This window comes from Spirillospora sp. NPDC029432 (assembly GCF_040703975.1).
In the GTDB taxonomy this organism is placed as follows: Bacteria; Actinomycetota; Actinomycetes; order Streptosporangiales; family Streptosporangiaceae; genus Spirillospora.
The window spans coordinates 113240-161550 of the sequence record NZ_JBEZWH010000013.1 but is presented as its reverse complement, the minus strand read 5'-3'; the positions used below and the strand labels follow the sequence as shown (position 1 = coordinate 161550).

Annotated in this window: 41 protein-coding genes (1 of these 41 cut by a window edge); 15 read left to right on the top strand and 26 right to left on the bottom strand. The window is 75.0% G+C overall.

The features are described from left to right. The coding region (locus tag AB0881_RS13755; RefSeq protein WP_366616972.1) for a tetratricopeptide repeat protein at positions 1–2229 on the bottom strand (2229 nt) is incomplete at its 3' end. A gap of 259 nt (positions 2230–2488) precedes the next feature. On the opposite strand from AB0881_RS13755, the gene AB0881_RS13750 reads away from it, so the two are divergent. Genes AB0881_RS13750 through AB0881_RS13730 form a run of 5 tightly spaced genes read left to right on the top strand, consistent with a single transcriptional unit; the run spans position 2489 to position 11495 of the window. Then, positions 2489–3706, top strand: coding sequence for a hypothetical protein (locus AB0881_RS13750; RefSeq protein ID WP_366616971.1), 1218 nt, complete (start codon positions 2489–2491; stop codon positions 3704–3706). After that, entirely contained in the window at positions 3703–4266 is a 564-nt protein-coding gene (locus AB0881_RS13745) for a hypothetical protein (RefSeq protein WP_366616969.1), read from the top strand. Before AB0881_RS13750 ends, AB0881_RS13745 begins: the two co-directional genes overlap by 4 nt. Then, positions 4263–4919, top strand: a complete 657-nt coding sequence (locus AB0881_RS13740) for a hypothetical protein (RefSeq protein ID WP_366616967.1) — start codon at positions 4263–4265, stop codon at positions 4917–4919. Before AB0881_RS13745 ends, AB0881_RS13740 begins: the two co-directional genes overlap by 4 nt. After that, positions 4916–8104, top strand: coding sequence for a chromosome partitioning protein ParA (locus AB0881_RS13735; RefSeq protein ID WP_366616966.1), 3189 nt, complete (start codon positions 4916–4918; stop codon positions 8102–8104). Before AB0881_RS13740 ends, AB0881_RS13735 begins: the two co-directional genes overlap by 4 nt. A 25-nt stretch (positions 8105–8129) precedes the next feature. Beyond that, positions 8130–11495, top strand: a complete 3366-nt coding sequence (locus tag AB0881_RS13730) for a hypothetical protein (RefSeq protein WP_366616965.1) — start codon at positions 8130–8132, stop codon at positions 11493–11495. Positions 11496–11501: 6 nt separating this feature from the next. Here the strand turns inward: AB0881_RS13730 and AB0881_RS13725 are convergent, their stop codons facing one another. Genes AB0881_RS13725 through AB0881_RS13690 form a run of 8 tightly spaced genes read right to left on the bottom strand, consistent with a single transcriptional unit; the run spans position 11502 to position 19933 of the window. Beyond that, positions 11502–12266 (bottom strand): ATP-binding cassette domain-containing protein, encoded by a 765-nt coding sequence (locus AB0881_RS13725; protein WP_366616963.1) that lies wholly within the window; start codon positions 12264–12266, stop codon positions 11502–11504. Continuing rightward, entirely contained in the window at positions 12263–13321 is a 1059-nt protein-coding gene (locus AB0881_RS13720) for an ABC transporter permease (protein WP_366616962.1), read from the bottom strand. The genes AB0881_RS13725 and AB0881_RS13720 overlap by 4 nt, the downstream gene beginning before the upstream one ends. Beyond that, positions 13318–14295: a sugar ABC transporter substrate-binding protein gene (locus AB0881_RS13715; protein ID WP_366616961.1), complete on the bottom strand. Its 978-nt coding sequence runs from the start codon at positions 14293–14295 to the stop codon at positions 13318–13320. The genes AB0881_RS13720 and AB0881_RS13715 overlap by 4 nt, the downstream gene beginning before the upstream one ends. 56 nt (positions 14296–14351) lie before the next feature. After that, complete coding sequence (iolD, locus tag AB0881_RS13710; RefSeq protein WP_366616959.1) at positions 14352–16202, bottom strand: 3D-(3,5/4)-trihydroxycyclohexane-1,2-dione acylhydrolase (decyclizing); 1851 nt, start codon at positions 16200–16202, stop codon at positions 14352–14354. After that, positions 16199–17071: a 5-deoxy-glucuronate isomerase gene (iolB, locus tag AB0881_RS13705; RefSeq protein ID WP_366616958.1), complete on the bottom strand. Its 873-nt coding sequence runs from the start codon at positions 17069–17071 to the stop codon at positions 16199–16201. The genes iolD and iolB overlap by 4 nt, the downstream gene beginning before the upstream one ends. Next, entirely contained in the window at positions 17068–18054 is a 987-nt protein-coding gene (gene iolC, locus AB0881_RS13700; protein ID WP_366616956.1) for a 5-dehydro-2-deoxygluconokinase, read from the bottom strand. The genes iolB and iolC overlap by 4 nt, the downstream gene beginning before the upstream one ends. Then, positions 18051–18914, bottom strand: coding sequence for a TIM barrel protein (locus AB0881_RS13695; RefSeq protein WP_366616955.1), 864 nt, complete (start codon positions 18912–18914; stop codon positions 18051–18053). Before AB0881_RS13695 ends, iolC begins: the two co-directional genes overlap by 4 nt. Beyond that, positions 18911–19933, bottom strand: a complete 1023-nt coding sequence (locus AB0881_RS13690) for a Gfo/Idh/MocA family oxidoreductase (RefSeq protein WP_366616954.1) — start codon at positions 19931–19933, stop codon at positions 18911–18913. The genes AB0881_RS13695 and AB0881_RS13690 overlap by 4 nt, the downstream gene beginning before the upstream one ends. 221 nt (positions 19934–20154) lie before the next feature. On the opposite strand from AB0881_RS13690, the gene AB0881_RS13685 reads away from it, so the two are divergent. Beyond that, entirely contained in the window at positions 20155–21741 is a 1587-nt protein-coding gene (locus AB0881_RS13685) for a nitroreductase/quinone reductase family protein (protein WP_366616953.1), read from the top strand. 19 nt (positions 21742–21760) lie between these two features. Here the strand turns inward: AB0881_RS13685 and AB0881_RS13680 are convergent, their stop codons facing one another. Next, positions 21761–22228 carry a VanZ family protein gene (locus AB0881_RS13680; RefSeq protein ID WP_366616952.1) on the bottom strand — a complete coding sequence of 156 codons (468 nt, stop codon included), beginning with the start codon at positions 22226–22228 and terminating at the stop codon, positions 21761–21763. An 87-nt stretch (positions 22229–22315) separates the two neighbouring features. Continuing rightward, on the bottom strand, positions 22316–24718 hold the full coding sequence (gene lon, locus AB0881_RS13675) for an endopeptidase La (protein ID WP_366616951.1): 2403 nt from the start codon (positions 24716–24718) through the stop codon (positions 22316–22318). Between the two features lie 254 nt (positions 24719–24972). Here lon and AB0881_RS13670 point away from each other — a divergent pair, with 254 nt between their 5' ends. From AB0881_RS13670 to AB0881_RS13660, 3 genes are all read left to right on the top strand, one after another. Then, positions 24973–25386: a hypothetical protein gene (locus AB0881_RS13670; protein ID WP_366616949.1), complete on the top strand. Its 414-nt coding sequence runs from the start codon at positions 24973–24975 to the stop codon at positions 25384–25386. Between the two features lie 23 nt (positions 25387–25409). After that, the gene (locus AB0881_RS13665; protein WP_366616948.1) at positions 25410–25970 is read left to right on the top strand and encodes a GNAT family N-acetyltransferase; all 561 of its coding nucleotides are present in this window, start codon (positions 25410–25412) and stop codon (positions 25968–25970) included. A 72-nt stretch (positions 25971–26042) separates the two neighbouring features. Continuing rightward, positions 26043–27467: an FG-GAP repeat protein gene (locus AB0881_RS13660; protein WP_366616946.1), complete on the top strand. Its 1425-nt coding sequence runs from the start codon at positions 26043–26045 to the stop codon at positions 27465–27467. Here AB0881_RS13660 and AB0881_RS13655 read toward each other — a convergent pair. The 4 genes from AB0881_RS13655 to AB0881_RS13640 all read right to left on the bottom strand — a co-directional run bounded on the left by AB0881_RS13655 (position 27464) and on the right by AB0881_RS13640 (position 30058). Further along, a complete protein-coding gene (locus AB0881_RS13655) occupies positions 27464–27997 on the bottom strand; it encodes a TetR/AcrR family transcriptional regulator (RefSeq protein ID WP_366616944.1) in 534 nt (177 codons plus the stop codon). The two genes, AB0881_RS13660 and AB0881_RS13655, sit on opposite strands and share 4 nt — an antisense overlap. Continuing rightward, positions 27994–28506 carry an SRPBCC domain-containing protein gene (locus tag AB0881_RS13650; RefSeq protein ID WP_366616943.1) on the bottom strand — a complete coding sequence of 171 codons (513 nt, stop codon included), beginning with the start codon at positions 28504–28506 and terminating at the stop codon, positions 27994–27996. Before AB0881_RS13650 ends, AB0881_RS13655 begins: the two co-directional genes overlap by 4 nt. 766 nt (positions 28507–29272) lie before the next feature. Beyond that, positions 29273–29629 (bottom strand): DUF3817 domain-containing protein, encoded by a 357-nt coding sequence (locus AB0881_RS13645; protein WP_366616941.1) that lies wholly within the window; start codon positions 29627–29629, stop codon positions 29273–29275. A 66-nt stretch (positions 29630–29695) separates the two neighbouring features. Further along, positions 29696–30058 (bottom strand): hypothetical protein, encoded by a 363-nt coding sequence (locus AB0881_RS13640; protein ID WP_366616939.1) that lies wholly within the window; start codon positions 30056–30058, stop codon positions 29696–29698. 121 nt (positions 30059–30179) lie between these two features. On the opposite strand from AB0881_RS13640, the gene AB0881_RS13635 reads away from it, so the two are divergent. The 4 genes from AB0881_RS13635 to AB0881_RS13620 all read left to right on the top strand — a co-directional run bounded on the left by AB0881_RS13635 (position 30180) and on the right by AB0881_RS13620 (position 36135). Next, positions 30180–31553: an SWIM zinc finger family protein gene (locus tag AB0881_RS13635; RefSeq protein ID WP_366616938.1), complete on the top strand. Its 1374-nt coding sequence runs from the start codon at positions 30180–30182 to the stop codon at positions 31551–31553. Next, a complete protein-coding gene (locus tag AB0881_RS13630; RefSeq protein ID WP_366616936.1) occupies positions 31550–34183 on the top strand; it encodes a DUF6493 family protein in 2634 nt (877 codons plus the stop codon). Before AB0881_RS13635 ends, AB0881_RS13630 begins: the two co-directional genes overlap by 4 nt. Positions 34184–34285: 102 nt before the next feature. Continuing rightward, positions 34286–35596 carry an MFS transporter gene (locus AB0881_RS13625; protein ID WP_366616934.1) on the top strand — a complete coding sequence of 437 codons (1311 nt, stop codon included), beginning with the start codon at positions 34286–34288 and terminating at the stop codon, positions 35594–35596. Next, entirely contained in the window at positions 35593–36135 is a 543-nt protein-coding gene (locus tag AB0881_RS13620; RefSeq protein WP_366616932.1) for a methylated-DNA--[protein]-cysteine S-methyltransferase, read from the top strand. Before AB0881_RS13625 ends, AB0881_RS13620 begins: the two co-directional genes overlap by 4 nt. A 9-nt stretch (positions 36136–36144) precedes the next feature. Here the strand turns inward: AB0881_RS13620 and AB0881_RS13615 are convergent, their stop codons facing one another. The 6 genes from AB0881_RS13615 to AB0881_RS13590 form a co-directional block, all read right to left on the bottom strand. Continuing rightward, the gene (locus AB0881_RS13615) at positions 36145–37086 is read right to left on the bottom strand and encodes an oxidoreductase (RefSeq protein ID WP_366616930.1); all 942 of its coding nucleotides are present in this window, start codon (positions 37084–37086) and stop codon (positions 36145–36147) included. Between the two features lie 90 nt (positions 37087–37176). Then, a complete protein-coding gene (locus AB0881_RS13610) occupies positions 37177–37668 on the bottom strand; it encodes a glutathione peroxidase (RefSeq protein ID WP_366616929.1) in 492 nt (163 codons plus the stop codon). A gap of 72 nt (positions 37669–37740) precedes the next feature. Beyond that, positions 37741–37899, bottom strand: coding sequence for a hypothetical protein (locus tag AB0881_RS13605; RefSeq protein WP_366616928.1), 159 nt, complete (start codon positions 37897–37899; stop codon positions 37741–37743). Between the two features lie 242 nt (positions 37900–38141). Next, the gene (locus AB0881_RS13600) at positions 38142–38297 is read right to left on the bottom strand and encodes a hypothetical protein (RefSeq protein ID WP_366616926.1); all 156 of its coding nucleotides are present in this window, start codon (positions 38295–38297) and stop codon (positions 38142–38144) included. Between the two features lie 96 nt (positions 38298–38393). Further along, on the bottom strand, positions 38394–38678 hold the full coding sequence (locus tag AB0881_RS13595; protein ID WP_366616925.1) for a hypothetical protein: 285 nt from the start codon (positions 38676–38678) through the stop codon (positions 38394–38396). Between the two features lie 29 nt (positions 38679–38707). Then, positions 38708–39787: an LCP family protein gene (locus AB0881_RS13590; protein WP_366616923.1), complete on the bottom strand. Its 1080-nt coding sequence runs from the start codon at positions 39785–39787 to the stop codon at positions 38708–38710. Positions 39788–39982: 195 nt separating this feature from the next. Between AB0881_RS13590 and AB0881_RS13585 the strand changes: the two genes are divergently transcribed. Further along, on the top strand, positions 39983–41998 hold the full coding sequence (locus AB0881_RS13585; RefSeq protein WP_366616922.1) for an ABC transporter ATP-binding protein: 2016 nt from the start codon (positions 39983–39985) through the stop codon (positions 41996–41998). A 31-nt stretch (positions 41999–42029) separates the two neighbouring features. On the opposite strand, the gene AB0881_RS13580 is transcribed toward AB0881_RS13585, so the two are convergent. Then, positions 42030–45635: an AAA family ATPase gene (locus AB0881_RS13580; protein WP_366616920.1), complete on the bottom strand. Its 3606-nt coding sequence runs from the start codon at positions 45633–45635 to the stop codon at positions 42030–42032. A 153-nt stretch (positions 45636–45788) separates the two neighbouring features. Here AB0881_RS13580 and AB0881_RS13575 point away from each other — a divergent pair, with 153 nt between their 5' ends. Beyond that, positions 45789–46151 carry an STAS domain-containing protein gene (locus AB0881_RS13575; RefSeq protein WP_366616918.1) on the top strand — a complete coding sequence of 121 codons (363 nt, stop codon included), beginning with the start codon at positions 45789–45791 and terminating at the stop codon, positions 46149–46151. A 41-nt stretch (positions 46152–46192) separates the two neighbouring features. Here AB0881_RS13575 and AB0881_RS13570 read toward each other — a convergent pair whose 3' ends face one another. The 4 genes from AB0881_RS13570 to AB0881_RS13555 all read right to left on the bottom strand — a co-directional run. Continuing rightward, complete coding sequence (locus tag AB0881_RS13570) at positions 46193–46966, bottom strand: SGNH/GDSL hydrolase family protein (RefSeq protein ID WP_366616916.1); 774 nt, start codon at positions 46964–46966, stop codon at positions 46193–46195. Between the two features lie 107 nt (positions 46967–47073). Further along, positions 47074–47769 (bottom strand): ATP/GTP-binding protein, encoded by a 696-nt coding sequence (locus AB0881_RS13565; protein ID WP_366616915.1) that lies wholly within the window; start codon positions 47767–47769, stop codon positions 47074–47076. Further along, entirely contained in the window at positions 47750–48178 is a 429-nt protein-coding gene (locus AB0881_RS13560) for a DUF742 domain-containing protein (RefSeq protein ID WP_366616914.1), read from the bottom strand. Before AB0881_RS13560 ends, AB0881_RS13565 begins: the two co-directional genes overlap by 20 nt. A gap of 30 nt (positions 48179–48208) precedes the next feature. Further along, positions 48209–48311, bottom strand: the 3' portion of a protein-coding gene (locus tag AB0881_RS13555; RefSeq protein ID WP_366616913.1) for a roadblock/LC7 domain-containing protein. 350 nt of this gene lie beyond the right edge of the window; only the last 103 of its 453 coding nucleotides appear in the window; the start codon falls outside the window, past its right edge — the gene reads right to left on this strand; its stop codon occupies positions 48209–48211.

Below are 48311 nucleotides of genomic sequence, written 5' to 3'. Positions count from 1 at the left end.
GGGGGGTTCGTTGAGCCAGGTTCCGTCGTTCCAGGAGAGCTCGTCCATCGCCCCAGTCCAGCACATCGCGTCGTCGAGCGGGGTCGCCCGGCCCTGCCCCCACAGCTGCGCGACAAGCGGCCCGCCGAGGCTGCGCCGGATCGGCTCCAGCGTCCGCTCGAAGCGGGCGCCGCCGGGCCGCCGGCCGGCCGTCTCCAGCACCGCGTCCCGCAGCGCCGCCGCGGCCCCGCCGACCAGCACCGCGCGGCGCGGGTCGCCCTCGCGCGCCACCAGCTCGGCGAGCGTGTCGAGCGCGCGGGCCAGATCGAGCCGGATACCGGTGGAGCGGCTCAGCGCCAGGCTCTCGGCGAGCGCCGCCCGCGCGGCCGGCAGGTCGTCCAGGTCCAGCGCGACCCGGCCCAGCCCGGCCAGCGCCCGCGCGATCTCCGGCCGGGCCCCGATCTCGCGCAGGATCGGCAGCGCCTCCCCGTAGTGCGCGCGGGCGGCGGGCCGGTCGCCGCGCGCCTCGGCCAGCCGGCCCAGCCCGATCAGCGCGTGCGCGGCGCCCCACAGCTGCCCGATGCCGCGCATCGTGGCCAGCCCGGACTCCAGCGGCCCGCGCGCCTCGCGCAGCCGCCCCTGCCGGATCCGCAGGTAGCCGCGCGCGATGGAGGCGTACGCGCGGTTCCACTCCTGGCCCGGCTCGGCGGTGATCGCGTCGGCCTCGTCCAGCCGGTCGGCGGCCTCCTCGGGACGGCCCGCGCGGGTGTACGCCTCGGCCAGCGTGACCAGCGCGGTCGCGGTCATGAACGCGTCCCCGGCCTCCCGGCACGGGCCCAGCGCCGCCGCCGCGAACGTGCCCGCCTGGACGAAGTCGCGGCCCCCGACGGCGATCTGCGCCCGCCCGGCCAGCGCGGGCCCGCGCACGGACGCGGGCAGGTCGTGGCCGCGGGCCAGGAACCGGTCGGTCCACTCGGCCCACTCGGCGGCCTGGCCGCGGACGATCCAGTACGTGCGCAGGGCCGTGCAGATGCGCAGGCCCTCCTCGATGCCGCCGTGCTCCAGCGACCACGCCAGCGCCGCCCGGGCGTTGCCGGTCTCGGCGTCGTACCGGCGGAACAGGTCGACCCGTGCGGCCCACGGAGCGGGCCGCTCGGCGATGCCGATCTCGCCGTGCCGCTCGGCGAGCTCCAGCAGCGCGTCGCGGTGCCGGTCGCGCAGCGCCGCCGCCTCGCCGGACGACTCCAGGCGTTCGGCCGCGTACCGGCGGATGCTGTCCAGCATCCGGAACCGGACCTCGCCGGCGACCTCGCCGCCCGCCACGACCAGCGACTTGTCGACCAGGGCGGTCAGCAGGTCGAGGACCTCGTCGGCGCCGAGCACCTCGTCGGCGCACACCACCTCGGCCTGCTCCAGCGTCCAGCCGGCGAAGACCGACAGCCGGCGCAGCAGCACCCGCTCCTCCTCGCCGAGCAGCTCGTGGCTCCAGTCGATCGCCGCGCGGAGCGTCCGCTGGCGGGGCGGTGCGGTGCGGTCGCCCGCGTTCAGCAGCCGGAAGCGGTCGGCCAGCCGGTGCGCGATCTGGTCGACCGACAGCACCCGCACCCGCGCCGCCGCGAGTTCCAGGGCCAGCGGCACGCCGTCCAGCGCGCGGCCGATCCGGTCGACGGCGTCGCCGCCGGTGAAGCCCGGCCGGGCGGCGCGGGCGCGCTCCTCGAACAGCCGCGCCGCCTCGCGGGGCTCCAGCGGCGGGACGCGCCACACGTTCTCGCCGGGCATCCGCAGCGGCTCGCGGCTGGTGGCCAGCACCCGCAGCCCCGGGCAGCGGGCCAGCAGCATCCCGGTCAGCCGGGCGCAGTCGCCGACCAGGTGCTCGCAGTTGTCCAGGACGAGCAGCGTCTCGCGGCCGCGCAGCGCGTCGGCGAGCGTGTCCGGCAGCGGGCGCCCCTCCTCCGCGGCCACCCCGAGGACGGCCGCGACCCGGCGGGCGACCGGCTCGGGCGGCCCGTCGGCGGGCAGGTCGTCCAGCTCGGCCAGCCACACCCCGTCGGCGTAGGCGTCCCGGAGGGTGTGCGCGACGTGCAGGGCCAGCCGCGTCTTGCCGATGCCGCCCGCCCCGCACAGCGTCACCGCGCGCATGCTCTCCAGGAGCACCCGGAGGTCCCCCGCGTCCCGTTCCCGCCCGACGAACGGGTTCGGCTCGACGGGCAGGTTGCTCCTGACGGCGTTCGTCTCCACAGCGCTGTTCATGGATGTCATGCGCCCACAAGTGTCCGATGGTCAGGCCCGTTCCCCCGGTACGGTCCCTGCGAGTGTGACATCGCCGTCCGTGCGGCGCCCGGCGTTTGACACCTGTTGACAATCCTCCGCGGCGGATCCCTGACTCCGGCCTTGACCCCGCGCCCCGGCCCGCCGCTCGCGCCCCGCGCCGCTCCGGAGGACCATAGGGAACACGCCGCCGGGTGCCCGATTCCACCCTTGCGGCCCGCTGGCCGTACCGTAGTGCGCCGTGTCCCCCACCTCAGGAAACGCCGAGGCCGCCGCCAGCCTCGACGACGTGCTCGTCGGCGAGGCCGTGCTGGGCGTGTACCGGCAGATGTTCGCCGCGCTCGCGCGCGACAGCGGCGCGGTGGTGGACGACCCGGAGCTGGTCGACGTCGCCGAGACGCTGCTGGCCGCCTTCGCCGACGCGGGCGAGGAGGGGCTGAGCCGCGAGCAGATGCGGTACGTGTGCCGCCGCTACTCCACCGAGGTCTTCGAGAACCGGCTGCGCGTGCTCAAGGGGCTGGGCGCGGTCCGCGAGGTGTTCCCCAAGCCCAACCAGCTGCGCTACCGCGCCTCGTTCACCAGCGTGGTCGGGCTGATGTTCGTCCGCCGGATGATGCTGGACGGCGGGCAGAGCGAGATGCACCGGCTGCTGGCGCTGGAGCAGCTGAACGTGGCGGACCCGCGGATGACGGCCGGGCAGGCGCGGGCCGGGGCCGAGGGGCTGGCGCGGGCGTTCCGGCTGTGGAGCGTGGAGCTGCTGACGCTGACGAACGGCACCATCGAGGAGCTGCGCGAGCAGGCGCCCAAGCTGTGGGGCACCGAGGAGATCCTGCTGCGCGCCGAGCGGCTGCACGGCGCGATCCTGCGCCGCTGGCCGGAGCTCGACCGCGCCTGCACCGACCTGCGCGCCGCCATCTACGCCTACGGCGACGCGTCCCGGCGGGCCGCCGCGCGGCTGTCGGACTCCGCCGGCATGACTCGCAACCTGACTCTGCTGCCGCCCGAGACGTGGCGAACGTTCGCCCGGACGGCCTCGCGCGACGAGCTGGCCGGGGTCCTGGACGGTTTCGTGTTCGACGCCCCGGCGCCCTGGCACGAGCCGTCGGCGGTGGTGACGGCCGTGGAGGACGGCCCGCGCACCACTCCGCCGCGCCCGGCGCCGCCGCGCGCGTCCGTCCCGGATCCGGGGCTGTCGGACGACACCGGCGGCGACGCCACCGCCGCAGAGCGGCTGCGGGAGGTCGCCGAGCAGGTGCTGCGGGGCCGCGACCGCGTCGCCGTCGAGGATCTGCTGGCGCAGGACTGGGTCGCGGCGCGGCGGCTGCTCGCCGACCTGTCCTCGGTCCACCTGCACCCGGAGCTGCCGTACCGGCTGGTCTGGTCGGACGGGCTGGCGGCCCGCCCGGACGGCCTGCCGTCGTGGGTCACCCCGGGCGTGTTCGAGAGGACGGGCCCGTGAGCGCCGATCCGCCGGCCGTGGACCCGCGGGTGCTGGCCCGGGCGCGCGCCCGGGTGCTGGGCGTCCCCTCGGTGCCGGCCGCCGAGCCGGCACCGCCGGGGATGACCGGGGCGTCCGACGGGGAGCGGGTGTGGCTGCTGCCGTCCTGGCCCGACGCGGCGACCCCGGCGATGCTGGAGGAGTACGAGGTCGCGCCGATGCCGCTGGACCGCACCGGCCAGGCCCGGCGCGTGCTCGCGGCGGCGCTGCGCTGCTGCTGGACCCGCCTGGACGACGCGCCGTGGCCCGGCGGCCCGGCCCCGGTCGCCGCGGTCCTGGAGGTGTACGCCGGCATGTCGCGCGGCGACCCGGAGCTGGCCCGCCGCTGGGCGACCGGCGAGCTGCGGCGGCTGTCGGACACCGGCTGGCTGCTGGTGGACGAGGAGGCCGGCGCCGTCCGGCCGGGCCCGCGCACGGCCCTGTGGCGCGAGGAGACCCTCGGTACCCTCCGCGACCTGCTGCGCCGCCTCCCGCAGCCCCCGCCCGAGCCCGAGCCCGAGCCCGCGGGGGACGGCTCATGAGCGAGCTGTTCGAGCCGCTGCTGCGGTCGTACGACGAGAAGCGGCGGGCGGAGCTGGTGGCGGCGTACATGGCCGTCGAGCACGCGGCCGCGCCCGTTCCCGAGGTGCGGTTCCCGGCGCTGCGCGAGCCCGCGCCGCGCCGGACGCTGGAGCAGATGCTGGCGCTGGGCGGGCGGACGCTGATCCGTACCGGCAAGGGCGAGTGGATCTCCGGCTACCGGGACGACGTGACCGCCGAGCTGGGCGCGGACCCGGACTGCGTGCCGCCGGCCGGCGACCGGGCCGCGCTGGTGCTGGTGCTGATCCACGCGGTGGCGATCCCGCGGGCGGCCGGGCTGCTGGCCGACGACTCGTGGATGTCGCCGTACCCGGCGCCGCTGGAGGAGCTGCGGCGGCGCTCGCAGCTGCCGGTCGGGGAGCTGGAGGCGTCGCTGCGCCGGCTGCGCGCGGCCGGGCTGGTGGCGCAGGTGAAGGCGGGCGGGGACGAGTCGGGCGGCTTCGTGCCGGGGCCGCAGTTCCAGCGGCTCACGCCGGCCGCGCGCCGCCGCCTGCAGGAGGAGCTGATCCTGGCCGCCGGGCCGGGGTCGCCGCTGGCCGCGGCGATCCGGGCGCGCCGCCGCGGCCGGGAGAACGATCACGGGGAGGCCTCTTGACCGCCGTTCTGGAGCCGCTGGTGCCCGCCGGGCCCGGCGCGGGCGGGGAGAACATCGTCGGCGGCCGCACGCTCGTCGCGGTCCAGGCGGTGAACATCTCCCGCCTGTCGACGCATCCGGTGCCGACCGTGCCGGGGACGCTCATCGTCGTCGCGGGGCAGGGTCCCAAGGACTCCAACGGGGCCGGGAAGTCGTCGTTCATCGCGGCGATCACCGCGCTGCTCGGGGACGAGCAGTGGCGGTTCGCGTCGGGCGCGCGGGCGGTGGCGGAGCTGCTGTTCAACGCCGAGCTGGCGGCGCAGGGCGACAGCCAGTGGGCCAGCGCCGGCCACGGCTACATCGTCGGGGTCTTCGACGAGCACGACGCCGCCGGGCGGGAGTCCGGTGAAGCCGGCGAGCCCGGCGACGCCGGCGCCGGGGAGCCGGAGACCGAGACGGCGCTGACGGTGTGGCTGCGGGTGAACGCGGACGCGCCGCACCTGGAGATCCGCTGGCGGCCGGGCGTCCATCTGGCCGCGGCGCCCTCGGAGGCCGAGCGGGTGGCGCTGGCCGACCGGATGTGGGCGGCCCTGCCGCGCAGCGCCGGCCGCCGCGACCTGGTGGCCAAGGACCTCGGCCGGGTCCTGTACGGCGGGCAGGTGCGCTGCGTGTCGTTCCTGTCGACGTCCGTGCGGTCCAAGGTCGCCACGAACCTGCTCTCCCAGCCGCTGAACGAGATCAGCCCGGAACGGATCTTCAGCGCGATCGCCGCGCTGACCGGGCTGGACCGGGAGCTGGAGGCCGAGCGCACCTCGCGGGCCGAGGAGCACCGCGAGCGCGCCCGCGCCGCCGAGGCGGCCGAGCGGCTGGCGGGCTGGGAGCGCGAGGCGGCCGCGCTGCTGAAGACGTTCGACCGGCGCGACCGCGCCCGCGACGAGGTGGCGGCGGCGCTGCGGTTCTGGCACAGCCGGCAGGCGCGGCTGCTGGTGGACGCGGCCCGCGCGGACGGCGCCCACGCCGCCGAGCAGGAGCGCCTGCACGCCGAGAACGAGGAGATCCTGGTGGCCGTGAAGGCGGCCGGCAAGGAGATCGAGCAGCTCACCGGCGGCGCCCTGGAGGAGCGGCTGGGAGAGGCGGGCGCGGCCCTAGCCGAGCTGAAGGGCCAGGCCGACGAGCTGGGCGCCGACAAGGCGGTCGCCCGCAACCGGCTGGAGGAGCTGCGCCGCCGGGTGTCGGGGCTGGAGGAGCGGCTCCGCGAGGCGGACGGCCGCGACGCCGGGGCCGCGGCCCGGGAGCTGGCCGAGGCGGAGGCGCGCCGGGACGAGGCGCAGCAGTCCTTCGGGATGGCCAAGGGCGCGGTGTCGCGGGCCGAGCGCGCGCTGGCCGAGGCGGAGGCGGGCGAGAGCAGCGCCCCGGCCCAGATCCGCGCCCTCGCCGGCGCCGGAGTCGCGGCCGTCGGCCTCCTGGACGCGGTCGAGCTGGCGGACGGCGTCCGCGACCGCTGGGAGGCCGCCCTGTGGCCGTACCGCGAGGCCGTGGTGGTGGGCCCGGACGACCTGGCCGCCGCCGCGGAGGCGCTGGGCACCCTTCCCGGCTCCATGATCGTCCCGGCGGACGGCGAGCTGCGCGCGGACGCCGGCGGGAGCGCCGCGGACGGGCTCCCGGAAGGCGTGCGGTGCGTGCTGCCCCTGGGGCGCTTCTTCGATGCCCTGAACGGCGGCGACGGCACGGGCGTGGTGATCGTCGGCGGGTTCGCGGAGCCCGTCACGGGGCGGGAGACGCGCGTGCGGGCGGCGCGGGAGGCGCTGGCGGCGGCCAGGGAGGCCCTGGACGGGGCGCGGCGGCGGGCGGACGACGCGGCGGCCGATGTGGCGCTGGCGGGCCGGCGGCTGGAGGCGGCGCGGGCCGCGGCCGAGCTGGACGCCGTGCGGGAGCGGATGGCCGGGCTGCGCGAGCGGCTGGAGGAGCTGGCGGGCAGCGAGTCCCGGCTCGGGCCGCGGCTGGGCGCGGCCGAGCAGACGCTGCGCCGGCTGCAGGCCAAGGCGGACACGCGGGCGCTGGAGGTCGACCGGCTGCGCGGGCGGCGCGAGGCGCACGAGCGCGACCGCGACCGGATCCGCGCCGAGATCGCGGCGCTGGCCGACCGGCGCGCCGCGCTCGGCCTGGACGATCTGGAGAAGGAGTGGGGCGCCTCCCGCGACGCGGCCGCGGAGTGGCTGGCCGCACTCGGCGACGACGAGCGGACCTGGACGCCCGACGAGTGGTGGCACAGCGCCGAGAAGCACCTGTCGGAGGGGCTGCGGCGGGTGTTCCCGGACGGCCCGGCCGACGAGGACATGCCCGAGGAGGTCCGCTTCCTGCTGCGCGAGCGCACCGACGGGGAGGGCCGCCGTACCGAGCGCGAGCAGTCCACGTTCCCCCGCCTGGTCAAGGCGCTGGAGGGGTACCTGCGCCGGCAGGAGGACTACGAGCGGCACCAGCGGCGGCAGATCGAGGTGCAGCTGGCGGCGCGCCGCACCGACCTGGAGAAGGCGCAGAAGGGCGCGACGGAGGCGGCGGGCGCGGCGGAGGCGCACCGCACGGCGCTGACGGCCGCGATCCGGGCCCGGCTGCAGCGGGTGGCCGAGGAGTTCGAGAAGCTGGACGTGGCGTACGGCGGGTACGGCGCGACGCTGGAGTTCCCGACGCCCGAGCCGCCCGGCGATCCCGAGCAGGAGTGGCGCTGGCGGGTGACGCCGAAGTGGCGGCGCTCGGACGGGCAGCGGTACGTGCCGTACAACCGCCGCGCCAACACCGCGCTCATGGACGAGAAGGCGGTGAAGCTGGTGTGCGCCGCCGCCCTCGCCAGCTCCGGCGGCGGGCGGTCGGTGGGGGCGGGCCCCCGAGAGGGGGCTGGATCAACGCTGTGCCTGGTGCTGGACGAGCTGGGCCGCAACCTGGGCAAGGAGCACCGCAAGGAGGCCGTCGCGCTGTTCCGCAAGATCGGCGAGACGCACGGGATCACGGTGATCGGGGCGCTGCAGGACGACATGGAGCCGTACGCGATCGACGCGTGCGGCCAGTACGTGAAGCTGCGCCGGTCGTCGGACACGATGCCGTACAACGAGCCCCCGGTCGTGGTCGGGTACGACGAGCACGAGGAGCGGGTGAGGCGGCTCGCGGCGCAGATCACGGCCGCGCGGCCGGATATTCCGGATGCTTCCTGACCGTTGATCCGGAAGGATGCCCGGCATGCGCGCCGACACCCTCCTGGACGAGATCGAGCCCCTCCGCTACTCGCGGCGCTGCCGCCGGCTGGCCGACCTGCGGAGCCTCGCGGGCACGCCGGAGCTGCGCGCCCTGCTGGAGGAGCTGGACGGCCGCGGCTACCACGAGCGCGGGCTCGCGCTGTTCATCGCGACCGCCGTACGGGACGAGGCGTCCCTGGAGCAGGTCGGCCGGGCGCTGCGCGACCCGGCGTTCGACCTGGCGCTCGGCGCCGTCTCCTGGGCCGTCCGCCTCGGCCTCCCCGCCGAGCGCCTGGAGGAGCTGCTGGCCGACGCACCGGCGGCGATCCGGGCCGCGGCGTACGAGGCGATCCGCCGCCACCGCCGCCGCGACCTGGCCGAGCGCCTCATCGACCAGGTCGCCGGACGCTGGGGCGACCGGGAGGCCGCGGCGCTGCTGCCCGCGTGCGGCGGGGACGCGGCGCGGGCCCGCCTCGACGGGCTGGCGCACGCGGTCGCCAACTGGAAGGCGTTCGCCCTCTCCCACCCGGACGCGATGCTCGACTTCGCCGAACACCGGCTTCCCGGCGTCCCCGGCTCGCTGCTCTCCGCGTGGTGGCGGCGGCACGGCACCGGTGTCGCCGCCGCGGTACCGCACGATCCCGGCCGCGTCATCGCCCTGCTGGAACGCCACTGCCCCGCCGGTCCCCTGCCGTACGAGCTGAACGGCCGGCTCGGGATCCTCCTGGACGCCGAACCGGACCGCGCGCTGCGGCTCCTGCTCGCCGAGGAGCACCGCCAGGGGCTGGCCTGGGTGCTGCGGCGCCGCTTGGTCCGCGACCGGCTGCGCCGGCTGGGCGACCCGGAGGCGGCGGAGGTCGCGCGGGCCGTCCGGGACGACGCGGCCACGCTGGCCCTGCTCCTGAACGCGTACCCGCCGAGCCGCCGCGACGCGATCCACGCGGCCGCGATGGCGGGAACCGACCTCGCCACCGCCGAGCACGACGAGCGGGTCATGGAGGTGCTGCCCTGGGCCGCCCGGGCCCGCGAGGCGCGGCGGATGCTCGGCCTCACGCGCGTCGCCGGGGATCCGCACAGGCTCCGGGAGGTCGCCTCCTTCCTCCCCTACGACGAGGCCCGGCCGGTGCTGTACGAGGTGACGCGGCGGCCCGACGCCGACGACCGCGCGGCCGGGTACCGGCTGCTGGTGCGGTGCGCGGGACGCTCCCGCGACCCCGAGGTGCTCACCCGGCTGCTGGACGATCTGGACCGGCTCCGCAACGAGCAGGACCCCGTGCGGATGCACGCCCTGAGCGCGCTCGCCGCCGTCCCGACGGCCCTGCTGCGGGCCGGGCACGCCGCCGCGCTCATCCGGCTGGCCGGGGACGCGCTGGGCGCCCGGGACTGCTCGTACGCGACCCGCCGGTACCTGATGGACCTCGCCACCGGCCTCTGCCGCCAGGGCGCGATCGGCGGCGACGCCGGCCTGCTGCGGGCCGGCCTGGACATGCTGGACACGCTCACCGGGCGCGGGGGCCCGCTTCCGTTCCCGCCGCTCGCCGGCGTGCTGCGCCGCGGGCAGGAGCACGACCTGGTGCGCACGCTCGCCCGGCGGCTGAGCTCGGCGGAACGCCGCGACGACCACCGCCTCGCGCTCGCCCTCGCCCGCGCCCTGGGCCGCCGCGCGTACGGCGTCCCCGCCCTCCAGGACGCGCTGGAGAAGGCACTGGACGCCCGCGACGACGGCGACATCCGGGCGGCGGCCGGGCTGTGGCTCGCCGACCCGCGGACCCGGGCCGAGCGGGTCGAGCGGGTCCTCGCGAAGGACCCGTCCATGATCGTGCTGCCCCGGGTCTTCGCGGCCGTCGCCCGGGAGCGCACCGACCTGCTGCGCCCGGTCCTGGACGGCCGCGTGCCCGCGGGCCGTTTCCAGCGTCCCGACGTGGCGCACGTCCCCAGCCCGGAGCGGTCCTGGATGCGCCGCTGGACCGCGAAGCAGCGCGCCGCGTACCTGAGGCTCCTCCACCGGCTGGCCCGCGACGAGGGCGCCACGGACTCGGCCCGCGCCCAGGCCGTCCGGTCCATCGGCACGGTCCCCGGGGTCGGGACCGGCGAGCTTCGCCCGTACTTGGACTCGGCCGAGCCGCTGCTGCGCCGGGCCGGGCTGACCAGTGCCGTCTGGGTGGCGTCCCCGCAGGAGGTGCTGCCCCGGCTGCTGGACCTGGCGTCCTCCGACGACGCGCACGTGGCGCTGTACGCGGCGACCCGCGCCGCCCGGTTCGTGGCGCCGTCCACGCTGCACGCGGCCCTCGCCCCGGTGATCGCCGACGGCAAGATCACCGCCCGCAAGGAGGCGCTGCGGATCCTGCTGCGCGACCACGCGCCGGACGCGATGGGCGCGGTCGCGGCGGCCTGGGACGATCCCGGGCAGCACCGCGACGTCCGGGCCGCGATCGCCTCCGCCGTGCGCGAGCGCCTCGGGGACCCGGTCGCGATGCGGATCCTGGCCGAGGCCGCGCGCGGCCCGCGCGACCTGGCCCTCCAGGTGACCGGCGTGAGCCCGGTCGCGATCGAGGAGCGGCACCGGCCCGCCTACGCCGCCTTGATCATGGACGTGGCCCGGTCCGCCGACCGCGAGGCGGTGTGCGAGGGGCTGTACTCGCTCCAGCAGTGGGTGCCCTGGGCCCGGGACGCGGCCGCACTCCTGGCGAGCCACCTCACCGCCCTGGACGACACCCTCACCTGGCGCGCCGCCCTCAACTCGCTCCGCGTCTGCGGGCGGGCGGGGCACGGGCTCGCCGAACTCGGCACGGCGGCCGAGGAGCTGGCCGCCGCCGCGGCAGCCCCCGACGCCGGCGCCGAACGCGACCGCCCCGCCTGGCAGCGGCTCACCGCGCTGGTCGAGAGCGTCCGGCTGGACCACGGCCGGGAGGGCGCCGCCGCGATCCAGCCGCTCGTCCGCGCCCTCACCGGGCGGCTGCCCGAGCCGCTGGCCTCCGAACTGCTCGCCGCGACGATCCCCTGGGACGCGCCGGGCACGGAGACCGACCTGGACGCGCTGGCGGACCGCCCCACCGGGCCCACGTTCGCGGTCCTGCGCGTCGCCCGGTCCCTCGCCAACGGCCGCTACGTGGGCGATCTGGACGCGAAGCCGCAACGCGTCCACAACGGCCCGCTCAACCCCGCAGCGGAAGTGGTGCTCCCGCACGCCGAACGGCTCGCGGCGCGCGCCGGCCTGGCCCCCGGGCTCTTCGCGTACGCGCTGACCGCCCACCACGGCGAGCTGACCGGCTGGCCGGAGCCGTGGCGGGACGTGCTCCGCCGCCTCCGCGCCCACCCGCATCCGGACGTCGCGTACATGGCCGGCACGGTCCGCACCGCCACCGAGTGACCGGGGTCAGGCGCCCTGCTCCAGCTCGTGGGCCAGTTCCTCCAGTTCGGCGCCGCCGGACATGAGGGCGGTCAGGTCGGCGACCGTGATTTCGGACTTCGGGTGATATCCGATGGCGCGCCCCCGTTTGAGGACGAGGAAGCGGTCGCCGACCGGGTACGCGTGGTGCGGGTTGTGGGTGATGAAGATGACGCCGATGCCCTGCTCCCGGGCCCGGACGATGTAGCGCAGGACCACCCCGGCCTGCTTGACGCCGAGGGCGGCCGTGGGCTCGTCCAGGATCAGGACCTTGGCGCCGAAGTAGACCGCGCGGGCGATCGCGACGCACTGCCGCTCGCCGCCCGAGAGCGTGCCGATGGGCTGGTCGACGTCGCGGAGGTCGATGCCCATGTTCAGCAGCGCGTCGCGGGTCTCGCGGCGCATGTACGGGATGTCGAGGCGGCCGATGCCGCGGCGCTTCTCCGAGCCGAGGAAGAAGTTCCGCCAGACCGGCATCAGCGGGACGACCGCGAGGTCCTGGTAGACGGTGGCGATGCCCCGGTCGAGGGCCTCGCGGGGCGAGTCGAACGCGACCGGCTCGCCCGCCACCTCGTAGATCCCGGAGTCGTGCCGGTGCAGCCCGGCGACGATCTTGATGAGGGTGGACTTGCCGGCGCCGTTGTCGCCGAGGACGCAGACGACCTCGCCCGCCGCGACCTCCATCGACACCTCGCGGAGGGCGATGACGTTGCCGTAGTGCTTGCTCACCCCGGCGAGCCTCACGAGGGTCATGGCGTCCGCTCCACTCTGCGCTTCACGACCAGGTTCACCACGGTGGCGATCAGCAGCATCGCGCCGAGGAAGAACTTGAACCAGTCGGGGTTCCACTCGGCGTACACGATGCCCTTGTTGGTCATGCCGAAGATGAACGCGCCGATCGCGGCGCCGATCGCCGAGCCGTAGCCGCCGGTCAGCAGGCAGCCGCCGATCACCGCGCAGATGATGAAGAAGAACTCGTTGCCGACGCCCTCGCCGGACTGGACCGTGGCGAACGCGAAGACCAGGTGCATCCCCGACACCCAGGCGCAGAACGCCACGCCCATGAACAGCCCGATCCGGACCCGCGCGACCGGGACGCCGACCGCGCGGGCCGCGGCCGCGTCACCGCCGGTCGCGAAGATCCAGTTGCCGGCCCGGGTGCGCAGCAGCAGCCAGGTGGCCGCCGCGACCAGCAGCAGCCACCACAGCACGGTGATGTTGACGTTCACGCCGCCGAGCTGGAGGTCGGAGGCGAACACGGCGCGGGCCGACGCGAAGCCGTCCATGTCGCGGACCGAGTCGGAGGCGACGTTGCCGGTCGCGGCCTTGGTGACGCCGAGGTTCAGGCCCGCCAGCATGAAGAACGTGGCGAGCGTGATGATGAAGCTCGGCAGCCCGGTCCGGTTGTAGAGGACGCCGTTCAGCGCGCCCAGCGCCAGGGTGAGGGCGAGGGAGATCGCCACGCCGGCCCAGACGTTCAGCGTGAGCTGGTAGCTGGTCAGCGCGGCGATCAGCGCCGAGGTCGTCACCATCACCCCGGCCGACAGGTCGAACTCGCCGCCGATCATCAGCAGCGACACCCCGACCGCCATGATCCCGAACGTGGAGCTCGCGTACAGGACGGTCGAGAACGAGCTTGCCTGCAGGAACGCGTCGGCGACGACCGCGAAGAACGCGAACACCGCCGCCGCGCCGAGCAGCGCGCCCAGCTCCGGGCGGCCGAGCAGCCGGCGCAGCGGGGACCCGCGTCCCAGCCGCTCGTCGGCCGCGACCGGAGCGGGCGATGGTGCGGCGGCCGTCCGGCTCACCGCGTCCCCTTGGTGGCGAACCGCTCGATCGCCGCCGCGTTGTCCTTGGTCACGATCGCGGGGCCGGTGAGGACCGGGCGGCCGCCGCCGACGGCGTTGCCGTTGTTCTTCAGCAGCCACAGCTGGTCGACGGCGCCGTACCCCTGGAGGTAGGGCTGCTGGTCGACGGCGAAGTGGATGGTCCCGGCCTTGATCGAGGCGACCAGTTCCTTGTTCATGTCGAACGTCGCGACCTTGGCCTTGCTGCTCGTCTCCTTCACCGAGTCGACGGCGGTGGCGGCGAACGGGGCGCCGAGCGTGAGAATGCCGTCGACGTCCTTGTCGGCCTGGAGCTTGGCGGTGATGGACGACTTCACCTGGGGCATGTTGGTGCCCTGCACGAAGAGGTTCTCCATCTCGCCGCCGAAGGTCTTCTTCGCTCCGGCGCAGCGGTCCTCCAGGCCCACGTTGCCCTGCTCGTGGATCACGCACAGCGCCCGCTTCGAGCCGATCTTCGCCAGCTCGCGGCCCGCGGCCTCGCCGGCGATCTTCTCGTCCTGGCCGAAGTGCGCGACGGCGCCGAACCCGGCCGACACGTCCGCGCCCGAGTTGATCGACACGACCGGGATCCTCGCCGCGGTGGCGCGGGCGACGACGTCCTTGAGCGCGTCCGGCTTGGCGAACGTGACGATGATCCCGTCCACCTTCTTGTCGATCGCGGCCTGGACGAGCTGCGCCTGCTTGCCGCCGTCCGGGTCGGCGGAGTACTGGAAGTCCACGTTGCTCTTGGCCGCGGCGGCCTGGGCGCCCTTCTGGACGATGTCCCAGAACGTGTCGCCGGGCCCGGAGTGGGTGACCATGGCGACCGTCATCCGCTCGGTCCTGGCGCCGGCGTCCGCCGCGTTCTCCTCTGCCTGCTTGCCCCCCGACTCGCTGCACGCGGCGAGTGCGAGCACTCCCGTCGCCGCCACGGCCAGCAGGCCCCTGCTCGTCATGCGTTTCCTCATGGGAGGCTCCGTTCTCTCCAGAGGGGATGGGGTGGGAACCGGGTTCACAGGTGCCGGCGCCGGGCCGTGCGCTCCTTGTCGTAGCGCGCGCGGGCCTCGCGGGTGGCGTCCAGGGCCGAGACCTCGGCGACCGGGACGTCCCACCAGGCCCCGCCGTCCGGCGCGGGCACGAGCGGGTCGGTCTCGATGTGGACGAGGGTGGTGGTGGTCGCGGTCCGGGCCCGCGCGAGTGCGGACCGTAGATCGCTGATCGTAGCGGCCCGCTCCACGGCGGCCCCGAGACTCGCGGCGTTGGCGGCGAGATCGACGGGAAGCGCCTCACCTGCGGCGTCGCGGTACCGGGTGCCGAATCGCGCGGCGCCGACCGACTCCGACAGGCCGCCGATCGACGCGAAACCGTGATTCTGCACGAGCACGACGACGATCTTGACACCCTCGGCGACCGCGGTGACGAGCTCCTGCGCCATCATCAGGTACGAGCCGTCCCCGACCAGGACGAACACCTCGCGATCGGGGTCGGCGGAGTCGAGCACGGCGAGCTTCGCACCGAGCCCGCCCGCGATCTCGTAGCCCATGCAGGAGTAGCCGTACTCGACGTGGTACGTCCCGGGCCCGCCGGCCCGCCACAGCCGGTGCAGGTCGCCGGGCATGGACCCGGCGGCGCAGACGACGATGTCGCGGGGCCCGGCCGCCGCGTTCACCGCGCCGATCACCTCGGTCTGGGCGGGCAGCGGGGCGTGGCCGCGCCGGTAGGCGTCCTCGGTGACGGCGTTCCAGCGCGCCGCCAGGTCGCGCGCCTCCGCGCGGTACGCGTCCGGCACGGAGTGGTCGCCGAGCGCGGCGAGCAGGCCGCGCAGCCCTTCGCGGGCGTCGGCGACCAGCGGCGTCCCCGCGAGCTTGGCCGCGTCGAACCGCGCCACGTTGAGGTTGGCGAACCGCACGCCGGGGCGCGCGAACAGGCTCCGCGACGCGGTCGTGAAGTCGCTGTAGCGGGTGCCGACGCCGAGCACGGCGTCGGCCTCGCGGGCCAGCGCGTTCGCGGCGGCGGTGCCGGTGGCGCCGATCGCGCCGGCCGCGCAGGGGTGGTCCCAGGGGAGCGAGCCCTTGCCCGCCTGCGTCTCGGCGACGGGGATCCCGGTGGCCTCGGCGAGCGCGCGCAGCTCGGCCGCCGCGCCCGAGTACACCACCCCTCCCCCGGCGACGATCAGCGGCCGTTCCGCGCCGGCGAGGAGGGCGGCGGTCTCCTCCAGCGCGGCGGGCTCGGGCAGCGGCCGCGGGATCCGCCAGACCCGCTCCCGGAACAGCTCCTCCGGCCAGTCGTACGCCTCGGCCTGGACGTCCTGCGGCAGCGCGAGCGTGACCGCGCCCGTCTCCGCCGGGTCGGTGAGCACGCGCATCGCGGCGAGCAGCGCGGTTTCGAGCTGCTCGGGCCGGTTGACGCGGTCCCAGTACTTGGAGACCGGCTTGAAGCAGTCGTTCACGGACACGTCGTACGACCGCGCGTCCTCCAGCTCCTGCAGGACGGGGTTCGCGGTACGGGTCGCGAACACGTCGCCGGGCAGCAGCAGCACCGGCAGCCGGTTGATCGTCGCCAGCGCCGCGCCCGTCACCATGTTCGTCGCGCCGGGGCCGATCGAGGTCGTGCAGGCGAACGTCGCCAGGCGGTCGCTCGCCCGCGCGTACCCGGCCGCCGTGTGCACCATCGCCTGCTCGTTGCGCGCCATGTGGAACGGCAGCGCGTCGCCGTACTCCAGCAGCGCCTGCCCCACCCCGGCGACGTTGCCGTGCCCGAAGATGCCGAAGCAGGCCGGGAAGAACCGGCGGCGCGACCCGTCGCGCTCGGAGTACTGGACCGACAGGAACCGGACGAGCGCCTGCCCGACGGTGAGCCTCATGTTCGCTCCTGGGAAGAGGTGAGCGGGAGCCTCGGGTCGACCGGCTGCCCGGGCCAGGTCTCGCGGATCCAGCCGTGCGCGGGGTCGTCGCAGATCCGCCAGGCGCGCTCCGGCGACGGGCCCGCCATCACGTTCAGGTAGTAGAGGTCGTGGCCGGGCACCGCCATCGACGGGCCGTGCCAGCCGTGCGGGATGAGGACCGCGTCGCCGTCCCGCACCTCGGCCAGGACGTCGATGGGCCGCCCGGGGCTCCCGTAGACCCGCTGGTACGCCATCCCGGGGCGCCCCCGCGGTCCCGGCGCGACCTCGAAGTAGTAGATCTCCTCCAGGACGGCCTCGGCCGCGGTCTCCTCGTCGTGCTTGTGCGGCGGGTACGAGGACCAGCAGCCGCCCGGGGTTAGGACCTCGCACGCGATGAGCTTCTCCGCGTACGGGAAGCCCTCGGGCGTGCCGAAGTTGTTGACCTGGCGGCTGGCGTGGCCGGCGCCGCGCAGCTCGACCGGCACGTCCTCGGCCGGCACGTAGCGCGGGACGAGCCGCCGCGTGCAGCGCGCCCCCGCGAGCGCGAAGCGGCCCTCCCCCGCGACGGTCACGCGCGCGTCGCGCGGCACGTACGCGAAGTCGCTCACGCGGGAGAAGACGTCGCGGCGGCCGCGCAGCTCGTACCGCTCGCCGTCGCAGGTCACGGTGCACGAGCCGGCGAGCGGCAGCACGATCGTCTCGTACTCGCCCGTCCCGAACGCGGCCTCGCCCGCCTCCGGCAGCTCCAGGACGCGGAGCGAGGCGTACGCCCAGCCGGCCGACTCGGGCGTGATCACCAGGCGGTACGGCCCGTCCGCCGTGGAGCCCGCGCGCAGATGGTGCTTCATACCTGCTCCCCCGCCATGGCCTTCTCGACCTCCGCCGTGTCCGGCATCGCGTCGGCGCAGGCGAGCCGGGACGCGACGATCGCCCCGGCGGTGCCCGCGAACGCCAGGACCCGGTCCAGGTCCCAGCCCGCCAGCAGCCCGTGGCAGACCGCGCCGCCGAACGCGTCGCCCGCGCCCAGCCCGTTCACGACCTCCACCTCGACCGGCGGGCTCTCGACGACCCGGTCGCGCGTCGCGGCCAGGACGCCCGCCGGGCCGCGCTTCACGATCGCAAGGTCCAGGCCGGGGACGCCGAGCAGCGCGGCCGCGGCGGCGCGCGGGTCGCGCTCGCCCGTCGCGACCTCGCACTCCTCCACGTTGCCGACGGCCACGGCCGCGTGCTCCAGCGCGCGGCGCGTCCAGAACCGCGCGTCCTCCGGCGACGGCCAGAGCATCGGCCGGTAGTCCAGGTCGAGAACGGTCCGCCCCGGATGGGCCGCCATCGCCGCCAGCGTCGCCGTGCGGCTCGGCTCCTGCGAGAGGCCGGTGACCGTGGCCCACACGATCCGCGCCGAGGCGATCGCCGCCAGGTCCAGCTCCCCGGCGCGGATCTCGAGGTCGGGGGCCTTCGGGTAGCGGTAGAAGTAGAGCGGGAAGTCGTCCGGCGGGAAGATCTCGCAGAACGCCAGCGGGGTCGGCAGCCCCGGCACGGCGGCGACGTACCGGTCGTCCACCCCGTACCGCCGCAGCGCCTTGCGCACGAACCGGCCGAACGGGTCGTCGCCGGTGCGCGTGACCACGGCGGTCCGGCGGCCGTGCCGCGCGGCGGCGACCGCCACGTTCGTCGGGCTGCCGCCCAGGTACTTGCCGAACGTCTCCACGTCCTCCAGCGGCACCCCGGTCTCGCGCGGGTAGACGTCCACGCTGACCCGGCCCATCGTGATCAGGTCGTACGGCCCCTCCCGCGGCCCCTCCCGCGGCCCCGCCGGGGGCGGCCCGGTCACGACGCCACCCCGGCGAGGTAGTCCAGGCACGCGCGGACGTCGGCGTAGGGCCCGGCGCCGGGCGGCTCGGGCGGCTCGGCGGCGAGGACGGCGTCCTGCTCCATCACGTACCAGCCCTCGTACCCCGAGCCCTCCAGCGCCGCGATGACGGCGGCGATGTCGATGTCGCCCCGGCCGAGGGGCCGGTACAGGCCGTCCCGCACGGCCCGGGTGTACGGGACGCGCCCGTCGCGCACCCGCTCCGCCAGCGGCACGTCCACGTCCTTGAGGTGCACATGCGCGACGCGCGGGGCGGCGAACCGCGCCAGCCACAGGGGGTCGGTGCCGCCGACGAGGAGATGGCCGGTGTCCAGGCAGAGCGGGACGCTGCACTCGCCGAGCACCCGCTCGACCTCCGCGCGCCGCTCCACGACCGTCCCGACGTGCGGGTGCAGCGCGACCCGCCGGCCGCGCGCGGCGGCGCGCAGCGTGATCGCGTCCAGGTTCGACAGCAGCGCGCGCCACGCCTTGGTGTCCAGCTCGGGCCGCTGGTCGTAGCCGTCGGTCCCGGTGGCGGCGGCCAGGATCAGCACCGTCTCCTCGCCCAGGCCGTCCATGGCCAGCTCGACGTCCGGCAGCGGGTCCCGCCCGGGGTCGTGCAGGACGGCCGGGACGAACGCGCCCACCAGGTCCAGCCCGAACTCCGCCAGCAGCCGGCCGCGCGCCGCCGGATCGGGCGGCAGGAACCCGGCCGGCCCCAGCTCGGTCGCGCCCAGCCCGAGATCGCGCATCTCCCCGAGCACCCGGCGCGGCGCCATCTGGTGCCCCCATCCCGGGACCTCGCACACGCCCCAGGAGATCGGCGCGCCCGCCACCCTCATCTCCGCACCCCTTCCCTTCGGACTTCTTCGATCTCGACGATCCGGCGTTCCCGCCGGGACAGCTCGCACGCCTCCGCGAGGTAGAACGCCTCCAGCGCGTCCTCGGGCGGGCACGGGTTGCCGCGGCGGCCGGCGACCAGGTCGATGAACGCCCCCAGCTCGGCGTCGTACGCGGCGGCGAACCGGTCGAGGAACCCGCCGTACGCGGGCGGGCGGGCGCCGGCACCGGGCGGACCGGCCGGCACGGGGGTCGCCGGGGTGCGGTCGTCCAGGCCCGCGACCAGGCTGTCCTTGGAGCCGAACAGCTCCAGCCGGACGTCGTAGCCGGCGGCGTTGTAGCGGGTGGCGCCGAGCGTGCACAGCGTGCCGTCGTCCAGGGCGAGCAGCGCGGCGCCGGTGTGCACGTCGCCGGACTCGCGGAACATCTCGTCGCCGGTGTCGGAGCCCGCCGCGACCACCCACACCGCCTCGCGCCCGGTGACGTGCCGGAGCGAGTCCAGGTCGTGGATGACGCAGTCGCGGAACAGCCCGCCCGAGCCGGGGATGTACGCGGCGGGCGGCGGCGCCGGGTCGAAGCTGCACGAGCGGACGGTGTGCAGCCGGCCGAGCCGCCCGGCGGCGACGGCCTCGCGGGCCGCCGCGTACCCGGCGTCGAACCGCCGCTGGAAGCCGACCTGCACCGGGATCCCGGCGGACCGGGCGTCCCGCATGATTTGGAACGTTCCATCAATATCCGACGCGAGCGGTTTCTCGCAGAAGACGGGTATCCGGGCCGCGACGGCGCGGCGTACCAGCGCGGCGTGCGCGCCGGTGGCGGCGGTCACCACGAGGCCGTCCAGGCCCGCGGCGAACAGGCCGTCCACCGCGTCCAGGGAGCGCGCGCCCAGCCCCGCGGCCAGCTCGCGCGCCCGGCCCGGATCGGCGTCCGCCACCAGCAGCGCCTCGACGTCCGGCGCCTCGCGCAGTGCGGCGGCGTGGCGCGCTCCTATGCGCCCCGCGCCGGCCAGCCCGATCCTCATCGATCCCTCCCGTTCGGTGCGCTGGGGACCGGCGCCGGACAGGACGCCGCCCCGGCCCCCGTGGTCAGGTTGCGGCCAGGTGAGCCCCGAGTGTGCTGGAGCGTTCCATGCACGTCAACGGCCCGGCGGGCCTCCTCTCCCTTACGGGCTGTCCGCAATGGGCCCGTTCTCGGTGGGACCGCGCTTTCCCACGACATTGAACAAGCGTTAGGTTTAGCCGCATGCGGGTCTTCATCACCGGCGCGTCCGGATTCGTCGGGTCCCATGCCGTCCGTGCCCTGCTGGAGGCGGGGCACCGGCCGCGCGCGCTCGTCCGCGATCCCGCCAAGGCCGGCAAGGTACTCGCCGGCCTGGGCGTCGACACCGCCGGGGTCGAGTTCGTCACCGGCGACATGCTCGACAAGGGCGCGGTGAGCGCGGCCCTCGACGGCTGCGACGCCGCGATCCACGCCGCCGCCGCGATCGGCGTCACCGGCGCGCCCGACCGGCCGCGCGGCCCGCTCGCCGCGGGGGCCGGATCCGGCCGCGACCCCGAGAGCGCGCTCGTCCAGGTGAACGTGTCCGGGACCCGCAACGTCGTCGGCGGCGCCGTCGCCCGGGGCCTCGACCGGGTCGTGCACGTGTCCACGGTCGCGGTGTTCGTGCCGCCCGCCGGGCCGCGCATCACCACCGACGGGCCGCTCGCCTCGCCCCGTACCGACTACGGCCGCTCCAAGCTCGCCGCCGAACGGTACGTGCGGGACCTCCAAACGGAGGGCGCGCCCGTCACCATCGTCTACCCCGGCGGCGTGTGCGGGCCGGACCAGCCCGTCCTGGACGCCCTGATGGAGGGGCTCAGCGCCGGCCTCGACCAGGCCTGGCCGCTGCCGCCCGGCGGCGTCTCCGTGATCGACGTGCGCGATCTCGGCGAGGCCCTCGCCCGCGCCGTCGCCACGCCGGCCCCGAACCGGCTGATGCTCGGCGGCCACTACCTGACCTGGCCGCAGTACGCCAGGCTGTGCGAGAAGGTGACCGGCCTGCGCCCGCGCAGCTTCCGCGTCCCCGGCGCCGTCATGCTCGGCGCCGGGTCGGCGCTCGACGCGGCCAAGCGGATACGGAACTTCGATTACCCGCTCACCCGCGACGCCGCCGAGTTCATGGTCAAGCTCGTCCCGACCGACGACAAGCCCTCCCTGGACGCCCTGGGGATGACGCTGCGGCCCGTCGAGGAGACCGTCACCGACGGCCTGCGGTGGCTGGCCGAGGCCGGCCACCTCCGCCGGGCCGGAAGGCTCGCGCCCGCCCCGCGCGGCACCGCGCACACCTCTCAGGAGCACCCGATGCCGACCCTCATCCAGCGCACGTTCGGCCCCACCTTCCAGAAGATCTCGGGCTCGCCGCGGTTCGCCCGGATCGGGCCCAAGATCGTTCCGCCGCTGGACCGCGCGCTCCACAAGGCGAGCGGGGGCCGCCTCATGCTCGGGCAGCTCCTGGTGCCGAGCCTCGTGCTGTCCACCACCGGCGCCGTCAGCGGGCTGCGGCGGCAGACGCCGCTGGCGTGCATGCCCGAGCCGGACGGCTCGTGGATCGTCGTCGGGTCCAACTTCGGCCGCGAGAAGCACCCCGCCTGGACCGGCAACCTGCTCAAGCACCCCGGCGCCGAGGTCAGCTTCCGCGGCCGCTCCACCGAGGTCACCGCGCACCTGCTCGACTCCGCCGAGCGCGCCGAGGTGTGGCCGCGGCTGGTGCGGGTCTGGCCCGTGTACGACCGGTACGTCCAGCGCGTGGACCGCGAGCTGCGCGTCTTCCGGCTGACCCCGGCCTCCTGAGCCCGCCGGCCGCCCCACCTCACTCCGTTCCGCGGAGCGTGCGGGAGAGGCGGCGGCCGGCGAGCGCGTACGCGAGCAGCACGCCCAGCGCGTTCAGGAGGACGTCGTCGACGTCGAACGCGCGCCCCAGCACGGCCAGGCCCTGGACGGTCTCGATCGCCAGCGACACCAGCGCGCCCACGAGCAGCAGCCGGACCGGGCCGCGCAGCCGCACGCTCGCCACCGGCAGCAGCACGCCGAGCGGCGCCAGCAGGATCAGGTTCCCGCCGACCTGGAGCAGCGCCCGGTCGAGCGGCTGGTCCAGATAGAAGCGCAGCGAGTCGCCCGGGTCGGTGTTCCCGCCGGCCTGGCCGTTGTCCTCGACGGGCGTCAGCGTGAGCCGGAACGCGTAGTAGAAGAACACCCCGAGCGCGCCGAGCGCGGCCACCACCGCGAGCGCCCGCAGCGCCTGCACGTACCAGGGGGTCCGACCGACCGACTCGACCATGCCGGTGCTTGTCCCCGATCCGGCGGCGTGTATGCGCCCGGAACGCGGGAACGCCCGCGCCGGAGCGCGGGCGTCCCTCTGCCGGGATCAGGCGGCGACGGTCGCGGCCTCGCTATTGGCCGGCTCCAGCGCCAGGTCCAGGACCTCGCGGACGTCGCTGACCGCGAAGACCGTCATGTTCTCCAGCACCTCGGCCGGCACGTCCTCCAGGTCCGGCTCGTTCCGCTTCGGCACGATCGCCGTGGTGATGCCCAGCCGGCTGGCGGCCAGCAGCTTCTGCTTCAGCCCGCCGATCGGCAGCACCCGTCCCGTCAGCGACACCTCGCCGGTCATCGCCACGTCCGACCGGACCGGCCGGCCCGTCAGCAGCGACGCCAGCGCCGTCGTCATCGTGATGCCGGCGCTCGGCCCGTCCTTCGGGATCGCCCCGGCGGGCACGTGGACGTGCACGCCGCGGTCCTTCAGGTCGCCGACCGGCAGCTCCAGCTCCGCGCCCCGCGACCGCAGGTAGCTGAGCGCGATCCGGGCCGACTCCTTCATGACGTCGCCGAGCTGGCCGGTCAGCGTCACGCCGGTGTCGCCGGTCTCCTTGTCGGCCAGCGACGCCTCGATGTAGAGGACGTCACCGCCCGCGCCGGTCACCGCGAGCCCCGTCGCCACGCCCGGAACGCCCGTACGGCGCTCGGACCTGCTGAGCTCGACCTCCGGCGTGAACCGCGGCCGCCCCAGGTAGTCCTTCAGGTCGGCGGCGCCCACGCTCACCGGCAGCTCGGCCTTCTCCAGCGCGACGTTCGCCGCGACCTTCCGCAGCACCCTGGCGATCGACCGGTCCAGCGACCGCACGCCCGCCTCACGGGTGTACTCCGCGGCCAGCAGCCGCAGCGCGTCGTCCCCGAAGGACACCTCGGACGCCTCCAGCCCCGCCTTGTCGAGCTGGCGCGGCAGCAGGTGGTCCCGGGCGATCGTCACCTTCTCGTGCTCGGTGTAGCCGTCCAGCTGCACCAGCTCCATGCGGTCCAGCAGCGGCCCGGGGATCGCCTCGACCACGTTCGCGGTCGCCAGGAACAGCACGTCGCTCAGGTCGAGCTCCACCTCCAGGTAGTGGTCCCGGAACGTGTGGTTCTGCTCGGGGTCCAGGACCTCCAGCAGCGCCGCCGTCGGGTCGCCCCGGTAGTCGGCGCCGACCTTGTCGACCTCGTCCAGCAGCACCACCGGGTTCATCGAGCCGGCCTCGCGGATCGCGCGCACGATCCGTCCCGGGAGGGCGCCGACGTACGTCCTGCGGTGGCCGCGGATCTCGGCCTCATCCCTGACTCCGCCCAGCGCGACCCGGACGAACTTGCGGCCCATCGCCCGCGCGACCGACTCGCCCAGCGACGTCTTGCCGACCCCGGGAGGGCCGGTCAGCGCCAGCACCGCGCCGGACCGCCGCCCGCCGACGACGCCCAGCCCCCGGTCCGCGCGCCGCTTGCGCACGGCCAGGTACTCGATGATGCGCTCCTTGACGTCGTCCAGCCCGGCGTGGTCGGCGTCCAGGATCTCCCGCGCGCCCGCGATGTCGTACGCGTCCTCCGTGCGCTCGTTCCACGGGATGTCCAGGACGGTGTCCAGCCACGTGCGGATCCAGCCGCCCTCCGGCGAGGCGTCCGACGACCGCTCCAGCTTGTCGACCTCCTTGAGCGCGGCCTCCCGCACCTTCTCCGGCAGGTCGGCCGCCTCGATCCGGGCGCGGTAGTCGTCCTCCTCGTCCGCCGGGTCGCCGTTCAGCTCGGCCAGCTCCTTGCGGATGGCCTCCTGCTGCTGCCGCAGCAGGAACTCCCGCTGCGTCTTCTCCATGCCCTCCTGGACGTCCTTGCGGATCGTCTCCTGCACGTCCAGCTCGGCCAGGTGGTCGCGCGCCCACCCGATCGCCAGCGTCAGCCGCTCGACCGTGTCCGGCGTCTCCAGCAGCTCGATCTTCTGCTCGTCGCTCAGATACGGCGCGTACCCGGCGTTGTCGGCCAGCGCCGACGGGTCGTCGATGGCCTGCACGACGTCCACGACCTGCCACGCGCCGCGCTTCTGCAGGATCACCGCGACCAGGCTCTTGTACTCCTTGGCCAGCTCCTGCGCCCGCCCGGACGCCGGCGGCACCTCGATCACGGTGCCCTCGACCCACAGCGCCGCGCCCGGCCCGGTCGTCCCGGTCCCGATCCGCACCCGCTCCACACCGCGCACCACGGCCCCGGGCTCGCCCCCGGGAAGCCGGCCCTCCTGCTCGATCACACCGAGCGTGCCGACCGCCGCGTACTGCCCGTTCAGCCGCGGCACCAGCAGCACCCGCGGCTTGGCCGCCGACCGGATCCCGGGCCCCTTGGCCCGCGCGACCGCCCGGGCCGCCTCGATCGCCGCGCGCACCTCGTTCTCCGAAAGATCGAGGGGCACGACCATGCCCGGCAGAACGGCCCCGTCGTCCAGGGGCAGGACCGGCAGCGTCAGGGTCTCGCTCATGCTCTCAGCTCCAAGTCTGTAGCGCTCTGACCAACATCAAGTTGAGTCATACACACTCAAGAAAACGGAGCAGCAATCTGTTCCCTCACCCACGTTCGCTGACAGCGATCAAGCCCGCGGCCGTCCCTCACCGCGAGATACGCCGCCGCCTCGCCACCCGCCCGGACGGACGCCTCACCCGGCACTGGTCCGCCGTCCTGACGGTCGGCCGGCGCCTCGAACAATGACGATCACTTCGGCGAGAATCGGCCGCCATGCATCCCAACTGGGCCCTGGCGACCGCCGTGCTCGGCCGGGTCGTCCCAGGGGCGACCGGCTTCTCCCCCGACCAGATCCCCGGCCTGGCGGTGGAGCGCTGGCGGCGGTTCCAGATCGACGACCGCGATCCCGACGACGTGACGATCGAGTTCGTCGAGTACTGCCTGGCCCGTGTCGACGGGCTGCTGATCGTCGTCACCTCCGGCAGTTTCGCCGAGCGGGCGGGCCCGTTCTTCGTCGCCTGCGAGCGGTTCGTCGAGTTCGCCACGGCCTACCCGGACGTGGTCGGTGAGCCTCTCGTAAACGGCGACACCATCGTCGTGTCGCCGTTGACGGGCCGCGTCATCGTCGTCCAGCACGATGGCTGGATCGACACCCTCCAGGGGGTCGCGCGACCTCAGCTGATGTGAGTGGCGGCGGGATACTGCGGATCATGGAGATGAGTACGCCTCGGCTGCTGCTGCGCGAGTTCCGCCTCGACGATCACGCGGCCGTGCACGGGTTCGCCGGGGACGCGGAGGTCACCCGGTACACCGACTGGGGGCCAAACAGCCCGGACGACACCGCCGCGTTCCTCGCCGAGGCGGTTCGGGACGCCTCCGGCACTCCCCGGGAACGGTTCGGGCTCGCCGTGGTCGAACGGGAGAGCGGGACCCTCATCGGGTCGGTGGAGCTTCAGATCGCCAGCGTGCCCCATCGGCGCGGGGAGATCGGCTATGTGCTGCACCGGGACTGGTGGGGGAAGGGCTACGCCGGCGAGGCCGCCGGGCGCCGGCTGCGTTTCGGGTTCGGCGAGCTGGGGCTGCACAAGATCTCGGCGACCTGCGACCCCGGCAACGTCGCCTCCGCCCGGGTCCTCACCAAGATCGGGATGCGGCTCGAGGGGCGCCTGCGGGAGCACCTTCATCTCAGGGGGCGGTGGCGGGACCGGCTGCTGTACGCGGGCCTGGCCGGGCCCGTCGCAGGTCAGGGCGTTTCGTGGGAGGCGCGGTAACCCGTTCAAGGTCATCGAGCGTCTCCCCCACGAAGGCGACCTTCATCCAGAGGCCCCGCAGGAGAGGCGTTCATGACCAGACGTCGAAAGATCGTGGGAGTGGTGGCGGCGGCCGCGCTCGCCGTGCCCGTGACCGCCGGGACCGCCGCGGCGGCGGAGGACTGCGCGGTGGGGGCGGTGGCGGGCGATCCCGCCGCGGCCGTCGACGGGCGGGCCGGGGCCGGTGCCGTCCAGGTGCGGTGCGGCGACCGCTGGCTGACGATCACGCAGGGTCCGGACGAGGCGCCCGAGGACGGCGACCGGTTCGGTGCGTCGGTCGCGGTGGCCGACATCGACCGGGACGGGGCCGCGGATCTGGTCGTCGGCGCGCCCGGCGAGGACGCGGGCGCCGGCGCCGTCCATGTGATCTTCGCTCCGGGACGGGACGCGCGGCCCGCGCCGATCACGCTGCGGCAGGGCGCCGGCGGGGTACCGGACCGTTCCGAGGCGGGCGACGGCTACGGAACGGCCGTGGCTGCGATGCCCGGCACGGTGCTCGCCGGCGCGCCGGGCGAGGACCTGGGGGACGGCGAGGCCGCGGCGGACGCGGGCGCCGTCCAGGTCGTGTCCATCAGCGGCGGGCGGGTGGCCGGCGTCACCGAGCTGAACCAGGACCGGCAGGACTTCGACGGCACCGTGGAGGCCGGCGACCGGTTCGGCGCGTCGCTGGCGGCGGGCTCGTTCGACAAGCCCACCGCGGTGATCGGGGTGCCCGGCGAGGACGTCGGCGCCGAGCGGGACGCCGGGATGATCCACATCGTCGAGGATCCGATGGCGGCGATCGAGGAGACCGCGATCGGCCAGGACTCGGCGGGCGTGAGCGGCACGTCCGAGTCCGGTGACCGGTTCGGCGCGAGCGTCGCGGCGGCCTGGGAGCCGGCCCTGCCGCTGCGCGTCGCCGCCGGGGCGCCCGGTGAGGACCTCGGCGCCGCGGCGGACGCCGGGATGGTGACCGTCCTGGGCTACGACGGCCGGCAGGCCGCCGAGGTGCTGGCCGTGCACCAGGGCACGGCCGGGGTGCCGGGGGCCAACGAGACCGGCGACGGGTTCGGTACGAGCGTGGCCGCCGGCGTCATCCGGTCGGCGTCGGCACCGGGACCGGAGGTGTCGGTGGCGATCGGCGCGCCCGGCGAGGACGTGGGCGAGCTGGCCGACGCGGGCCGCGTGCACGGCGTGCAGGTCGGGGCGACTCCGCGGGTGGACGGGACCGTCAGCCAGGAGACCGACGGCCTGGGCGGGGACGCGCGGGCGAATGCCCGCTTCGGTGCGGCGCTGGCGTTCGGGCCGGGCGAGGCGAGCGTGGTCGCCGGCGCTCCCGGGCACGGCGAGGGTGCCGCCCACGCGGTCCCGTGGCGGGCGCTGTTCGGCACGACCGTGGTGGCGGACAACTGGTTCGCCGGCCGCGACGGCGCGCCGGCGGGTTCCGCGTTCGGGACGAGCGTCGCCGGACGGCCCTAGGCGGCGAAGGCGCGGGCGCCCTCGGCCCACGTGCGGTCCAGGTCGGAGCCGGGCGGGAAGCGGCCGTCGATCTCCATGACGACCATTCCGTGGGCGAACGCGAACAGCGCCTGCGCCGCGTACGGCTCGCCGGTCGCCAGGAAGAACGGCTCCCCGGCCCAGTCCTCCAGGCCGGGGGCCAGGCGGTGGCGGGGCAGCGGCCCGGCGGTGCTCAGCCGGTAGAGGTTGGGGCTGGCGCGGGCCCGTTCCCGGTACGCCCGGAGCAGCGCGGGCACGGGGTCGGGCCCGCCGAGCGCCGCGCGGAGGGCCGCGCCCATCTCGGCGAGGCCGCGCTCGATCAGCGCGACCTCGACGCCCTCCTTGTCGGGGAAGTGCTTGTAGAGGGAGGGCGCGCGGATGCCGATCCGGTCGGCGAGCACCCGCATGGTCAGCGCCTCGCGGCCCTCCTCCTCCAGCAGGGCGCGGGCGGCCGTGACGATCTCGGCCGCCCGGGGTGTCAGCGCGGTGAGCGCCGGCTGCTCGATGGTCATCCGGCCATCTTCTCAACCCTGGCCTTGAGGGCCGCGTTCATGGCCGCGAAGCCGTCCTCGACCTGGATGGCGCCGCCCGCGAACGGCACCAGCACGCCGGTGAACGTCTCGCCCTGCACGAGCCGGGTCCGCCCGCCGGCGATCTCCTCCAGCAGGAAGTAGTGCTCGCCGTCCACGATGCCCGGGACTCCGAAGCGCCCGATCCAGCGCAGCTCCTCGCCCGGCCTCGCCACCAGGACGGTGGGCTTGAACGTCATCGTGCCGCCGCCGTTCGACAGCCGGTTGGTGAGGCGGGCGCCGGTGCGGGCCTCGCCGGCGGCGCTGACGATGAACGGGTTCCATTCGGGATAGGACGGGAAGTCGGTCAGCACCTTCCAGACCTCGGCGGGCGGTGCGCTGATCTCGATCTGCGAGCGCATCCGGGTGGGGTGGGTCCTGGTCCAGACGTACAGGCCGGCGATGGCGACGGCGAGCAGTACGACGATCGTGAGGGTGGCGCGGACGAGCATCTCTGCCTCCTGGCTAACGGCGCTAGCTACACGATAGCTAACGCCGTTAGCCTGTGCAAGGCCCGAAGCGGCCACGGCGGTGGATCGAGGTCTGCGGGCGGGTTCCGGCGGGCATGGCGGCGCCGAGCGCGGGCGCGGCCGGTTTACCTTCAGCGATTCTTCGTTGACCTGGGTTTACGCCGACGTGAAGCCGGGGTACTTAACGCAACGTAATCGTGACGCAGGGTGAAGGGCCGCACCAAGGTCCGCACCCGACGGACCAGGGAGGGTCATCATGCGGGGGACGGCACTGCGCGACCTTCCCGGCGACCCGGTCCGGACGGCCGAGGGCGTTCCCGGCACGTCGCGTCGCTTCCGGCACCGCCCCCCTTCCGCCCAGGTGCCGGCGGCGACCGCAACGCGCCGGGATACACCTCGGGTCCTCGGCCGTCCCGGCCCGGTGCACCGTCACGATCCGGGCCCAGGGCCCGGTGCCGGACGCCCTCCCGGCACCGGACGCCTCACCGCCGGACCGGCGGCTCCGCGGAGCCGCGCCATCGGACCGGCCGCCAGCGACCGACCCAGTGGAGAGAGAGGTGAGTGCCGGATCCAGACGCACCGTGTGAGCCGTTAAAGGAGCCGGGCGGCCCGGCGACTCAGACCCGACCCCCGTCCCAGGCCGCCCAGTAAGCAGCCGATGACCGCTGCTGTGCCCGGCCCGTGGAGGCGTCCAGCCCCACGGGCCGAGGCCGTACCCGGGCCTCTGGAAGCCGGGGAGGCGGCCGGTTCAGGCCTGGTTGGGGGCGGGCTTCTCGCCCTCGGCGGTCCCGGCGGCGCCGCGGGCGGCCAGCTCGGCGCGGGCCCGGGTGACGATCTTGCGTTCGATGAAGAAGGCCAGGAACGGGATCAGGCCGGCCGTCACCATCAGCACCATCTGCTTCAGGGGCCAGGACGCCTTCTGGTAGAGGTCGAACGCGATCGCCAGGTAGACGATGTAGAGCGCGCCGTGGATCGGGGAGATGATCGCCGACGGGGTGCCGTTGCCGCCGATGTAGCGGATCGGCATGCCGACGAAGACCACCATCAGCAGCATCACGCCGACGATGATGGCCATGACGCGGTACCGGTTGATGGCCGCTTCCACGGGTCACCTCTCTGAACGGTCGGACCTCCGGGGGAGGTCGCATGGTCGTGGGTACGGGGGGTGCCCTCAGTCGCGCCGGTGGGTCTCGGAGTTGAGCCTCGCCAGGTAGCGGTTGTAGGCCGCCAGCTGCGGGTCCTCCTCCTCCTGCGCCGCGATGATGGAGCGTTTGACCGCGGCCTCGGCGGGCTCCTCGATCCGGGCCGGGGCCTTGATCGAGGGGTCGTCGGACAGCTCGTCCCGGATCATCTTGACCCACATCACGACCACGAAGAGCGCGAAGATCGGCCACTCGAAGGTGTAGGCCCAGCTGCGGTCGTTGCCGGCCTGCGCGCGGTCGTACTGCCACCACCCGAAGCCGATGAAGGCGACGCACAGCGTGATCGCCACAGCATGCAGCCCGAGCCAGCCAGGGGTGAGGAACCTTCGCACGTCACAAACCCTACCTCCGGCCTCGGCGAGCCCGTGCCCAACCCCGTACTATGCCGGGTTCGCCGTTCTCACCCCGGTATGCATCGTTGGATTTGTCGGTGTTCGGCCCTAGGTTCGCGGCATGGCGGGCATCGGCACGGCTCAGGCTTACACGTATCCGCGCCCTTCGGGGCTGGCCGGGGACGTCCTCGGCCTCTCCACGTCCGGCGGGACCACCACCGCCGGCCCCCGTGACCACCCGTACTTCTTCAGCGGGCTGCTCACCAGGGCGGCGCCGGCCGCGGCGGCGCTGCTCGCCCTGGCCGACGTCGCGCAGACCCGCTACCACCGGCCGCGGCCGACCGCGTTCCGGGATCCGGTCGTCACGTGCAACGGGGACCGGCTGAGGCTGGAGTCGTTCTCCGCGTGCTGCGGGGTGTACGCCCGGCTGGACGTGCTGGAGCAGGCCCTGGACGGGGAGGTGCACGAGCGCGGCACCACCAACGTGGACGTGAACGGCCCGCTGCGCGAGGCGCTCGCCCGGGTGGGCGGCGACGATCCGCTGCACCTGGCCGTGGGCGCCGAGGAGCTGGCGGTCACCACGCTGGACGGCGCGGTGGTGGAGAAGAAGGTGCCGCTGCCCGAGCGGTGGCTGCGCGGCTTCGCCGAGGTGCAGGTGATCACGTCCGGGTTCGATCCGCGCGCCGAGCTGGGGGCGGCCGAGGCGGTGCGCTTCGTGCGCGGCCTGCCGGGCGCGCGGTCCCCCGGGACGCTGTGGGCGGTCCCGGCGGGGCGGGGCCTGCGGGTCGCGGCCCGGCCCGTACCGGGCGCGGTCTGCCTCCCGGGTCCCGGCCGGCTGCGGACCATGCTGCCGCTGCTGCGCTTCGCCCGGGCGCTGCGCGCGTACGGGCCCGCGGTGCGCGCGGGGAACGGGCCGGTCGCGAGCGCCTGGGAGCTGGAGCTCCCCGGCATGCGGTACGTGCTGGTGCTCTCCCCCGAGCCGCACCGCGGGTTCTCCGGCGAGGGCGCCGTCCTGGACGCCCTGGCGACCGACGAGGCGGCCGACGACGCGGAGCTGGTGGGGGCGCTGCTGTCGTTCGAGCCCCGGGTCGAGCCGGACCTGATCGCCGAACGGGCCGGGCTCGGCCTCGCCCGGACGCGCGCCGCGCTCACCCAGCTCGGGACGGCCGGGCGGGTCGGCTACGACACCGCCGAGGCCGGGTTCTTCCACCGCGAGCTGCCGTACGACGCGGAACGGGTCCTCGCGATGAACCCGCGCCTGCGCAACGCCCGGACGCTGGTGGACGAGGGCCGCGTCACGTTCACCGGCCCGGACGTGGCGGCCGTGGACACCGGCGGCCGGCCCTGGCAGGTGCGGTTCGCGGGCGGCTCCCCGGACGGGACCGCGTCCTGCACCTGCCCCTGGTGGGTCGACCACCGCGGCGGGCGGGGGCCGTGCAAGCACGTCCTGGCCGCCCGCATCGTCCGCGACGCCGCGAAGGAGAGCGCCCGATGAGCGCGCCCGTGCTGGAGATGCTGCTGAAGCAGCTCGACGGCGGCAACCTCCGGATGGTGGCCGCGCTCGCGCCGCGCCTCACCGATGCCGAGCGCCGGCGGCTCGGCGAGGACCTGCCCGGCCTGCTGAGGGACGTCCAGGACCGGCAGCCCGGGTTCAGCTGGAGCTGGAGCATGGAACGGCACAAGTGGGCGTTCATGGCGGCGGGGGCGGGCGGCATCGGCGGGGCCGCCGCGGCGGCGGCCTGGCTGACCCGCCGCGACCTGCGCGTCCCCTCCTCGGACGGCGAACCGGCGCACGCCCTGCGGGTCGTCGCCGCGGCGGCGGGCCGCCCGGCGGCCTGGCGGGCCGAGGTGGCGCGGCGCCTGGCCGGCCGGCTGGCGGTCGCCGACCAGGCGGACCCGCACGGGAACGCGGCGGCCTGGCGGATCTGCGCGCTGCTGAGCGCGGACGCGGGCGCCGGGCCGCCAGACGACGACGCGTTCGCCGTCGGCTGGGCCAACTGGACGGACCCGGAGGAGCTGGCCGGCGACCCGTTCCTGGGCGCCATGCTGCCGCGCCTGTTCGAGATCGAGATCATCGGGCGGGTCCTCGGCGGGACCTACCAGGGGCGGCCGTGGATCGACGCGCTCACCGCGCTCGCCCGCGCGGGCGGGATCGACCGGACCGCGCTGCTGGACGGCTGCCTGCGCCGCCTCCTGCGCGGTGGGGACCTCGCCGACCTGCGCTGGTACGTGCGGCTGCACGAGGCGCTGGCCGTCACCCCGGAGGAGGCCGCCGAGCGGCTCCGCGACTACCTGCGGCTGCTGCCCGCCGCGCCGGCCGGGGTCGCCGAGCTCGCGCTCACCGAGGTGCGCCGGGCCGACCGGCTCGGCGCGCTGGACGGGGCCGCGTTCGCCGAGGCGGCCGAGGCGCTGCTGTTCCGTCCGGAGAAGAAGCTGGTCCGGGCGGCGCTCATCTGGCTCGGCGGGAGCGCCCGCGAGCGTTCCCGGGTGGACGCGACGCTGGCCGCCCTCCCCGTCGCATTCGGCTGCGAGGCGCACGCGCTCCAGGAACGCGCCGTCGAGGTGGCCGTCAAGCACGCGGCCGAGGCGGGCGAGAAGGCCCGGCAGGCCGTGCGCGAGGCGGCGGCCGCGCTGCCCGCCGACCTCCGCGCCTGGGTCGCCGCCGCGTTCGGCGATGTCGAGGCGCCCGAGCCCGCCGCGCCGGTCGTCCTGGCCCCGCCGCCCCCGCCCGCGCTCCTGCCCGGCCCGATCTCCTCCATCGCCGAGCTGGCCGAGCAGTTCGCCGTCCTGGAACGCACGGACCCCTCGTGGCAGGACGTCGAGCGCGTGCTGGCCGGGATCGTCGAGTTCGGGTACCGCGATCCGGACGGTGTCAGGGCCGCGCTGGGCCCGTTCGTCGAGGACGAGTCCGACATCTGGAACCAGCCGGTGGACTTCGGGTGGTACTTCGCGGCCTGGCCGGCGGTCTGGCCGAAGCTCGCCGCGCGGGCGATCGTCGAACCGGACGCCCCGTTCCCGAGGGTCGACCGCGTCACGGGGTCCTTCCACGCGCCGCTGCGCCGCTTCCTCCTCCTGCGGATGCGCGAGATCGCCGCGCTGGCCGGGCGGGTGCCGGTCGTGCTCGGGACGCCCACGTCGTCGACCGGCCACATCGACCCGGACGAGCTGGTCTCCCGCATGGAACGGGTCGAGGCGGCCGGGGCCGACCCCGGGCCGTTCGACCTCCAGCAGGCCCTCCTCCGCCTTCCCCGCGAGGCCGGCGCGGACGCGGCGGCCCGCGCCCGGCGGCTGGCCTCGCCCGCGGGCCGGGAGCTGGCGGACCGGCTCGCGGGCGGGCCCGTCCCCGACCCGGCCGTCGAATGCGTTCTCCTCCAGGGCGCCCGGTCGGCCGGTGACGCGGGGAGCGGGCTCGTCGCCACGGTGACGCCGCGCGGGGAGGTGCCGGATCCGGTGGCCCCGCTGTTCGCGTTCCCCTGGGGGAGTTCGTGGCAGAGCCACTCCGAGGGGGAGCACCCGCAGGCCGCCCCCGAGATCCACTGGTGGCCGGCGATGCTGCCGTCGCACACCGAGACGGCCGCCGCACATCTCCTCCCCCACCTGGCGCCGCTCGTCGAGGCGGATCACGAGCAGGGCGCCGCGCTGCTCGGGCTCGCCGAGGCGGACGGGCCGGCCGGCGCGGCGGCGGGGGCCGCACTCGCGTACGGGCTGACGGTCAAGAGCGCGCGGCAGCGGGCCGGGGCCGTGGACGCGCTGCTGCACATGGCGGCGCGCGGCCGCCTGCCGGCCGCCGAGCTGGGCGCGGCCGTCGGGACGCTGACCGAGCACCGGATCGCCAAGCCCGCACGCGTGACCGGCGCGCTCGCCGAGGCCGCCGGAGCGGGCGCGGACGCCCAGGTGTGGACGGCGGTCGCGGCGGCGCTACCGGTGATATTCGCCGCGATCGCCGAGCAGAAGATCAAGCCGCCGGCCGGGCTGCCCGATCTGATCGCCCTGGGCACCCGGACGGCCGAGGCCACGGGGGCGCGGGACGGCGTGCCCGGCCTGGCGGAGACGGTCGGCCGGGGCGGGTCCAGCCGGCTGGTGAAGGAGGCGGCGCGGCTGTACGCGCACCTCACCCGGTGGTGAGCTTTCCCTGGATACCCCCATCCCGTACAGTGATCGGGCAAATCATGAACATTCCCTCTATTCACTGCTGACATCACTGCTGACACCACTAGTGACAGGACCATGCCGATGACGCTCGCGGACGAGGCCGCGGAACGGGCCGTACCGCCGGGGCGGCATCCCGCCCAGCGGCGCATCCTGGCGGTGCTGACCGCCTCCCAGATCCTCGGCGGGATCGGGGTGGGCACCGGTGTCGCGATCAGCACGCTGGCGGCGGCGACGCTGTCCGGCTCGGAGGCGATCGGCGGGCTGGCGCAGACGTCCGCGGTCGCGGGCGCCGGCGTGCTGGCCGTCCCGATGGCCCGCGCCGCCGCCCGGCACGGCCGCCGCGCCGGGCTGTCGCTGGCGTACGGCGCCGCCACCGCCGGCGCGGTCGTCGCGATGATCGGCACCGCGATCCCCTCGTGGCCGCTGCTCATGCTGGGCCTCTTCCTGGCCGGCGGCGGCAGCGCGGGCGGCCTGGCGGCCCGCTACTCGGCCACCGACCTGTCCGGCCCCGGGCGCACCGCGCGGGATCTGTCGATCGTGGTGTGGGCGACCACCGTGGGCTCGATCGCGGGCCCCAACCTGGCCGAGCCCGCCGACGCGATAGGCCGCGACCTGGGCCTGGCGGCCTGGGCGGGACCGTACGCCATGGCGGCGATCGCGTTCGGCCTGACGCTGCTCGGGATCTTCGCGCTGCTGCGGCCCGACCCGCTGCACGCCGCCGGGATGCGCACGTCCGGCAAAGACGCGGCCAGGGACGTGACCGGGGACGGGGCCGAAGACGCGGACGGCGGCCCGCCCGCGCCGAAGGTGAGCGGCTGGCGGGCCCTGCGCGAGTCCCCGCGGGCGCGGCTGGCGGTGGCCGCGATCGCGGTCAGCCACATCGTGATGGTCTCGGTCATGGTGATGACGCCGGTCCACCTCAACCACGGGCACGCGAGCCTGTCCATCGTGGGCGTGGTCATCAGCCTGCACATCGCCGGCATGTACGCGCTGTCGCCGCTGCCCGGCTGGCTCGCCGACCGGTACGGGCGCGTCCCCGTGCTGCTGATCGGGATGGCCGTGCTGGCCGCGGCGACCGCGCTGGCGGCCGTCTCCGCGCCGCACGACGTGACCCGGCTGTCGATCGCGCTGGTGCTGCTCGGGCTCGGCTGGTCGTTCGGGCTGGTGGCCGGGTCGGCGCTGCTGACCGAGTCGGTCCCGCTGGAGCGGCGGCCCGCCGTCCAGGGCCTGTCGGACCTGCTGATGAACGGCGGCGCCGCGATCGGCGGGCTGGCGGCCGGCGCGATCGTCACCGCCTTCTCCTACGGTGTCCTCGCAACCTGCGCGATGGCCCTGGTGTTGCCCATGACGGCGGCGCTCATCGTGGGCGGAAGGGAGCGGACATGACGGAGACACTCGCGTTCGGATCGGTGGACACCGTGCTGGGGCGGCTGCTGGTCGGCGCCACCGAGACCGGCGTCGGCTGGCTCGGCTGGAAGGACACCCCCGGCACCCGGGCGCGCGCGGCAGCGCGGTTCGGGCTGCCGGTCGTCGAGGACCCCGGGCGGGTCGCGCCGGCGCTGGACGGCCTGCGCGCCTACTTCACCGGCACGGAGCACGCGTTCGGCCTGCCGGTCGACTGGCGGCTGACCTCGCCGGTGCAGCGGCGGGTGCTGGCGGCGCTGTACGAGTCCGTCCCGTACGGGAAGGTCGTCACCTACGGCGAGCTGGGCGAGCTCAGCGGAGCGGGCGTGCCGGCGCAGGCGATCGGGCAGGTGATGGGCTCCAACCCGGTCCCGCTGATCGTGCCGTGCCACCGGGTGGTGGCGTCCAACGGGCTCGGCGGCTACAGCGGCGGCTCGGGCGTCGAGGTCAAGCGCTGGCTGCTGACGATGGAGGGCTCCATCCCGGCCACGCTCGACTGGGACCTCGCCACCGCGCCCTAGCCGGGGCGGCTAGACGGAGGTCGCGAACGCGACGCCGGTCAGCGACTCCGAGACCTCCCACAGGCGCGCGCCCAGCTCGGGGCGCTTGGCCGCCGGGTTCACGACGACCTTGGTGGGGGCGCCGCGGTACTGGGCGAGCCGCGGCCCGTAGCAGGCGCCCTGCTCGACGCCGGGCGCGGTCGCCGCGTACAGCGTGGGCAGGGCCCCGGCGGCGGCGGACTGGGCGACGGCGGCATTGACCGCGCCCATGAGGCGCTCCTGGCCCCGGCTGCCCTCCATCCGCGGCCCGGTCTGCTGGAGGTTGGTCGCGGCGAAGCCCGGGTGCGCGGCCACGGCGGTGATCTCCGGTACGCGGCGGCCCAGCTCCTTGGTGAAGACCAGGTTCGCGAGCTTCGACTGGGCGTAGGCGGTCCACTTGCGGTACTTGCGGGCGCTCTGCAGGTCGCCGAAGTTCAGCTTCCCCGCCCAGGCGAACCCGCTGGTCACGTTCACCACGCGCGGGGCGTCGGCGGACCGCAGCGCCGCCAGCAGCAGGCCGGTGAGCGCGAAGTGGCCGAGGTGGTTGGTGCCGAACTGCATCTCGAAGCCGTCGGCGGTCGCGCGCTTGGGCAGCGCCATCACGCCCGCGTTGTTGACCAGGACGTCCAGCGGGCGGCCCTCCTCTCGGGCCGCGAACTCCCGTACCGAGGACAGGTCGGCCAGGTCGAGGATGCCGAGCTCGACGTCCGCCGCGGGCACGGCCGCCGCGATCCGGTCGTGCGCCGCCTGGCCGCGCTCGGCGCTGCGGCACGCCAGCACGACCGACGCGCCGTGCCGGGCCAGCTCCAGCGCGGCGTGGTAGCCGATGCCGCTGTTGGCCCCGGTGACGATCGCCCGCCGCCCGCTCAGGTCGGGGATGTCGGCCGCACTCCAGCCGCCCATGGTCACCTCCACGTCGTCGCGGGACCCCACGCTAGACCCAGCGTCCAACAGCGACAACCGGAGTGTGGCGCACCCCACACGGCGAGCGCGGCGGCGGGACGGGCGCCACCGGGGACCGGGTCAGGCGGCCGGGAGGGCCTTCTCGATGGCGGCCACGACCTCGTCGGACTCGGGCTCGGCCTGCGGCGCGAAGCGGGCCGCGACGGTGCCGTCCGGGGCGACGAGGAACTTCTCGAAGTTCCACCGGATGTCGCCGGTGTGGCCCTCGGCGTCGGCGGTGGGGGTGAGGGCGTCGTACAGGGGGTGCCGGCCCTCGCCGTTCACCTCGATCTTCTCGGTCAGGGGGAACGTGACGCCGTAGGTCGTCGAGCAGAACTGCTCGATCTCCTCCGGCGTGCCCGGCTCCTGCCCCATGAACTGGTTGCACGGAACGCCGAGGACGGTGAAGCCGCGCCCGGCGTAGCGCTCCTGGAGCCGCTCGAGGCCGGTGTACTGGGGGGTGAGGCCGCACTTGGAGGCGACGTTCACGATCAGCACGGCCTTGCCGCGGTACTGGCCGAGGTCCGCGGAACCGCCGCGCAGACCACCGATCTCTACCTCGTAGACAGACATGGGCCCGATCCTAGAAGAGAGATCGGGCCTGCCCGTTACCGGCCGTCCCGTGGGAGCGGGGACGGCCCGCCCTCACGTCCCCAACGCGTTCACGAACGCCGCCAGCGCGTTGCCGGCCTCGCCGAGCTGCGAGATGGCGTTGTTGACCACGTTGGCCGCGTCACGGGGCGAGGTGAGCAAGTAGAAGATCACAAAGACGATGGCAACACGCTGGAGGTTCTTCTTGTTCATCCGAAACAGCCATCCCTCAGTAGCGCAGCGACACACTGACCCGACTCATTTGTGCCCATCTGCTTACGCACGCAAAGCGCCATTTTACTGTGGCGGGACGGCCAGCGCTTGATCCCCCCGGCATGATCCGGCCCCGGATCGCGGCGTGGACACGGCACTGGGACGGCGTGGATACGGCATGGAGAAGCCCCGTACCCGACGCAGGTACGGGGCCGCGGCCCTTCGCTCAGAGGCGGCGCGAGTCAGGGAATCGCGCTGACGAACTGCGACATCGACTCGGCCGCGCCGCCGAGCCCGCCCAGCGTGCTGTTGACCAGCGTGGCGGCGCCCTCCGGCCTGGTGATGACGTACCACACCGCGAAGGCGATCGCGGCGATCTTCATATGCTTCTTGTTCACGTTCCCTACCTTCTGAGGTCGGTCGCTCACGGAGAGTGCTTCCCCAGTGAACGCGAACAGAAGTCACGGGAGGGCAAAGAACCGCCCTGCGGAAGATCAGTCCCCCGGCCGGCCGTGCTCGGCCAGGTAGGAGATGTAGAGCGGGCGCAGCGCCTCGGCGAGATCGCTCTCGCCCGCGTGCGTGAACTCCTCCAGCAGCGACAGCCCGTGCAGGAGGTCGAAGGTGGCCCGGTCGACCTCCCCGAGCGAGGCCGCGGCCGCCGGGATGGCGCGCAGCAGCTCCCACAGGAAGCCCACGTCGCGCCGTTCCCTGGCCAGGGCCATCGCCCGGTCGTGCAGTTCCTTGGAGGGCAGCTCGTCCAGCCGCGTCGCTTCCGGCATGCTCCCGACTCTAGCCGCCCGTGCCGCCGCTACTTGGAGATGACGCTGCTCGGGATCTTCTCGTCGTTCTTCAGCGCCTCGAACAGCGCGCCCGCCTTCCGCTTGTCCCACGTGATGTACGCGCCGGCGCTCGGCGAGCTGCCGCTGCCGCCGATCGGGACGGAGGTGGTGACGCCGCCGCCACCGCTGACGCCCTTCATCGCCCACATCATCCGGGCCAGGTCGTGCAGGTGGTCGTCCTCGTCCACCAGGAAGTTGCCGGTGCCGTTGAGGGCCAGCGGGATGCTGCGCATCGGGTTGGCCAGCACGCCCGGGCTCGCGGCCTTCTTCATCAGCGCCCCGAAGAACTGCCGCTGCCGCTCGACGCGGTCGAGGTCGGCGCGGGCGGAGGCGCGGGTGCGGACGTAGCCGAGCGCCGAGGCGCCGTCGAGCGTCTGGCAGCCGGCCTTGAGGTTCAGCCCGGCCTTGGGGTCGCGCATCGGCTCCTTGATGCACATGTCGACGCCGCCGATGGCGTCCACGATGCCGACGAAGCCGCCCAGGCCGATCTCGGCGTAGTGGTCGATCCGCACGCCGGTGGCCTGCTCGACGGTCTTCACCAGCAGCTTGGGGCCGCCGAACGCGAACGCCGCGTTCAGCTTGTTGGAACCCCTGCCCGGGATCGGGACGTAGGAGTCGCGCGGGAGGCTGGTCAGGGACGTGCCGCCGGAGCCGTAGTGCAGCAGCATCATGGAGTCCGTCCGGCGGCCCTCGGCCTTGCCGGTGGCCAGCCGCCTGCGGTCGGCGCTGTCGAGCCCCTCGCGGCTGTCGGAGCCGACGATCAGCCAGTTGGTGCCCGGGGTGTCGGCGAGCCGGCCCGGCTGATCCAGCACCGCCTCCCGCTTGAGCCGCGAGTCCAGGTAGAAGTAGCCGCCGACCGCCAGCACCAGCAGGATCACCAGCAGGATCGCGAGCACCCGGGGCCAGCGGCGGCGCCGGCGCCGGCGGTAGCCCTCGTCGTAGGGGTCACGGCCCCTGTACTGGTCGCCCGCGTACGGGTCCGCGTAGGGGTCGCCGTACGGGTCGCGCTCGTGCGCGTACTCCGCCGGAGCGGGCCTGTTGCGCGCCATCCGGTCTCCCTCCCGTCCTGGCCGGGCGTCGGTCATGCCGTAGACCTTAGGGGACGCCGACTACCGAGCGCGTCCATCCAGTGCATGATTTGTCTGTCGTTCCGTATCAGCACGCTTTGTGATGAAAGCAGCGGTCGCCGTCGTCCTCCCGGGGCACACTTCCCATCGGTGGTACGTGCGGGCGAGGGGCGGCGGATGGGTTCTTCACCAAGATTCTCCCTGCGCGGATTCGTCCGCGCCTTCAGGAACCGGCGCCGGACCAGCGCCGATGCCGCCCCGGACGATTCCGGGCTGCCGGAGGTTTCGGCGCCGGTCTGGTACGCCCGGACCGGCGAGCTGAACTCGACCGGCATGCGGACGATGGCCCGGCGGCTGCCCGCCGTGATCGGGCGGTCGGCCCGGCTGGCCTGGCGCGCCAACCCGGTCGACACCACCGTGACCATCGCGTTCAACCTGATCGCCGGGGTCTTCACCGCGTTCGGGCTGCTGGCCACCACCGGCGTGCTGACCGCGCTGCTCGCGGCCGGCCCGACCCCCGACCGGGTCCGCGCGGCGCTGCCGTCGCTGGCGCTGGTCGCCGGCGCGATCACGCTGCGGTCCGGGCTGCAGGCGGCGGCCGGCTGGGCGCAGGACCGCCTCAACCCCCAGGTGCAGCGGCTGGTCGAGCTGCGGCTGTACGAGGCGACCACGGCCGTGGAGCTGGCCGCGCTGGACGACTCGGAGTTCCTGGACGACCTCAAGCGCGCCGAGGGCCGCGGGATGCGGTCGGCGACCATGGTCGTCCAGCAGGCGGTGGACGTCCTCACCGGCGCGGTCGGGCTGGCCGCCGCGGCCGGGACGCTGGGCGTCCTGCATCCCCTGCTGCTGCCGCTGCTGCTGCTCACGGCGCTGCCGGAGGGCTGGGCGGCGGTCCGGGCCGCGCGGATGCGCTACGTCACCGAGCTGCGGCTGATCGGCGCGCTGCGGCGCAAGTGGATCCTGTCCGACCTGATGGCCGACCGCGGGCAGGCGCCGGAGATCCGCTCGTTCACCATGCGGGGCTTCCTGCTGGAGCAGTACGACCAGGTCGCCGCGCACCAGCGCGCCGTGGAGCTCGCCCTGGCCCGGCGGCAGACGGCCGTGCGGGTCCTCGGCGACATGATGAAGGGCCTGGCCACGGCGGGCGTCTACGTCGCGCTGGGGCTCATGCTGTGGAAGGGCGCGGTGCCGCTGGCCGTGGCGGGGACGGCCGTGCTGGCGATCCGCACCGGCCAGACCTCCCTGGCCACCCTGGTGTTCGCCGTCAACCGGTGCTACGAGGAGGGCCTGTACTTCGGCGACTACCTGGAGTTCTGCGCCGAGGCCGAGGCGCGTACGCCCGAGCGCGTACGCCTCCTACCTGAGGAGGACCCCGAGAAGGACTCCGAGAAGGTCTCCGCGGAGGACCCTGCGGAGGCCCCGGTGGCGCTGCCGGCGGACTTCGGCCGGATCACCGTCGAGGACGTCACGTTCACCTACCCCGGCGCGGACGCGCCCTCGCTCAACGGGATCTCGCTGCGCGTCGAGCGCGGCGAGGTGGTGGCGCTGGTCGGCGAGAACGGTTCGGGCAAGAGCACGCTGGCCAAGATCCTCGCCGGGCTGTACGACCCCGACACCGGCGACGTCCGCTGGGACGGCGTCCCGCTGCGCCGGGTGCCGCCCGAGCGGCTGTGGGAGCGCGTCGCGGTGATCGCTCAGGACTACACGCACTGGCCGATGACCGCCCGGCAGAACATCACGATGGGCCGTAAGGCGTCCGAGGAGGCGCTGCTGGCCGCCGCCCGGTCCTCCGGCGCCGACGAGGTGGTGGCCGATCTCGCGCGCGGCTACGACACGCTCCTGGACCGCCGCTTCGAGGGCGGCGCCGAGCTGTCGGGCGGGCAGTGGCAGCGGCTGGCGGTGGGCCGCGGCTTCTTCCGGGACGCGCCGCTGCTGATCTGCGACGAGCCGACCGCCGCCCTGGACGCGCGCGCCGAGCACCACCTGTTCGAGCGGATCCGCACGCACGCCGACGGCCGGACGGTGCTGCTGATCACGCACCGGCTGGCCAGCGTCCGGCACGCCGACCGGATCTACGTGCTGGAGCACGGCAAGGTGGTCGAGGAGGGCGACCACGCCTCGCTGATGGCGCACGGCGGCCTCTACGCCGACCTCTACGGCCTCCAGGCGGCGGCGTACCGCGCCGCAGGCTGAGCCCGGGCCGGACACCCATGTACCCCATCTACTAGATGTACGGTCCGGTCGGCAGGTCGGGCTCGCGCCGGGACGGCTCGGCGGGCACGTCCTCCGGCCGCAGCGTCCGCACCTCGGCCGGGTCGACGGCGCCGGGCCGGGCGTCCTCGGCCCCGGTGATCCGCTGCGCCTGCCGGGAGATCGCCTCCTCCAGCACGTTGCGGACGAGCCGGGCGTTGCCGAACGACGCGCCGCGCCGCTCGGCGGCCAGCCGGCGGCGCAGCGCGGCCAGCACGCCGTCCGCCATCGCGAAGCCGGCCTCGGCCGCCATCGACTCGAAGATCGTCGCGAGCTCGTCGTCGGTGTAGTCGGGGAACCGCAGCGCCTTGGGGAAGCGCGACTCCAGCCCAGGGTTGAAGCGCAGGAACCGCTCCATCTCCGCGTCGTACCCGGCGACGATCACCACCAGGTCCGAGCGGTGCTCCTCCATCAGCTTCAGCAGCTCGGCCACCGCCTCGTGGCCGAAGTCGCGGCCGTCGCCGCCGGCGCCGCTCAGCGCGTACGCCTCGTCGATGAACAGCACCCCGCCGAGCGCCCGGTCCACCGCCGCACGCACCTTGTGCGCGGTCTGCCCGATGAACTCGGCGACCAGGTCGCCGCGGGTGACCTCGACGAGATGGCCGGACGACAGCAGGCCCAGCTGGGCGTACACGGCCGCGACCAGCCGGGCGATGGTCGTCTTGGCGGTGCCCGGGTTGCCCATGAACACCATGTGCCGGGCCGGGAACGCCAGCGGCACCCCCGCGTCCCGGCGCATCTGCTCGGCCCGCGCCTCGGCGACCAGCGCGCCGATCTCCCGCTTGATCTCCTCCAGCCCGATCAGCCGGGCGACGTCGGCCAGCGGGTCGCCGGGCACCGCGTCCCGGCCGGGCGCCAGCGTGTCGGGCACGTCGGCGAGCAGGATCTCGTCCAGGGACTCGGTCTCGTCCACGACGCCGTCGGCCAGCACGCGGCGGCCCTGCATCGCCACCGCCCGGTCCAGCAGGCCGTGCATGACGCGGGCGTTGCCGAACCCGCGGCCGCGCGGCGCGGCCCGCACCAGCGCCGCCACCCGGTCGAGGACGCCCTCGGCCAGCGCGAACCCGGTGTCGGCCGCCTTGATCCGGAACACCTCGACCAGCTCGTCCTCGGTCAGGTCGGGGAAGCGGACGGTGCGCGGGAAGTACGCGGCCAGGTCGGGGTGGGCCTTCAGCAGGCCGTTCAGCTCGGCCTCGGGGCCGGTCAGCACCACGACCAGGTCGTCGGGGTGCGCCTGGACGGCGCCGAGCAGCACGTCCACGATCTCCCGGCCGCGGGCCGCCTCCGCCGAGGCGAACGCGTGCGCGTCCCGGACGAGCAGCACGCCGCCCAGCGCGCGCTCGACCGCCCGCCGCACCTTGACGGCGCTCTCGCTGGAGTAGTCGCCCAGCAGGTCGGCGCGGTCCACCTCGAACAGGTGGCCGTTGGACAGCACGCCGAGGTCGGCGTACACCCGGCCGAGGATCTGCGCGACCTTGCTCTTGCCCGTCCCCGTGTTGCCGGTGAAGACCAGGTGGCGGGGGCGCGCGGCCACCGCCATCCCCGCCTCGCGGCGCAGCCGCGCCGCCTTGGCCTCGGCGACCAGCGCGTCCACCTCCCGCTTGACCGGCTCGATGCCCGCCATCGCGGCCAGCTCGGCCAGCGGGTCGGCCTCGGCCGCGCGGCCGGTGATCACCCGGTGCGGCAGGTCGGCGGCGGTGACCTCCGGGACGGTGTCCGCGTCCTCGCCGGGCCCGGCCTCCTCGGCGGCGCGGCGGCGGGCCGCGGCGGCGACGCTCTGCCCGGCCAGGTGCTCGACCAGCCGGGCGCCGCGCAGGTTGTGCAGCGGCGGGGTGCGGGTGATGAGGAGTCCGGCGGTACGGGCCACCTCGCGGCTCACGCGGGCGCCGCGCGCCGACACGGCCCGGTGGAACAGCTCGGCGTGGTCGTCCTCGCCGAACTCGCGGGTCCGGGTCACCTCGAACGCGCGGACCAGGGCCGGGTTGGCGTCGAACAGCCGCCGGTCGCCGCCCGGCCGGCACAGCGCGACGACGTCGAGGCCGGGCGAGCGGGCCATCAACCGGCGCAGCTCCTCCAGGGCGGCCGGACCGCAGCGCTCGTACCCGGCCAGCTTCTCCAGGTCGTCCACGACCAGCAGCATCCGGCCCTCGACGCAGTCGCGGACGCGGGCCTGGAGCCACAGCACGGCGTCGCTGACGCCCAGCGTCGCGAACACCTGGTCGGAGATCCACAGCGCCTCGCGGATCAGGCCGCGCTCGCGCAGGACGTGCTCCAGGACCTCGGCGGCGGTGCCCTTCCCGGTGCCCTCGGAGCCGGCGACGAGCAGCCGGGCGGGCCGCTCCCCCGCCAGCCGCGCGGCGACGGCCTCGCGCATCGCCCGGCTCAGCTCGGGCTGGCCGACGAGCAGGTCGCCCGCCGCCCGCGCCGCGTCGGGCGCGGTCTCCGGCTCCGCCCGCTCCGGCCGGGACCCGGCGGCCGGCCTCCGCAGCCTCGCGGCCAGCGGGTTGGCGACCGGGCGGTGGTCGAACAGCCGCCGCAGGTCGTGCTGGAACGCGCGGACGGGGAGCCGGCACCGCGGGCTCGCGGCCGGCTCGGGCAGCCCCTGGACGGCCCCGGTGGCGCGCGCCGCCATGTCGAGCCAGGCGCGGCAGGCGTCGGCCTCGCCCGCGACCAGGCCGCGCGCGAGCCAGGCGCGGACCTCCAGCTGCCACGGCTCGGCGGCGAAGCCCGGCTCCAGCGCCCGTAGCCGGTCGGCCAGATTCTCATAGCGCGCGGTGCCCAGCGCCACCGCCAGCTCGGCGGGGGCGGCGGTCACCTCGGCGGCCAGCATGATCTTGGCGAGCGCCGCCTCCAGCGGGTCTCCCGGCCCGGCGGTCTCCAGCAGCCGCTCGTGCGCGGCGGCCAGGCCCTCGCACACCCAGCCGAGGTAGCCGAGCGGCCCGGCCAGCTCGGGCAGCACCGCCAGCGTCGCCTCCGGCAGGTCGGCGGTCCACACCGCCTCCAGCCGGTCCAGCGGCACGGCCAGCGCCTCCTCGCGCAGCGCCGGGTCGCCGAGCCGCCGGTCGAAGACCTCGATCAGCGCGGCCCGGCGCTCCTCCAGCGGCTCCAGCCCGGCGAACACGTCGAGGCCGGCGCGGGCCAGCTCGTACATCACCTCGCGGCGCTCGCGGTCGTCCCCGGCGGGCTCGGGCAGCCACAGGCCGGGCGGCCGCCAGCGCCCGCCCTGGGTGAACCAGGCGAGCGGGTCGCGGACGGCGGGCTCGGGGGTGGCGAGGAAGTCGCCGAGCAGCTCGTAGTCGACGTCGCCGCGGGACCCGCCGCGCAGCGCCGACGCCCCCAGCAGGAACGTCAGCAGCGACCACTGCTCGGCCCCGGTCGCCGAGGTGCCCTCCCCGTAGAACTCGCTCAGCTGCCGGGCGAGCACCGCGGCGCGCGGGTCGCGGTTGAACTCCAGCGCGCGCTCGCGCATCTCGGCGTACAGGCCGTCGGGCACCCGCCACGGCCCGTAGGCGTACACGTCCAGGACGGGCTCGTCGGTCAGCAGCGGCGCGAGGTGTTCGGGCAACCGTGGGGGACTCACGGCATGCACCCTACGGCGCCGCCGCGCCGTGCACACCTGCCGCCCGACCACGGCCGGGCCGGGTTGGCAGATGCGTGATCCTCGTGGATAGTTGTCGCATGGAAAACATTCACGGAGCGCCCGTGGATGTCCCCCGACCGGGAAGGCCCCCGCGTGCCCCCACTGGACGTGACCGCGCACCCGCACGACGGCTGCGCCGTCGTGCGCCTCACCGGCGAGCTCGACATCGCCACCGGTGACGTGCTGAGCGATCGGCTGCGCGAGATCCGGACCTCGCACGGCGACCACCTGGTCCTGGACCTCGCCGACCTGATGTTCATGGACTCGCACGGCCTGTCGATCATCATCGACTGCTACAAGGCGGTCGGGGAGAACGGCGGCAGCCTGGCGCTGGCCGCGCCGCGGCCGATCGTCCGGCGCGCCCTGGAGGTCATGGGGCTGCACCGCCGGATCACCGTGGCCGGCACCGTCGCGGAGGCGGTGGCCGCGCGGGCGGGCGGGGCGCCCGCGGGCTGATCCGGCGGAGTCCCGCCGGGGAGGGGCCCGGCGGGAGAGGGTCAGAGCGGCGACGGGGTCGGGCGCTTCGGCCCGCGGCCGTCCCCGGACGAGCGCCCGGTCGCCCGGCGGCCGATCCAGGGCAGCAGGTACGCGCGCGCCCAGTGCAGGTCCTCGCGGCGCAGGTCGAGCCAGCGCGCCGCCTCGGCCGGCGGCCACGGCTCGCGCCAGTCGCCCGCCACCGGGACGCCCAGCGTGTGCGCCACCAGCAGCGCCATCCGGCGGTGCCCCTCGGGCGACAGGTGCAGCCGGTCCTCGTACCAGGCCCGCGGGTCGTTGAACATCGTCATCGACCACAGGTCCACCACGTCGCAGCCGCGCCGGTCGGCGATGGCGCGCAGATGCATGTTGTACGTGGCCGCCTTGCCGCGGATGCGGTGGCCCGAGCGCAGGTTCCGGGTGTCGAAGCCGGTGAAGACCACCACCCGGGCGCCGGTCGCGCGCAGCCGCCGCACCGCGTCGTCGAACAGCACCGCCAGCGCGTCCGGGTCGGCGCCCGGCCGGATCATGTCGTTGCCGCCGGCGCAGAACGTCACCAGGTCGGGCTCCAGCTCGACCGCCCGCGGCACCTGGTCGTCCACGATCTGGCGCAGCAGCTTGCCGCGCACCGCCAGGTTGGCGTACCGCAGTCCCGGGTCGCGCTCGGCCAGATGCTCGGCGAGCCGGTCGGCCCACCCGCGGAAGCGGTCGGTCTCGCCCGGGTACGGGTCGTTCAGGCCCTCGCTGAAGCTGTCGCCGATCGCGACGTACGTACCGATCTGTCCCAGGGACTCCATCGCACCCCCTCGAACGCCTCCAAGATTCACGGGGGGTAAGTATGCATTATGCACGCATTCCTACGCGACCGTAGGAAGGCCGGCGCCGGGCGGCCCGGCGCCGGCGCCTACGTCCAGGTCGGCGAGGTGGTCCCCACGGGGCCGCCGGGCTGCTGCGGCGGCGGCTGCGAGCCGGCGGCCGGGACGCCGGGCATCGGGACCCCGGCGGCGTGCATCGTCATCGCGTGCTTGACCAGCGTGATCAGCACCTGCTTGGTGGACTCGCGGCTGCGCGCGTCGCACTGCATGATCGGCACGTGCGCGCTGATCGACAGCGCGTCCCGGATGTCCTCGGCGCCGTACGGGAACTCGCCGTTGAAGCCGTTCACGCCGACCACGAACGGCAGGCCGAGCTCCTCGAAGTAGTCCACCGCGGCGAAGCAGTCCTCCAGCCGCCGGGTGTCGACCAGCACCACCGCGCCGATCGCGCCCTTGACCAGGTCGTCCCACATGAACCAGAAGCGGTGCTGGCCCGGGGTGCCGAACAGGTAGAGGATCAGTTCCGAGTCCAGCGACACCCGGCCGAAGTCCATCGCGACCGTGGTGGTCGTCTTGTCGGGCACCGCCGACAGGTCGTCCACGTCGGCGCTGGCGGCGGTCATCACCGCCTCGGTGGTGAGCGGCATGATCTCCGACACCGACCCGACGAAGGTCGTCTTGCCCACCCCGAAGCCGCCACCGACGACGATCTTCACCGAGGTGAGTTCGGCGTCCCCGCCCGACGCGCCGGGCGGCGGCGCCTGATCAGAGGTTCCGAAGGCCACTGAGAACCCTTTCTAGGAGACGCATGTCCGGCTGCTGGCCGGAGGGACGCGACTGGTGCAAACGCAGCAGCCCTTCGAGTGCCATGTCGGCGATGAGGACCCGGGCCACCCCGAGGGGCAGCCGCAGCAGCGCCGAGACCTCGGCCACCGAGCGGGCGGACCGGCACAGGTCCATGATCGCCCGATACTCCGGGGTCAGCTGCGCCACGTCGCGCGGGGGAAAGGGCGCCGCCGTTACCAGCGCCTCGACCGCCAGGTCGTAGCGCGGCTTGGTGCGCCCGCCCGTGACCGCGTACGGGCGCACCAGCGAACTGCTCTCGGGCTCCTCCACCGGGGGTCTCCCGCGCGGATCACCGTGCCACCGCGGCGGGCCGCCCGGACCGGCTCCCCAGGGACTGCCTCGATCCATCTCGCCGACCTCCGTCAGAGTCAGTCAAGGTCAATAACGAGCCGGTCCGGTGCCCATTTCCGGAACGGCCCCTCCCCCGTACGGCGGCTGCTGCTCGGCCGTACCGCGCAGCGCCGGGGTCAGGACCCGACCC

Bases quoted from the DNA above. Each gene is read 5' to 3' on its own strand.
- AB0881_RS13740 (WP_366616967.1), top strand. From the start codon at position 4,263: ATGAGCGAGCTGTTCGAGCCGCTGCTGCGGTCGTACGACGAGAAGCGG.
- AB0881_RS13730 (WP_366616965.1), top strand. From the start codon at position 8,130: ATGCGCGCCGACACCCTCCTGGACGAGATCGAGCCCCTCCGCTACTCG.
- AB0881_RS13725 (WP_366616963.1), bottom strand. From the start codon at position 12,266: ATGACCCTCGTGAGGCTCGCCGGGGTGAGCAAGCACTACGGCAACGTC.
- AB0881_RS13715 (WP_366616961.1), bottom strand. From the start codon at position 14,295: ATGACGAGCAGGGGCCTGCTGGCCGTGGCGGCGACGGGAGTGCTCGCA.
- iolD (WP_366616959.1), bottom strand. From the start codon at position 16,202: ATGAGGCTCACCGTCGGGCAGGCGCTCGTCCGGTTCCTGTCGGTCCAG.
- iolB (WP_366616958.1), bottom strand. From the start codon at position 17,071: ATGAAGCACCATCTGCGCGCGGGCTCCACGGCGGACGGGCCGTACCGC.
- AB0881_RS13695 (WP_366616955.1), bottom strand. From the start codon at position 18,914: ATGAGGGTGGCGGGCGCGCCGATCTCCTGGGGCGTGTGCGAGGTCCCG.
- AB0881_RS13690 (WP_366616954.1), bottom strand. From the start codon at position 19,933: ATGAGGATCGGGCTGGCCGGCGCGGGGCGCATAGGAGCGCGCCACGCC.
- AB0881_RS13685 (WP_366616953.1), top strand. From the start codon at position 20,155: ATGCGGGTCTTCATCACCGGCGCGTCCGGATTCGTCGGGTCCCATGCC.
- AB0881_RS13680 (WP_366616952.1), bottom strand. From the start codon at position 22,228: ATGGTCGAGTCGGTCGGTCGGACCCCCTGGTACGTGCAGGCGCTGCGG.
- lon (WP_366616951.1), bottom strand. From the start codon at position 24,718: ATGAGCGAGACCCTGACGCTGCCGGTCCTGCCCCTGGACGACGGGGCC.
- AB0881_RS13670 (WP_366616949.1), top strand. From the start codon at position 24,973: ATGCATCCCAACTGGGCCCTGGCGACCGCCGTGCTCGGCCGGGTCGTC.
- AB0881_RS13665 (WP_366616948.1), top strand. From the start codon at position 25,410: ATGGAGATGAGTACGCCTCGGCTGCTGCTGCGCGAGTTCCGCCTCGAC.
- AB0881_RS13660 (WP_366616946.1), top strand. From the start codon at position 26,043: ATGACCAGACGTCGAAAGATCGTGGGAGTGGTGGCGGCGGCCGCGCTC.
- AB0881_RS13655 (WP_366616944.1), bottom strand. From the start codon at position 27,997: ATGACCATCGAGCAGCCGGCGCTCACCGCGCTGACACCCCGGGCGGCC.
- AB0881_RS13650 (WP_366616943.1), bottom strand. From the start codon at position 28,506: ATGCTCGTCCGCGCCACCCTCACGATCGTCGTACTGCTCGCCGTCGCC.
- AB0881_RS13635 (WP_366616938.1), top strand. From the start codon at position 30,180: ATGGCGGGCATCGGCACGGCTCAGGCTTACACGTATCCGCGCCCTTCG.
- AB0881_RS13630 (WP_366616936.1), top strand. From the start codon at position 31,550: ATGAGCGCGCCCGTGCTGGAGATGCTGCTGAAGCAGCTCGACGGCGGC.
- AB0881_RS13625 (WP_366616934.1), top strand. From the start codon at position 34,286: ATGCCGATGACGCTCGCGGACGAGGCCGCGGAACGGGCCGTACCGCCG.
- AB0881_RS13620 (WP_366616932.1), top strand. From the start codon at position 35,593: ATGACGGAGACACTCGCGTTCGGATCGGTGGACACCGTGCTGGGGCGG.
- AB0881_RS13610 (WP_366616929.1), bottom strand. From the start codon at position 37,668: ATGTCTGTCTACGAGGTAGAGATCGGTGGTCTGCGCGGCGGTTCCGCG.
- AB0881_RS13605 (WP_366616928.1), bottom strand. From the start codon at position 37,899: ATGAACAAGAAGAACCTCCAGCGTGTTGCCATCGTCTTTGTGATCTTC.
- AB0881_RS13595 (WP_366616925.1), bottom strand. From the start codon at position 38,678: ATGCCGGAAGCGACGCGGCTGGACGAGCTGCCCTCCAAGGAACTGCAC.
- AB0881_RS13590 (WP_366616923.1), bottom strand. From the start codon at position 39,787: ATGGCGCGCAACAGGCCCGCTCCGGCGGAGTACGCGCACGAGCGCGAC.
- AB0881_RS13585 (WP_366616922.1), top strand. From the start codon at position 39,983: ATGGGTTCTTCACCAAGATTCTCCCTGCGCGGATTCGTCCGCGCCTTC.
- AB0881_RS13570 (WP_366616916.1), bottom strand. From the start codon at position 46,966: ATGGAGTCCCTGGGACAGATCGGTACGTACGTCGCGATCGGCGACAGC.
- AB0881_RS13560 (WP_366616914.1), bottom strand. From the start codon at position 48,178: ATGGATCGAGGCAGTCCCTGGGGAGCCGGTCCGGGCGGCCCGCCGCGG.